This is a genomic window from Acinetobacter sp. YH01019, from assembly GCF_013420285.1.
GTDB classification, from domain to species: domain Bacteria; phylum Pseudomonadota; class Gammaproteobacteria; order Pseudomonadales; family Moraxellaceae; genus Acinetobacter; species Acinetobacter gandensis.
On sequence record NZ_VOYM01000014.1, the window covers coordinates 1 to 57671 of the forward strand.

The 57671-nt window shown below is 39.5% G+C and carries 59 protein-coding genes and 1 pseudogene (1 of these 60 running past the window's edge); 30 read left to right on the forward strand and 30 right to left on the reverse strand.

Translation table 11 applies throughout. The annotated features are described in order from the left end of the window. Positions 1 to 509: 509 nt before the first annotated feature. The 4 genes from FTT84_RS05380 to ftsY all read right to left on the reverse strand — a co-directional run bounded on the left by FTT84_RS05380 (position 510) and on the right by ftsY (position 4107). Positions 510 to 1136, reverse strand: coding sequence for a DUF2057 family protein (locus FTT84_RS05380; protein WP_180080346.1), 627 nt, complete (start codon positions 1134 to 1136; stop codon positions 510 to 512). Positions 1137 to 1328: 192 nt separating this feature from the next. After that, positions 1329 to 1922 carry a nitroreductase family protein gene (locus FTT84_RS05385; RefSeq protein WP_180080341.1) on the reverse strand — a complete coding sequence of 198 codons (594 nt, stop codon included), beginning with the start codon at positions 1920 to 1922 and terminating at the stop codon, positions 1329 to 1331. A 231-nt stretch (positions 1923 to 2153) separates the two neighbouring features. After that, on the reverse strand, positions 2154 to 2840 hold the full coding sequence (locus FTT84_RS05390; protein ID WP_180080338.1) for a nitroreductase family protein: 687 nt from the start codon (positions 2838 to 2840) through the stop codon (positions 2154 to 2156). A gap of 175 nt (positions 2841 to 3015) precedes the next feature. Then, the gene (gene ftsY, locus FTT84_RS05395; RefSeq protein ID WP_180080335.1) at positions 3016 to 4107 is read right to left on the reverse strand and encodes a signal recognition particle-docking protein FtsY; all 1092 of its coding nucleotides are present in this window, start codon (positions 4105 to 4107) and stop codon (positions 3016 to 3018) included. Positions 4108 to 4348: 241 nt separating this feature from the next. On the opposite strand from ftsY, the pseudogene FTT84_RS05400 reads away from it, so the two are divergent. Continuing rightward, positions 4349 to 5683: pseudogene (locus FTT84_RS05400) on the forward strand (M16 family metallopeptidase); the annotation flags it as partial. A 114-nt stretch (positions 5684 to 5797) separates the two neighbouring features. Then, entirely contained in the window at positions 5798 to 7366 is a 1569-nt protein-coding gene (locus FTT84_RS05405) for a pitrilysin family protein (protein WP_067767056.1), read from the forward strand. On the opposite strand, the gene FTT84_RS05410 is transcribed toward FTT84_RS05405, so the two are convergent. Together FTT84_RS05410 and FTT84_RS05415 are read right to left on the reverse strand one after the other, a co-directional pair. Further along, on the reverse strand, positions 7290 to 7613 hold the full coding sequence (locus FTT84_RS05410; protein WP_081410338.1) for a hypothetical protein: 324 nt from the start codon (positions 7611 to 7613) through the stop codon (positions 7290 to 7292). The two genes, FTT84_RS05405 and FTT84_RS05410, sit on opposite strands and share 77 nt — an antisense overlap. A gap of 109 nt (positions 7614 to 7722) precedes the next feature. After that, positions 7723 to 8082 carry a hypothetical protein gene (locus FTT84_RS05415; RefSeq protein ID WP_067767059.1) on the reverse strand — a complete coding sequence of 120 codons (360 nt, stop codon included), beginning with the start codon at positions 8080 to 8082 and terminating at the stop codon, positions 7723 to 7725. 223 nt (positions 8083 to 8305) lie between these two features. On the opposite strand from FTT84_RS05415, the gene FTT84_RS05420 reads away from it, so the two are divergent. From FTT84_RS05420 to FTT84_RS05435, 4 genes are all read left to right on the forward strand, one after another. Further along, a complete protein-coding gene (locus FTT84_RS05420) occupies positions 8306 to 8539 on the forward strand; it encodes a hypothetical protein (RefSeq protein ID WP_067767062.1) in 234 nt (77 codons plus the stop codon). Between the two features lie 152 nt (positions 8540 to 8691). Continuing rightward, positions 8692 to 9069, forward strand: a complete 378-nt coding sequence (locus FTT84_RS05425; protein WP_180080332.1) for a DUF2750 domain-containing protein — start codon at positions 8692 to 8694, stop codon at positions 9067 to 9069. A 108-nt stretch (positions 9070 to 9177) separates the two neighbouring features. Continuing rightward, positions 9178 to 9609, forward strand: a complete 432-nt coding sequence (locus tag FTT84_RS05430; protein ID WP_067767065.1) for a CBS domain-containing protein — start codon at positions 9178 to 9180, stop codon at positions 9607 to 9609. Between the two features lie 186 nt (positions 9610 to 9795). Next, positions 9796 to 10056 carry a hypothetical protein gene (locus FTT84_RS05435; protein WP_180191833.1) on the forward strand — a complete coding sequence of 87 codons (261 nt, stop codon included), beginning with the start codon at positions 9796 to 9798 and terminating at the stop codon, positions 10054 to 10056. Between the two features lie 8 nt (positions 10057 to 10064). On the opposite strand, the gene trpB is transcribed toward FTT84_RS05435, so the two are convergent. The 10 genes from trpB to FTT84_RS05485 all read right to left on the reverse strand — a co-directional run bounded on the left by trpB (position 10065) and on the right by FTT84_RS05485 (position 18524). Next, positions 10065 to 11273, reverse strand: coding sequence for a tryptophan synthase subunit beta (trpB, locus tag FTT84_RS05440; protein WP_180080326.1), 1209 nt, complete (start codon positions 11271 to 11273; stop codon positions 10065 to 10067). A 141-nt stretch (positions 11274 to 11414) separates the two neighbouring features. Further along, positions 11415 to 12602 carry a VWA domain-containing protein gene (locus FTT84_RS05445; RefSeq protein WP_180056812.1) on the reverse strand — a complete coding sequence of 396 codons (1188 nt, stop codon included), beginning with the start codon at positions 12600 to 12602 and terminating at the stop codon, positions 11415 to 11417. Positions 12603 to 12749: 147 nt separating this feature from the next. Further along, positions 12750 to 13304: a hypothetical protein gene (locus FTT84_RS05450; RefSeq protein WP_180080323.1), complete on the reverse strand. Its 555-nt coding sequence runs from the start codon at positions 13302 to 13304 to the stop codon at positions 12750 to 12752. A 9-nt stretch (positions 13305 to 13313) separates the two neighbouring features. Then, complete coding sequence (locus FTT84_RS05455; protein ID WP_180056808.1) at positions 13314 to 14165, reverse strand: MoxR family ATPase; 852 nt, start codon at positions 14163 to 14165, stop codon at positions 13314 to 13316. Between the two features lie 21 nt (positions 14166 to 14186). Continuing rightward, a complete protein-coding gene (locus FTT84_RS05460; protein ID WP_067767080.1) occupies positions 14187 to 14570 on the reverse strand; it encodes a hypothetical protein in 384 nt (127 codons plus the stop codon). A 21-nt stretch (positions 14571 to 14591) separates the two neighbouring features. Beyond that, positions 14592 to 14900 carry a YcgL domain-containing protein gene (locus tag FTT84_RS05465; RefSeq protein ID WP_067767594.1) on the reverse strand — a complete coding sequence of 103 codons (309 nt, stop codon included), beginning with the start codon at positions 14898 to 14900 and terminating at the stop codon, positions 14592 to 14594. A gap of 123 nt (positions 14901 to 15023) precedes the next feature. Further along, positions 15024 to 16166: an HRDC domain-containing protein gene (locus tag FTT84_RS05470; RefSeq protein WP_180056806.1), complete on the reverse strand. Its 1143-nt coding sequence runs from the start codon at positions 16164 to 16166 to the stop codon at positions 15024 to 15026. A 199-nt stretch (positions 16167 to 16365) separates the two neighbouring features. Beyond that, a complete protein-coding gene (gene recR / locus FTT84_RS05475) occupies positions 16366 to 16962 on the reverse strand; it encodes a recombination mediator RecR (protein WP_180080321.1) in 597 nt (198 codons plus the stop codon). Between the two features lie 12 nt (positions 16963 to 16974). Next, positions 16975 to 17304 (reverse strand): YbaB/EbfC family nucleoid-associated protein, encoded by a 330-nt coding sequence (locus FTT84_RS05480; protein ID WP_067767089.1) that lies wholly within the window; start codon positions 17302 to 17304, stop codon positions 16975 to 16977. A 32-nt stretch (positions 17305 to 17336) separates the two neighbouring features. Then, positions 17337 to 18524, reverse strand: coding sequence for an O-succinylhomoserine sulfhydrylase (locus tag FTT84_RS05485; protein ID WP_180056805.1), 1188 nt, complete (start codon positions 18522 to 18524; stop codon positions 17337 to 17339). Between the two features lie 142 nt (positions 18525 to 18666). Here FTT84_RS05485 and FTT84_RS05490 point away from each other — a divergent pair, with 142 nt between their 5' ends. From FTT84_RS05490 to FTT84_RS05535, 10 genes are all read left to right on the forward strand, one after another. Further along, a complete protein-coding gene (locus tag FTT84_RS05490) occupies positions 18667 to 19770 on the forward strand; it encodes an alpha/beta fold hydrolase (RefSeq protein ID WP_067767095.1) in 1104 nt (367 codons plus the stop codon). Positions 19771 to 19779: 9 nt separating this feature from the next. Continuing rightward, positions 19780 to 20652 (forward strand): NAD(P)-dependent oxidoreductase, encoded by an 873-nt coding sequence (locus FTT84_RS05495; RefSeq protein ID WP_180080318.1) that lies wholly within the window; start codon positions 19780 to 19782, stop codon positions 20650 to 20652. Between the two features lie 87 nt (positions 20653 to 20739). After that, complete coding sequence (locus tag FTT84_RS05500) at positions 20740 to 21009, forward strand: YARHG domain-containing protein (RefSeq protein WP_180080315.1); 270 nt, start codon at positions 20740 to 20742, stop codon at positions 21007 to 21009. Positions 21010 to 21041: 32 nt separating this feature from the next. Further along, positions 21042 to 21455, forward strand: coding sequence for an HIT family protein (locus tag FTT84_RS05505; RefSeq protein ID WP_180080312.1), 414 nt, complete (start codon positions 21042 to 21044; stop codon positions 21453 to 21455). A gap of 309 nt (positions 21456 to 21764) precedes the next feature. Further along, entirely contained in the window at positions 21765 to 22871 is a 1107-nt protein-coding gene (locus FTT84_RS05510; RefSeq protein WP_180080309.1) for a porin, read from the forward strand. Positions 22872 to 23373: 502 nt separating this feature from the next. Beyond that, entirely contained in the window at positions 23374 to 23565 is a 192-nt protein-coding gene (gene cydP / locus FTT84_RS05515) for a cytochrome oxidase putative small subunit CydP (protein ID WP_180080307.1), read from the forward strand. Next, positions 23565 to 25151 carry a cytochrome ubiquinol oxidase subunit I gene (locus FTT84_RS05520; RefSeq protein WP_180080304.1) on the forward strand — a complete coding sequence of 529 codons (1587 nt, stop codon included), beginning with the start codon at positions 23565 to 23567 and terminating at the stop codon, positions 25149 to 25151. Before cydP ends, FTT84_RS05520 begins: the two co-directional genes overlap by 1 nt. Further along, complete coding sequence (gene cydB / locus FTT84_RS05525) at positions 25148 to 26293, forward strand: cytochrome d ubiquinol oxidase subunit II (RefSeq protein WP_067767117.1); 1146 nt, start codon at positions 25148 to 25150, stop codon at positions 26291 to 26293. Before FTT84_RS05520 ends, cydB begins: the two co-directional genes overlap by 4 nt. Positions 26294 to 26317: 24 nt before the next feature. Next, a complete protein-coding gene (gene cydX, locus FTT84_RS05530) occupies positions 26318 to 26419 on the forward strand; it encodes a cytochrome bd-I oxidase subunit CydX (protein ID WP_002120988.1) in 102 nt (33 codons plus the stop codon). 3 nt (positions 26420 to 26422) lie between these two features. Continuing rightward, positions 26423 to 26725, forward strand: a complete 303-nt coding sequence (locus tag FTT84_RS05535; RefSeq protein ID WP_067767119.1) for a cyd operon YbgE family protein — start codon at positions 26423 to 26425, stop codon at positions 26723 to 26725. A gap of 54 nt (positions 26726 to 26779) precedes the next feature. On the opposite strand, the gene FTT84_RS05540 is transcribed toward FTT84_RS05535, so the two are convergent. After that, positions 26780 to 27394: a MarC family protein gene (locus FTT84_RS05540; RefSeq protein ID WP_004981851.1), complete on the reverse strand. Its 615-nt coding sequence runs from the start codon at positions 27392 to 27394 to the stop codon at positions 26780 to 26782. A gap of 12 nt (positions 27395 to 27406) precedes the next feature. Then, positions 27407 to 29467 carry a choline transporter gene (locus FTT84_RS05545; RefSeq protein ID WP_067767122.1) on the reverse strand — a complete coding sequence of 687 codons (2061 nt, stop codon included), beginning with the start codon at positions 29465 to 29467 and terminating at the stop codon, positions 27407 to 27409. A gap of 545 nt (positions 29468 to 30012) precedes the next feature. Between FTT84_RS05545 and betI the strand changes: the two genes are divergently transcribed. The 6 genes from betI to FTT84_RS05575 all read left to right on the forward strand — a co-directional run bounded on the left by betI (position 30013) and on the right by FTT84_RS05575 (position 37906). Continuing rightward, entirely contained in the window at positions 30013 to 30639 is a 627-nt protein-coding gene (betI, locus tag FTT84_RS05550) for a transcriptional regulator BetI (protein ID WP_067767126.1), read from the forward strand. Continuing rightward, a complete protein-coding gene (gene betB / locus FTT84_RS05555) occupies positions 30632 to 32104 on the forward strand; it encodes a betaine-aldehyde dehydrogenase (protein ID WP_180080301.1) in 1473 nt (490 codons plus the stop codon). Before betI ends, betB begins: the two co-directional genes overlap by 8 nt. 119 nt (positions 32105 to 32223) lie before the next feature. Then, positions 32224 to 33888, forward strand: coding sequence for a choline dehydrogenase (betA, locus tag FTT84_RS05560; RefSeq protein WP_067767131.1), 1665 nt, complete (start codon positions 32224 to 32226; stop codon positions 33886 to 33888). Between the two features lie 493 nt (positions 33889 to 34381). Next, positions 34382 to 36016, forward strand: a complete 1635-nt coding sequence (gene mqo / locus FTT84_RS05565) for a malate dehydrogenase (quinone) (protein ID WP_180080298.1) — start codon at positions 34382 to 34384, stop codon at positions 36014 to 36016. 73 nt (positions 36017 to 36089) lie between these two features. After that, positions 36090 to 37364: an MFS transporter gene (locus tag FTT84_RS05570; protein ID WP_180080295.1), complete on the forward strand. Its 1275-nt coding sequence runs from the start codon at positions 36090 to 36092 to the stop codon at positions 37362 to 37364. 56 nt (positions 37365 to 37420) lie between these two features. Continuing rightward, positions 37421 to 37906 carry a hypothetical protein gene (locus FTT84_RS05575; RefSeq protein ID WP_180080292.1) on the forward strand — a complete coding sequence of 162 codons (486 nt, stop codon included), beginning with the start codon at positions 37421 to 37423 and terminating at the stop codon, positions 37904 to 37906. Positions 37907 to 37987: 81 nt separating this feature from the next. Here the strand turns inward: FTT84_RS05575 and rodA are convergent, their stop codons facing one another. From rodA to FTT84_RS05605, 6 genes are all read right to left on the reverse strand, one after another. Continuing rightward, complete coding sequence (gene rodA, locus FTT84_RS05580) at positions 37988 to 39124, reverse strand: rod shape-determining protein RodA (protein WP_067767141.1); 1137 nt, start codon at positions 39122 to 39124, stop codon at positions 37988 to 37990. A gap of 96 nt (positions 39125 to 39220) precedes the next feature. Then, entirely contained in the window at positions 39221 to 39943 is a 723-nt protein-coding gene (ispD, locus tag FTT84_RS05585) for a 2-C-methyl-D-erythritol 4-phosphate cytidylyltransferase (RefSeq protein WP_180080289.1), read from the reverse strand. Then, complete coding sequence (locus FTT84_RS05590; protein ID WP_067767145.1) at positions 39906 to 40298, reverse strand: septum formation initiator family protein; 393 nt, start codon at positions 40296 to 40298, stop codon at positions 39906 to 39908. The genes ispD and FTT84_RS05590 overlap by 38 nt, the downstream gene beginning before the upstream one ends. A gap of 16 nt (positions 40299 to 40314) precedes the next feature. Beyond that, the gene (gene eno, locus FTT84_RS05595; protein WP_067767147.1) at positions 40315 to 41604 is read right to left on the reverse strand and encodes a phosphopyruvate hydratase; all 1290 of its coding nucleotides are present in this window, start codon (positions 41602 to 41604) and stop codon (positions 40315 to 40317) included. 62 nt (positions 41605 to 41666) lie between these two features. Continuing rightward, positions 41667 to 42524 (reverse strand): 3-deoxy-8-phosphooctulonate synthase, encoded by an 858-nt coding sequence (kdsA, locus tag FTT84_RS05600; protein ID WP_067767149.1) that lies wholly within the window; start codon positions 42522 to 42524, stop codon positions 41667 to 41669. A 30-nt stretch (positions 42525 to 42554) separates the two neighbouring features. Continuing rightward, positions 42555 to 44195, reverse strand: coding sequence for a CTP synthase (locus FTT84_RS05605; RefSeq protein ID WP_180080286.1), 1641 nt, complete (start codon positions 44193 to 44195; stop codon positions 42555 to 42557). 229 nt (positions 44196 to 44424) lie between these two features. Here FTT84_RS05605 and FTT84_RS05610 point away from each other — a divergent pair, with 229 nt between their 5' ends. Then, the gene (locus tag FTT84_RS05610; RefSeq protein ID WP_067767151.1) at positions 44425 to 44838 is read left to right on the forward strand and encodes an internalin; all 414 of its coding nucleotides are present in this window, start codon (positions 44425 to 44427) and stop codon (positions 44836 to 44838) included. A 111-nt stretch (positions 44839 to 44949) separates the two neighbouring features. Here FTT84_RS05610 and FTT84_RS05615 read toward each other — a convergent pair whose 3' ends face one another. Next, positions 44950 to 45834: a LysR family transcriptional regulator gene (locus FTT84_RS05615; protein WP_067767153.1), complete on the reverse strand. Its 885-nt coding sequence runs from the start codon at positions 45832 to 45834 to the stop codon at positions 44950 to 44952. A gap of 110 nt (positions 45835 to 45944) precedes the next feature. Between FTT84_RS05615 and dkgB the strand changes: the two genes are divergently transcribed. Together dkgB and FTT84_RS05625 are read left to right on the forward strand one after the other, a co-directional pair. Continuing rightward, on the forward strand, positions 45945 to 46751 hold the full coding sequence (dkgB, locus tag FTT84_RS05620; protein WP_180080283.1) for a 2,5-didehydrogluconate reductase DkgB: 807 nt from the start codon (positions 45945 to 45947) through the stop codon (positions 46749 to 46751). A 1-nt stretch (position 46752) separates the two neighbouring features. After that, on the forward strand, positions 46753 to 47925 hold the full coding sequence (locus tag FTT84_RS05625; protein ID WP_180080281.1) for an MFS transporter: 1173 nt from the start codon (positions 46753 to 46755) through the stop codon (positions 47923 to 47925). 56 nt (positions 47926 to 47981) lie between these two features. Here the strand turns inward: FTT84_RS05625 and FTT84_RS05630 are convergent, their stop codons facing one another. The 3 genes from FTT84_RS05630 to FTT84_RS05640 all read right to left on the reverse strand — a co-directional run bounded on the left by FTT84_RS05630 (position 47982) and on the right by FTT84_RS05640 (position 51838). After that, a complete protein-coding gene (locus FTT84_RS05630) occupies positions 47982 to 49076 on the reverse strand; it encodes a YheT family hydrolase (RefSeq protein WP_180056787.1) in 1095 nt (364 codons plus the stop codon). A 157-nt stretch (positions 49077 to 49233) separates the two neighbouring features. Beyond that, positions 49234 to 49641: a nuclear transport factor 2 family protein gene (locus tag FTT84_RS05635; RefSeq protein ID WP_180080278.1), complete on the reverse strand. Its 408-nt coding sequence runs from the start codon at positions 49639 to 49641 to the stop codon at positions 49234 to 49236. Positions 49642 to 49813: 172 nt separating this feature from the next. Then, on the reverse strand, positions 49814 to 51838 hold the full coding sequence (locus FTT84_RS05640; RefSeq protein ID WP_067767162.1) for an NADPH-dependent 2,4-dienoyl-CoA reductase: 2025 nt from the start codon (positions 51836 to 51838) through the stop codon (positions 49814 to 49816). A gap of 182 nt (positions 51839 to 52020) precedes the next feature. Between FTT84_RS05640 and FTT84_RS05645 the strand changes: the two genes are divergently transcribed. Further along, positions 52021 to 52560 (forward strand): PadR family transcriptional regulator, encoded by a 540-nt coding sequence (locus FTT84_RS05645; protein WP_180056785.1) that lies wholly within the window; start codon positions 52021 to 52023, stop codon positions 52558 to 52560. 26 nt (positions 52561 to 52586) lie between these two features. Further along, positions 52587 to 53501, forward strand: a complete 915-nt coding sequence (locus FTT84_RS05650) for an alpha/beta fold hydrolase (protein ID WP_180080275.1) — start codon at positions 52587 to 52589, stop codon at positions 53499 to 53501. A gap of 77 nt (positions 53502 to 53578) precedes the next feature. Here the strand turns inward: FTT84_RS05650 and FTT84_RS05655 are convergent, their stop codons facing one another. Next, a complete protein-coding gene (locus FTT84_RS05655) occupies positions 53579 to 54490 on the reverse strand; it encodes a LysR family transcriptional regulator (protein ID WP_180080272.1) in 912 nt (303 codons plus the stop codon). Between the two features lie 133 nt (positions 54491 to 54623). Between FTT84_RS05655 and FTT84_RS05660 the strand changes: the two genes are divergently transcribed. Together FTT84_RS05660 and FTT84_RS05665 are read left to right on the forward strand one after the other, a co-directional pair. Further along, the gene (locus FTT84_RS05660) at positions 54624 to 54767 is read left to right on the forward strand and encodes a hypothetical protein (protein WP_180191834.1); all 144 of its coding nucleotides are present in this window, start codon (positions 54624 to 54626) and stop codon (positions 54765 to 54767) included. Next, entirely contained in the window at positions 54768 to 55667 is a 900-nt protein-coding gene (locus FTT84_RS05665) for a LysR substrate-binding domain-containing protein (RefSeq protein ID WP_180080269.1), read from the forward strand. It begins immediately after the preceding gene. A gap of 308 nt (positions 55668 to 55975) precedes the next feature. Here the strand turns inward: FTT84_RS05665 and map are convergent, their stop codons facing one another. Then, entirely contained in the window at positions 55976 to 56770 is a 795-nt protein-coding gene (gene map, locus FTT84_RS05670; RefSeq protein WP_180080266.1) for a type I methionyl aminopeptidase, read from the reverse strand. 348 nt (positions 56771 to 57118) lie between these two features. Between map and brnQ the strand changes: the two genes are divergently transcribed. Beyond that, positions 57119 to 57671, forward strand: the 5' portion of a protein-coding gene (gene brnQ / locus FTT84_RS05675; RefSeq protein WP_180080263.1) for a branched-chain amino acid transport system II carrier protein. Its footprint extends 740 nt past the window's final position; 553 of the gene's 1293 nt are visible here — the first part of the coding sequence; it begins with the start codon at positions 57119 to 57121; its stop codon lies beyond the right edge, outside the window.

Here is a 57671-nt window from a genome sequence, read left to right on the forward strand (position 1 = left end):
CACCAAATCTGGCTCATCAATTTTCTGACATTAATTTCTCAAATAAACTTCGAGTAATTTCTACCATCAATCAATGAAAATAATTTCGACTGATCAACTAGTAAAAATCCACACAAGTTGTTCTTCATAATCTCTTAATGATCTTCTTGCTGATTCATCACCAGCAAGTAAAACCAAACATTCAACAACTCAGCACTTCGTGCGTTTGCTTGTCTGCGTTGGTATGCAGCGTATTCTATAGAGAATAAAAACAAACACAAGCCCCAATTGTAGAAATTTCTACAATATTAGGTATAAGTGATCATATTTTAAACTAAAAGCATTTTTCTGCTTAGTATTCATTCAATATAAGCCGTTTTTTAGTTTTATTAAAGTGCTGACTTAAGCAAATTTTGAATTTACTAACATTATATAAAGATAAAGCCCACCCAAAGGTGAGCTTTTAATTTTATAAAGCAATGATATAAAACCTGAGCTTCATTGGATCCTTTTTAAATTAGGCTTTAATCTTAATTGGACTGTTCAGCCAACCAACTCATAAATTCCTGGCGTTCAACTTTGGTCGCCTTTTGCCATAACTGAATTAATTGTTGATCTGAAGCACTCACAACTGCTGATGTATTTTGTGTATATACTGGCGCTGGCTGATTTGCAGGTGCAGCCGTTTTTTTGGTTAGATCAAGATTATTTCCAAAAATCGCATTTGAGAAAATTGCTTTCTGCTCTTGTTTTGCCCCTTGTTGCTGAACCAAAAGTTGATTCGCTTTATTGTACAAACCAAAAATTGGCTGATCTTTATAGTTTTGCGCTTTATCAAAGTCTTTAGGTGCATCTATTAAAGCCAATCGATATTCTTGGCCATCGGCCAGAACCGGTGTACGTATTGAAGCAACTCCAGATTTTAAAATATCGTGTGAATTGTCTGGATGTTGAAAAAACTCGGTATAACGAACACTAATGACATTTTCGCCAGCGTTTAAAGTGTATTTTTCTGCCGAACGAAATAAACCACCACTTAACTCTTGATCATTAACAGCCACAATCTTAATTTCTTCTGGAACTGTTAATGTTACTGCAGCAAAACCTACACTACTCATCAATAATGTCGCAGCAGCAACTGTAAAGCGTAAAGTCATGGTTATCACTCATATTCAAATTTTAAAGTTGATTTGCACTATGCTATGCATATATGACAATGGTATGACATCAATTTATTACTCTACGCTTAGCTTCAATCCATAATTCAGATATCTTTTTTATTTTATACATATAAAAAAAAGGGCGAAATACGCCCTTTTAATATTCTGAATGCCTTTAAGTCACAAAACTTAATTAAATGTTTTAAAGCGCTCAGCATCATCTATGAAAGTTTTCTCACCCGCTGGTGCTTCAATAGAACCAAATACAAGTTGTGCACGTAATTTCCAATTCTCAGGCACTGAAAATGCTGCCGCTACTTCTTCATCTACAATTGGGTTGTAATGCTGCAAAGACGCACCAATATTTTTTTCCGCCAATGCTGTCCATGTCGCAAATTGAGCAATAGCCGTTGAATGTTCTGACCAAACTGGGAAATTGTCGGCATATAACGCAAATTGCTCTTGAAGCGCTTTCACAACTGCTTGATCTTCATAAAACAGAGCTGTACCAAAACCAGCTGCAAAACTCTTGATTTTGCCATTAGTACCTTCAAAAGCATCAGCAGGTACAATTTTTCTCAAGGTTTCGCGGACAATATTCCAAAATTGTTGATGTGAATCACCAAATAAGATAACCACACGAGATGTCTGTGAGTTAAATGATGATGGGCTTAAACGCACAGCATCTTTAATCGTCTGTTCAATTTCAGCTTGTGACAAAGTTACATTATTACCAATCGAATAAATGGTACGACGTTGTTCAATTTGGTTAAGGAATGACATAGAAAGCCTCTTTTTATTTTCAGATCATATAAATGGATTGAAATAATCTTAATTGAAGTTTTTAACAATTACATGACTGTATTTACAACATTGTGTTTTATTTCTAGAACAATGATTTTTAACTTTGTAATATTGCTTTATCTTAAAAAATACAGCGACAGCACAGACACCGCTGTATTTACACTATCTTCACATATTCATCATAGGTTAATTTTAAAAAGTTCAATTCAATTAAGTGTAAATTCGAAAGCGTTCTTGATCTTCAGGCTCTTCTCGCTCAGGTGCATTTCCTTCTACAGAACCGAAAACCAATTGTGCACGGAGCAACCAATGTCCATTAATCCCTAAAAAGTTTGCAATGGCTTGATCAATGTGTGGATTATAGTGTTGTAATGATGCCCCCATTCCTGCATCCGCAATGGACGTCCAAACAGCAAACTGCGCCATCCCTGATGTTTGTTCAGACCATACTGGGAAATCTTCGGCACTAAACGGTACTTTTTTCTGTAATTGCTGAATTACTTGTTGATCCTCATAAAATAATACCGTGCCAAAAGCATCAGCGCATTGATCAACCTTTAAGGCAGCCCCTTCAAAAATATGTGCAGCCACATTTTTACGCTGTACCTCTTTAACAATGTCCCAAAATTGTTGATGTGAATCACCAAACAACACAACGATACGGGTACTTTGCGAGTTATATGCAGACGGACAACAACGAACAGATTCCTGAATTAATTCAGCAATATAAGCTTGGCTAAAATGAACTTTTTTGCCTAAATCATAAATACTGCGTCGTTTCTTTAATTGCTCTACAAAAGAAACTGATGTATCCATTTCGATATTTTTCTTTTTTAATTTAAAGTCTTTCGTGATATCCGCAGTCAATACATGACCAATTTTATCGAGCAACGCCACACCTACACCCCAAATTTAAAATTATTCAAATGAAATAAATCCATGTTTATTTTAAGGGTTTCTATGCCTATATTTTGATTTATAAAATTATTTACTGTTCCTTTTTAAATCAATCAACCACGCAAAAAACAACAAACTCCGCATTTAACGGAGTTTGTGTGAATTGTCACGCATTTCACTTATCGGTTTCAAATAGCGCAGCAACAAAGGATTTGGCAGAGAATGGGCGTAAATCATCAATTTTTTCACCCACACCAATAAAGCGAATTGGCACATGTGTACGGCTGGCAATATTAAATAAAACACCGCCTTTTGCTGTACCGTCCAACTTGGTAATGGTCAAACCTGTTAGTCCAACTGCTTCATCAAACATTTCAACTTGATTAATTGCATTTTGACCTGTACCTGCATCAACCACCAACATCACTTCATGTGGCGCTGTTGCATCAATTTTCTGCATCACACGTTTAACTTTGGTCAATTCTTGCATTAAGTGACCCTTGTTATGCAAACGACCAGCAGTATCTGCAATCAGCACATCAACACCTTTGGCACGTGCACTCTCGAATGCATCGAAAATCACAGATGCTGAATCTGCACCATGACCCTGTGCGACAACGGCGATATTGTTACGTTCACCCCAAATTTGAAGTTGTTCTGTTGCTGCTGCACGGAAGGTATCACCTGCAGCCAACATAACCTTCTTGCCTTCACCTTGTAAGCGTTTAGCCAATTTACCAATGGTGGTTGTTTTTCCAACACCATTCACACCTACAACTAAAATCACATACGGATTTTTGTTTGTATCGATATGCAAAGGTTTTACGCGTGGTGCAAGCAAAGCAACCAATTCTTCTTGTAAAGCTTTATACAATGAGTGCGAGTAAATTAAATCACCACGCTCAGTACGCTCCGTCAAATTTGCAATAATGGTTTTTGTTGCTTCTACACCAATGTCAGCGACCAGAAGTTGTTCTTCCACTTCTTCCAAAAGCTCATCGTCAATTTCCTTACCACCAATCAGGATATTGACCATACCATCGGCTAAGTTTTTACGAGACTTTGATAAGCCTTCTTTCATGCGGCTAAAGAAACCACCTTTAGATGGTGCTTCAGTCTCACTCACTTCAGGTACAATTTGTTCCTGTGCTTTTGCTGTTTCGATAATCGGCACATTTACCGCAGGTAAACTCGGTAACGTGACATCGTCATCACCGATATCAGCATCAATCAAAAATTTATTCTGCCCATTAGATTGCTGTTGCATGCCGAATCCTTGAAAAGCACTGCGTTAAAAAAATGAGATTCTAACATAACTTATCTTAATTTGAGCCTTTCCTGTGCTATGAGCCACACACACACCAAAAAACAACACGTTTCAGTTGCTTTCAAAGCACGCTTAGGCAAAATATCAGTATATAAAATAGATTTTACCGGATAGATTTGTGTCCTCTAAAAAAACGATTTCTCCTCGTCTTTTCAATTATTTAATTCGCTCTCTTCTTCATATTGGCCTAGCTGCAAGCAGCATTTTGGCAAGCAGTTATTTATATGCTGATACACGTAGCCAACTTACGCGAACAACGTTTGAAACCACACTTAAAAATGGTTTAAAAGTCATCATTCGTGAGGATCATCGCGCGCCCATGGTCATGACGCATATTTGGTACAAAGTTGGGAGTAGCGATGAATCCGGCAATCTGCTCGGTATATCTCATGCCTTAGAGCATATGATGTTCAAAGGAACGACCAAGGTTCCGAATGATGAATTCACACGTTTAAGCCGAATTTACGGTGGCAGTATTAATGCTGCAACATTTACCAATTACACCAATTATTATCAACTCTATCCTAAGGCTTATTTTCCAATGGCTTTGGAATTAGAAGCCGATCGTATGAGTAATCTACGCTTACAACAGCAAGACTTTGACCCAGAAATTAAAGTTGTGATGGAGGAACGTCGTCAGCGTACCGATGACAATCCCCGGTCATTAGCATTCGAACGCTTTAAATGGATTTCATACCCCACCAGTCATTATCGCCAACCTGTGATTGGCCATATGAAGAATCTACAAAACATCAAATTAACAGACTTAAAGCAATGGTACAAAGAATGGTATACACCCAATAATGCGATTTTAGTCATTGTTGGTGATGTGGATGCAGAGTCTGCGATTCGACAAGTCCAAAAGTATTTTGGAGACATCCCATCACGTAAAACGCCTGAACGGAATGATGTTTTAGAATTTGAGCGTATTGGTTATCGCCATATGGAACTTAAACTTCCTGTACAAGTACCAAATCTTTACATGTCTTGGAATGTACATTCACTTGCTACAGCAAAAAATCCGCAAGATGCGTATGCGTTAAACATCATTCGAAATGTCTTAGACAGTGGTATTTCATCACGCCTACAAGACAAGTTGGTACGTCAGCGTAAAATATTAACCGCGGTCAGCGCCTCTTATGATCCTTATAATCGTGGCGATAGCCTATTTAGCATCTCTGCACTACCCGCAGATGGCATCAAAATGGAACAGGCGCAAAAAGCCATTCAGGATGAAATTGATTTACTTAAAGCAGAATTAGTCAAAAGCCCTGAAGTAGAACGTATTACAACACGATTTATTTCCAATTTAATCTATAGCCAAGACGATATTAGTGGTCAGGCAAAAATGATCGGTAATTTGGAAGTCAATGGATTAAGTTTTCGCTTGATGGATGAACTTCCAAAATATTATGAAAACGTGAGTGCTCAAGACATTCAACGCGTTGCCAATGCTTATTTTGTACGGGAGAACTTAAGTACCATGTATCTCTTGCCTGAACAAGAAAACAATCAAATAAGCACCATTAACCCAGCCCCTGCTGACAAAAATGAAAAAGTTGAAGCAACGCCAAGTGTGCCACAAAATGCTCAATCTATCGAAACAGATAATGCGATTTAAGGAATAAACATGTCTACATTGAAAATTTTATGCCTGAGCGTGTTATCCATTACGAGCGGTCTGGTTTTTGCGGAAAGTTATACTGAAAATATACCTGATATTAATGACAATCCGAGTCAACTACAGTCCATTCCAATGCTGCAAAGTCTGCGAAACGTGCAGTTAGAGAAAGAATATCGTGCACCTCATGTGCAAGAACTAAAAAACCGAAATGGTGTTCGCACACTTTTTGTAGAATCACAAGATTTACCAATGGTCGATATTCAGCTTACTTTCAATGCTGGTGCCGCACGTGATGAAGAAGTTGGAAAAGGTTTATTTGGTACAGCGAATATGGCCGCTCGCCTGATGGATGAAGGCACGGAAAAGTATAATGCTGCAGAAATAGCATCGGTATTTGATCAATCTGGTGCCCAGATGAGCATACAAGCACACCGAGACATGTTTGTGATGCGACTACGGGTTTTATCCGACCCTAAAAAACTTGAGCCTGCACTCGGCATGATGATGGAGATACTCAAAAATGCAACATTTAAAAATTCCAGTATTAGCTTAGCCTTAAGCAATAACCAAGCAGGTCAAAAGCAACTACAAGAAAGCCCAAGCCGACTCATGGGTATTCGCTTTAATCGTGAACTATATGGCACGCATCCTTATGCAGAGCCAATTACAGGAACAAATGGTAGTATCAAAAAAATCACACCGGAAATTCTAAAAACGTTTCGCGATAAATTTCTCGTTGCACAAAATATGAATATTGCGATTACAGGCAAATTGAGCACTAAAGAAGCCCAAAATCTTGCCGAACGACTTTCAGGTAACTTAAAACAAGGTGAAAAAGCAAAACCGTTAGCAACCCCAGTTGAAAAGAATGGTTTTAACATCGTTTATATGCCATTTAATTCGACACAAGCCAATGTGATGTTTGGGCACTTAGGCACTATTCGTAATAATCCAGATCGTTTAGCCTTAGAAGTTGCCAATCGAATGTTTGGTGGTGGTGGTTTTAACTCCATACTAATGCAAGAACTTCGTATAAAGCGCGGCTATACCTATGGAGCTTATAGCTCTTTTAGCTTTAGCCAATCCCCTGGAACATTTAGTTTTAGTTATGGCACACGTCAGGATCAACTCGTTGATAGCATCAAAGTAGCACACAAAGCCTATGTCGACTTTGTAAAAAAACCGATTGATGCAAAACAGCTTGAAGAAACAAAAGCAGGGATGCTTCGGGCTTTCCCCAACAATTACAGCAGTAACTCAACTATTAACGCTCAACTAGGGCTACTCGGTTTTTATGATCAACCAACGGATTACTTATCCCAATATCCAAAGCTTTTGGAAAAAATAACAGTAAATGATGTACAACAAGCTGTGCAAAAATATATGCATCCAGAAGATATGACAGTAATTGTTGTCAGTCAGCAACTGGACAAAGAACAACTGAAACACATTTTACAAGAGAATTTAGGAACAACACCTGAGCCTAAGCAATTACCCTCTAATGTTGCTCCTCTGCCAATGCCGGCAACTGATGTGCCCGCACAGACTCCATCTGATAAGCGTGCATCAATTTAAGATAAGCAGCCATTCGTATTTTATCTTGCTGTTTTAATAACACAGCCATTTCTTGAGTTTCAGGATAGCTTTGCTGAACAGCAAGACTTGATACGTTTTGATACTGTTGCACGGAAATAGGACGGCATAATGCAATTACAGCGAGAATCAAAATAATCGCAATCATCATTGAAACGAAAATATTATAGACTTGCTCAAGCTGTATTTTAGATTTGAATTGAATAATTTTTTCTAAATCAATAGTCATACACTACCTCAGGTTAAAAGTAGTGTATGGCTGACGTTAAATAAGTTCAAGTAATCCTGCTTAATTCATAAGCAATTCAAAATGGTGCCATGTGACTAAATCGTATCTTTTAATGAATAATGGTACGAATCACAGCAAAATAAAGGATTAATGCAATAATAGCCAACACAATAATGACGGCAAAAATACTCATCCCACCTTCTGCATGTGCAGGATGCAAATCATCATCATCAGCTATTTTTAATAGTTCTCCGTTATAAGCATTGTAAAATTCTAAGCGTTGATTCTTATCTAAATCACGCGTGAAATCATAAACCCGTTTACGCTGTGCTAAACCAAAATCCCCTAAATGTATTTCTTGATGAAAAATTGCATCATCTAAGTTTCGTCGATGTTGATGCGCCAATTCCACAATTTGAGACATTGTAGGAGGATAATCTAAAGTCAAACCGTCTAAAATTCTACTCATGTCCTTCTCCTTATTATCTACAACTTCTTATGTTAGTATTTTAATCAATTAAGCAAATGTTCATTGTTTAATCATGTAAACTATACCAACAAGTAAAATATTTGCAGTAATAGTTGACAATTCAAGCTAATTGTAATATTAGTTTAATAATACTTAGTTATATTAGTTAAAAGGGCTAAAGAATGGGCCCTTGAATGATCATAATTAGAATAAGGAGTTTAATATGATTCAACAATTCTCTCAGCATGAACTTGAACACGTTTATGCAACAGCAGTAAATACAATCCAATCTCAAATGAACTTCAGCGATGCAGTACATGAATTGGAACAAGCAGCTCGCGCTGGCCATGGTAAAGCAGCAATGTTTTTAGCTGAACTTTATTACCAAGGTTTCCGTGTAGAGCGTGACTCACTTAAAGCGCAATATTGGCAAAACATGGCCACATTGCAAGCATAATCAAACGTCACCCAGGTGGCGTTTTTTTCACCCTTTACTTTTTGACTTAGCTATTTATATACATAAATTCTTACAATCAAGTTCAAGACATACACAGTAATTTCATTTGAATTTTCTACAATAGGAGCAACATCAACAACACGCTGCATATGATGTCTAAATTAAAGCAATATAAACCGATTCAAAAAGAGTTATTTTTTAAAATTAGTATTTTAAAAACAATGATGTACTGTGGTGTTTTATGGGGACTTTATCACCAACAAGGCTGGGCGATGACCAGCGATCAAGATGATATTATCTTCCCCTTTTGGTTAAATGGTATTCAGGCACATAAATATGCCAAGAAGAATTGGCCAAACTACACACCACGACGTATTACTCCACGTGATTTTGAAGTAGCGCTATTACCAACACTCACAAGGCTCAAAGTCACACCTGCCTTATATAGTTCAAATAACATCAAATTAAAACTTACGACTATGCAAATGCGCCATTTCTTTTTTTCAACGCCAAATATGCGTACTGTTTAATTCAAATTGACTAACAAAATAACTGATGCAGACACTGAAAAGTGTTTGCATTTTCTAAATTTCACGCTAATTTAAATTAAACAAAAAATACTATAAGGGACAAAATATATGACTACTGTTGCACAAGTTTTGAAAGACAAAGCCTACAAAGAAATTTACACAATTACACCGGATGCAACCGTACTCGAAGCGATCTCACTTATGGCTGAGAAAAGCATTGGTGCGCTTGTCGTTACTCATGAAGGCAATGTGGTTGGAATTCTCTCAGAGCGTGACTACACGCGAAAAATTGCCCTCATGGAAAGAACCTCTTTTGATACCACAGTAAGTGAAATTATGACCGGTAGCGTGATTACCGTGACTACAGCAGCAACGGTTGAAGAGTGCCTTGAATTGATGACAGATCGCCACTTGAGACATTTACCTGTAGTTGAAGATAAACAGCTGAGTGGTCTTATTTCGATTGGTGATTTAGTCAAAGCTGCGATGGATGATCAACGTAAATTGATTGAACAACTTCAACAATACATTTCAGGCTAAATTAATTTCCCCTTTATCAAATAGTTAAAGGGGGAGAATTAATCAATATCATTGCATAATTTTAAGCACCCAATAAACGTAATGACAATAAAATTACAAAGAAATTACTCAATACTAAATTCAGCTTCAGATAACTTAAATCAAATTGATTGCATAATTTCAAAACTTGAATCATTAATGGTATCAATGAAACATGATCCTTTACTCAGTTCACATAGACGTACCATTAACCTTGAGCTTGCGGCAGCAGTCACAGAACTATTAGCTAGCAAAGCTGTTATCTATACCTTACATCCTGAACTTATTCCAATTTCATCAGTCTTTGACCACAGTTTTTATAAAAGCTATGTCAAAAAAAATATCCCAGTTAAAAACTGGGATATTGATGATCAAGTTCAGAAAATTTATACATCTTCAAACAAGGATGCACAACTTAGTCTTTTTTAATTGAGCGATTAGTTAAGACCTAATTTTGCAGCAACATAATCAGCATCTTTATCACCACGACCTGACACATTGACTACGATTTTTATGTCTCTAGTCAGTTTTGGTGCTTCACGTAATGCCCACGCAACTGCATGAGAACTTTCAAGTGCAGGGACAATACCTTCCACACGAGACAAAGTCATAAACGCATCCAAGCATTCTTGGTCAGTCGCTGTAGTATATTCAACACGACCTAAATCTTTAAGCAAACTATGCTGTGGACCAACACCTGGGTAATCTAGACCGGATGCAATTGAATGCACTGGTAACGGTTGACCTTGTTCATCTTCAAGTACATAACACGCCATACCATGAATTTGACTTGGCTTACCTAAAGTTAAGGTTGCAGAATGCATATCTGTATCCAAACCATGACCCGCAGGCTCTACACCTACCAATTTCACATCTGCTTCATTTAAAAATGCGCTGAATGCACCGACTGCATTTGAACCACCACCAACACATGCAACGACATAATCTGGATTTGAGCCAAAGCGGTCATTCGACTGAACTTTAATTTCTTCACCAATAATTGCTTGAAAGTCACGCACCATTTTAGGAAACGGATGTGGGCCAACCACAGAACCAATCGCATAAATGAAATTTTTCGGATCTTTTAAATATTCTTCAAACGCACTATCCACAGCATCTTTTAATGTTGCGGTACCACGTGTAACCGAAATCAGGTTGGCACCTAAAATCTTCATTTTCACCACATTAGGGTGTTCTTTTTCAATATCAATCTGTCCCATGTGAATTTCACATGGAATACCTACAAGTGCACATGCTGTAGCCAATGCAACACCATGCTGCCCTGCACCCGTTTCAGCAATCACTTTGGTTTTCCCCATGTATTTTGCTAAAAGTGCTTCACCTAAACAGTGATTAATTTTATGTGCACCCGTATGATTTAAATCTTCACGTTTAAGATAAATCTGTGCGCCACCTAATTTATCTGATAGACGCTTTGCATAGAATAATGGACTTGGACGGCCAACATAGTGTGCAAATAATTCTTTTAATTCATTTTGGAATTCTTCTGTATGACGGATCTGTTCATAAGCAACATTAATGTCGTCCATTGCCTGCTTTAAATCAGGTGGAATAAATTGACCACCGTATTCACCAAAGAAGCCTTCTTCGTTGGGTAAAGCAATGCCATTAATTTGATGATCCATCGTATTTCCTTCGCTTTAAGAAATTAGGTATAAAAAAGACTGCCCCGATACTAACGAATTTTGACTTTATACAACAAGTCAAAACGCATCTTCTCACTAAAAGCAGTCTATTATTTCCACAGCCTACCGCATTAAAATGATTTAACGTGCTAAATATTTTGTCATATCTTCTACCCCCTTAAGGGTCATCGGATACATATGATCTTCAAATATTTGCTTAATCGCACCAATCGTTTGGGTATAGTGCCAATAGTTATCTTCTTCAGGATTTAACCAAGCTGTTTTATCAAAGTGATTACGTAAACGCTGTAACCAAACTTGTCCTGCTTCGTCATTCATATATTCAACTGAGCCGCCCGCAGAATTTAACTCATACGGTGCCATACTGGCGTCACCTACCACAATCACCCGATAATCCCGTCCATAGGTATTAAACAAATCCCACGTATTCATACGTGAACTTGAACGACGGATATTATCTTTCCATACATAATCATATAGACAGTTATGAAAGTAAAAATATTCTAAAGTTTTAAATTCAGTTTTGGCTGCACTAAATAGCTTCTCACACTGTGCAATATGTGCATCCATAGATCCACCAACATCAAACAACATCAAAACTTTGATGCGGTTACGACGTTCTGGCACCAATTGAACATCCAAAATACCTTGTTTGGCTGTTTCACGAATAGTGCCGTCAATATCCAATTCTTCTGCTGCACCTTGACGCGCAAATTTACGCAATCGACGTAATGCCATTTGCATTTGTCGACTACCCAAAATTTGATCGTCATCCAAATTGCGATATTGGCGTTGTTCCCAAACCTTAACGGCAGAACGCTTACGCCCAGGCCCACCAATGCGCACACCTTCAGGATGATCACCATAAGCACCAAAGGGCGATGTCCCTCCCGTGCCTATCATCTTGTTGCCACCCTGATGTTTTTTATGTTGCTCACGCAAACGTTCTTCAAGCATTTTCATGAGTTCTTCTAACGAACCCGCTTTCTTTAATTCTTCGCGTTGTTCAGGAGTTAAATGCTTTTCAATAAGCTCTAGATCAAACCAGTCTTTTGGCAGCTTATGAACCTGATTCAGCAATTCATCTAAATCAAACGTTGCAATGCCATCAAAATAATCTTTCATCGCTCGGTCAAACTTATCAAAGAAGCGCTCATCTTTTACCATGACGGTTTTTGCAAGTTGATAAAATTCGTCTTGATTCGCAAAAACAAGCCCTGCTGCAACCGCTTCATTAAGGTCAATTAGTTCTCGTGTCGATACTGGCACGCCATATTTTCTGAGGGTATAAAACAGTCGCACAAACATAGGCGAGTAAAATCCAATAAAATTAAGTTTTCGGAAGGCCAAGCCAGTTTAATTGCATGAGATATTTTTATGCGTTATGCAACTGAGCTAACCTCTATACTGCACACATTATGAAAAATTGCACCTAGCAAGTAAAGCGAAAAGCTTTCACTGCCTATTCATATCATTCGAGCTGACATTATTGAGATTTTGAGTTTCTAGAGGTAAATGACAAGGAAAAGCTGTACCGATTAAAGTTTGCTGAAGAGCAACGAATTTATGGTTGATGTCGGCATGCTCCTGTTTCAGCTTTTGCACATCCACTGCCCGCGTAAAACCCATTTCTCGGCGGTATTGCTGATATTCTTTAAAATTCGTTAGTATAAAATCATAAAATTGCAGCTCATAATACTTCGAGATACATTGCTTAGATTGGATCGCCTGTTGAACTATTTCATTCTCAGCTTGCCCCATTAGCTTTTCTTCTAATTGTTTTTCGGCCACTTGTGCCCAATAGCCATCTTTTATCAATTGATCATGTGTTTGTTGAAATGTATCTGCATCCATCGCTGAAATTTGTACAGAAATGCAGCTTAAATTTATTATCAGCGCCATTGTAAACAGCACATGAAATTTCATCTTTGAAAACTTAAACATAAAATACAGACCTGTAGCCTTAATACATACAAAAGAAAAGCCGGACAAACCGGCTTTAAATTTCAAATATGCAACTTAGCGACGTGACATAAATGCTAAACGTTCAAGCAATTGCACATCTTGCTCGTTTTTAATCAACGCACCATACAACGGTGGAATTGATTTTGATTTATCAGTGTTACGTAAAATATCTTCTGGCATATCATCTGCCATCAATAAACTTAACCAATCAATCAACTCAGACGTTGAAGGTGGTTTTTTCAGGCCTGGAATTTGGCGTAACTTAAAGAACACTTGTAATGCTTCAGATACCAATGTGTTTGAAATATTATCAAAATGTACATCGATGATTTCACGCATGGTCGCTTCATCAGGGAATTCAATATAATGAAAGAAACAACGACGTAAAAAAGCATCTGGTAATTCTTTTTCATTATTCGAAGTAATAATCACAATTGGACGCTGTGCCGCTGTGATTGTTTCGCCAGTTTCATAGACATAGAACGACATTTTGTCGAGCTCATGCAATAAGTCGTTAGGAAACTCAATGTCTGCTTTATCAATTTCATCAATCAATAAGACACAGCGTTCTTCGCTAGTAAACGCTTCCCAAAGCTTACCCGGCTTAATATAGTTTTTAATATCATAAACACGGTCGTCACCAAGTTGGCTATCACGTAAACGTGAAACAGCATCATACTCATACAGACCTTGCTGTGCTTTCGTGGTTGATTTGATATGCCATGTAATCAGTTTAAGGCCCAAGCTTTCAGCTACTTGTTCAGCCAACAGGGTCTTACCCGTGCCAGGCTCACCTTTAACAAGGAGCGGCTTTTGAAGTGAACGAGCAGCTTTTACAGCCAGTTTTAAGCTATCTGTAGCGATGTATTGCGCTGTACCAGTAAATTGTTGCGTTTCAACAGACATGACATAACCTTATTTTTTTATTTAAAGCGGTGAAGTTTTCTTTTTTACAACCTGTGTAGGCTTTGTAGCAGCATATCGTGACCAGAAATAACCTATCACCAAGCCAATACCAACCACAAACATAATCAGAGATAAATTTGACCAAACTAATGGCTGATCTTTCGTCAACACACCAAAAATCAAACCAAAAATAGCCGGTGCAATTGAAGCATTGGTTCCAGCAGAAACAGTTGGTGTTAATAAAATAGCAAATACCAATAACCAACCTATTGCACCAAATGGCTTAGGTACGCGCTTCATGAGCCCATACCAACACAACAATGCAATCAACGCTCCCCCAAGGTATACCGTGATTGCAATGCTGCTTTCAGGAATTGAGTCCAATACAGTTACTACACCATTCATTTCACAACTCCTGAATTATTGTTATGCACCACGCAAGCCTTCTGGAGCTACTGCGTTTGGATCGATTAAACCTTCAGGCGGCACTTGAATAAAGAAGCCTTTGGTTTCAATTGAGTCCATAACATGCAACACATTAACACGTGCAAGTTTACGAGACTCAGTCAACTCTAAATCCATAACAAATGTCGCACGGCCAAAAGCCTTACGTAACGCTTCAGACAATACATCTAACGGATCGGCAGCTTCAGCTTCGTTTTCTTTCACTTCAGGGCGAGCAACGTAAAGATACATTTCATCTTTTTTGCTCGATTTGTAGATAGAACAGAACATAATTGAATCAATACTCATAAATCGCAAGGCAAAGGATACATCAAAAAAAAGACTGATACATTAGTGTTTATTAACGCATCAGTCGTGAATTTGTATAAGTGATAGTTCTTTAATCAATCTACCCTATTCCATCACCTTCATTTGACGTGATAGATACGTTTCATCTGCATGTAACACCTCTATTAAAGGCTTAGTTAACAAATCATAACGCCAGCCCAATAAATAGTTTGGCAAATCTTGTTCATCATTGTGAAAGACCACGTGTTGATACAAAGCATTTAGCCATTTTTTACGCATCAGCACTTCTTTCGGAACAGTGGTTTCATGCACAGCCTGCTGAATCACTTCATCTACACGCGCACCAATATCCTGCGAAGAGTGACGAATAGGACGCGCCATACGTAGTGGCCATTCTGCTTGCTCAGGTAAGAACTTCAATAAATCCAAAATAGTCTTGCCATGTTCGCGCACGATATTGGCACGAATGTCTTTAATTGAACTCAACTGAAAATTATTACGTGGATTTTTTTCAACCATATCAATAATAGTTGAATTTTTTAAAATAAAACTACGCGGCTGATTTAACGCCTTCACCATTTGCTCACGCCATACCGCTAAATGCTGAATTTGCATAAGCTGACGACGCGAATGGCGATAATTACCAATATCATGATAAAGCTGATGGATTGGTGTTTCTGTACCAATTTCACGCGTTAAATTTTTACAGTCTTCAAGCACACAAGTTAATAAACTTTTTTCAGCCAAATCTTTTTGGATATTTTGACTCAAATTCATTAAATAATGCACATCATTCGCTGCATACATCATTTGTTCAGGTGTTAGTGGTCGAGCTAACCAATCAGAGCGTGTTTGATCTTTATCAATATCAACATTGAGCATGGTTTTAAGCGCATTTTGATAACTCACTTGCAAACCATGTCCTAGGAATGACATTCCAACTTGAGTATCAAATACATTTTGCAAAGACTTGTTCTGTGCATAATGATAGATCAAATCAATATCTTCACTGCATGCGTGAAAAATATTTTGCTGTGCGTTAAACAATTTGTCCCAAAACTGAGTCAAATCAAGGGTTGTACCATCAAGTAAATACACCTGATTTTGCACATTGATTTGAAAAAGTCCCAGTTTTGGCCACAAGGTATCAACTTTAATAAACTCGGTATCGAGTCCATAAATTGAGTTCTGGTTCATCAGATTTAGAACTGTATCTAAGTCCGTTTGCTTTTGAATAAATTGATACATAAATTGCTGAGTCTAATATTAGATGCTCTTTGAGCTTATCTTAACCGATATATAATATTTTTCTATAAGGGTTGATTAAATTTTGAGTATTTATTTCCGTTATATCGGTTTTTTATAAAATAATTCGTTTTTCTGTTATCGTTATAAACTATAACTAATTTAATAATTTAAGAAAAGCGAAACGAATTTCGCTCTACCTTTATTTCATTCTCATGCGGTTGTGTACAGCCTGACTGAGTGTATGGCTATCAACATATTCTAACTCACCGCCTTGTGGTACACCTTGCGCAATACGTGTCATTTGCACTGGTAAATGCTTGGTTGCTTCAACAAGATAATGTGCTGTTGCCTGACCTTCAACCGTGGCATTTGTCGCCAAAATAACTTCTTGAACCTTTCCATCACTTAAACGATGTACCAAGTGTGGAATACCAATTTCATCTGGCCCAATACCATCGAGTGGTGATAGATGCCCGCCAAGGACATGATATTTCCCTCTAAAGCTTCCACTTTGTTCAATCGCCATGACATCTGCTGGTGACTCAACTACACATAATAATTGCTCATCTCGCTCTGCAGATAAACAAATATTACATACTTCATCTTCAGTCAACGAATGACAGATTGAACACTCATGAATATAGTTAGTAGCTTCAGTCAATGCATGCGCTAGACCAATTGCCCCTTCTCTATTTTTCATGATTAAGTGGAGTGCCATACGCTGAGCCGATTTCGGCCCAACGCTTGGCAAAATCCGCAATGCCTGTACAAGTTGATCAAAACGATCACTAAACATTGGGATATTTCCTTAGAATAGACCAGCTAGACCTGGTGGTAGACCCATACCTGAATTTGCAGATTTCATTTTTTCTTCTGCCACTGCTTCAGCTTGACGAGAAGCATCATTCATTGCTGCTGCAATTAAGTCTTCAATCATATCAGCATCATCTTGAAGTAATTCAGGGTTGATTTCGATACGTTTAACGACATGGCGTGCAGTCATCGTTACTTTCACCAGGCCACCACCTGCTTCAGCATGAACTTCGACTTGTGCAAGCTGTTCCTTGGCTTTTTTAATGTTGCTTTCAGCTTCTTTTTGCATGCGCTGAGCTTGCTGCATGAGCATATTAATGTTCATAAAAATCTCCGAACAAAACTGACTAATTGAGTTTAGATAAGATCTAAACCGCGTGAAATATCGCGAATAATATCATTAATATCTTCTAAACCAACAGATACGCGAATTAAACCTTCGCTAATACCTGCAACTTTCTTCGCTTCTGCTGACATACGACCATGTGATGTCGTTGCTGGGTGTGTAATGGTTGATTTCACATCGCCCAAGTTACTTGTAATTGAAAGGAATTTAGTATTATCAATTACAGTCCAAGCACCTTCACGCTCACCTTTTACAACAAATGATACGACACCGCCGAAACCTTTTTGTTGCTTTTTCGCCAAAGCATGACCTTCATGATTTGGAAGACCTGCATAATAAACTTTTTCAACTTTTGGATGTGCATCCAACCATTCAGCCAAAACTTGTGCACTTTCGCAATGTGCTTTCATACGTAGACTGAGTGTTTCTAAGCCTTTTAAAAAGATCCATGCATTAAATGGACTCATAGAATTACCAAGTGTACGAATTACACCAGTAATTTCTTCCATTAATTTTGCACTACCCACAACCGCGCCACCTAAAGCACGACCTTGACCATCAATATATTTGGTTGATGAGTAAATCACGAGATCTGCACCAAATTTAATTGGCTGTTGTAATACAGGTGTACAGAACGTGTTATCTACTGCAAATAAAGCACCATGTGCATGTGCAATATCAGCAATCGCTTGTAGGTCGCCTACTTGCGCTAATGGATTTGATGGTGTTTCAATAAATAAAAGGCGCGTATTCGGTTTGATTGCTTGTTTCCAAGCATCTAAATCTTCTAAATCTACAAATGTAACGTCTACACCAAATTTGATGACATATTTTTCAAATAGAGAAATGATTGAACCAAAGACTGCACGTGAACAAACAACATGGTCACCAGACTTTAAATAGGCCAAAGTAATCGCATGTACACCTGCCATACCCGAACTTGTGGCAACGGCTGCCTCAGCACCATCTAAAACAGCTAAACGTTTTTCAAACGCTTGAACAGTCGGGTTGGTATAGCGTGAATAAGTATTGCCTTCAATTTGACCTGAAAATTTTGCGGCTGCGTCTGCGGCGCTTTCACAAACAAAAGATGAAGTCAGGAAAATTGGCTCACTATGCTCACCCTCAAAAGTACGAGTATGACCTGTACGAATCGCAAGCGTTTCTAATTGATATTCGATGTCGTCTTGTTGGCTCATCTGCATTACTCAGTCTCTGGGACTGCCTTTTGTGAAGAATTGCCAATATTTTGAGCGTCTAAGCTATTTAAGGTCAAGGAATAATACGCAAATATCGCTTAGACTTCGATCAATCCTACAAGGACTCAGGCAATTGACAGTTATGCACCCATTCAAACAAAAATTTATGACGCAGCAGAAAAAATTTAAGCACCTGTCTACTCGGGTATTTAATGCTAAATCGCTCATACTTTCACAATCCACGCCTTTTGAAGTCATTACCGAATATAAACATGCCAAAGTTCGATATTACGCCTCACCAGAACGTAAGTTTAAAGAACCTTTGGTTTTTGTCGCACCACTTGCCATAAATATGTCAATTTATGACCTGTATCCTTATCGTTCACTTGTTAAACATTTTCAGCATAGTGGATTTGATGTCTACCTTTTGGAATGGGGCAAACTCAGCTATCAGGATCGATTCTTAAACTTTATGTCTTTTATTGACGATGTCATACCCTATTGTATTGATCAAATCTGTGAACATTCCAATAGCCGTTATATTTCTTTACATGGTTGGAGCATGGCAGGCGTTTTTGTCACACTTTATACTGCACTTCACCAACCTGAACATGTCAAAAACCTGATGGTGATGGGTGCACCAATAGACAGTTATGCTTCGGGTAAAATTGGTACTTTATTTAAAAAGACCAATCAAATCATTTCGCGTAATAAACGACTTCAAGACACCTTTTATACAGGTAAAATTCCGAAGCATTTTCTGCATACACCAGGCCTAGTCAATGCGCTCGGCTTTAAAATTGTGGACCCTGTCGGATGGTTTAAGAGCCAAAAGCAATTTTTATCTAATTTAGACAATGTGCATGATTTATATGAACACGCAACCATGGGCAACTTTCTCAACCACATGATCGACTATCCTGGCGGTATTAATCAGGACATGGTGTTTAATGTCTGGCTGCAAAATCCACTAAAGACTGGAGTAATTCAGTTAAAAGAACAAAAAATTGAACTTAAAAATATCAATTGCTCTTTACTTATTGGTGCCGGTAAAACCGATCAGATTGTGACTGCAGATGCAGCAAAGCCTTTAAGCGAATTGACAAATAGTCATGATGTCACGTTTACTCTGATTCCCGGTGGTCATCTTGGTTTAATGTCGAGTTCTAAAAGCGCGAATATTTTTTGGCCTGAAATGACTACATGGTTAGAACAACGATCAAGTTTAGTGAAAGACAATATTTAGAGGGTAATTATGATTCAGTCAGTAGCATTTATCGGCTTAGGTGCAATGGGTTATCGAATGGCAGCACACTTACCAAAACAGTTTGATACTGTCTACGTATGGAATCGTAATTTTACTAAAGCAGAACAACATGCATCTGAGTTTGGCACACAAGCGGTCTCACTAGAGCAAGCCGTTCAAGCCGACGTTATTTTTTCATGTTTACCGACCAGCCAAGATGTCGAAAATCTACTTGCAGGTGTTCAACTTAAAGCTGGCTCTATTTGGGTGGATTGTACCAGTGGTGTGCCTGAATCAGCACAAAAGCTTGTTCAAATTGTTAAATCACAAGGAGTAGATTTCTTAGATGCGCCTGTCAGCGGTCAAACTATTGGTGCAGAAAATGGCACACTTACTGTAATGGTCGGTGGTGATATAAAAGCTTTTGAACGTGCACTTCCAGCAATGCAGTGCTTTGGGAAATTGATAAAACATGTGGGGGCATCTGGTGCAGGATTCGCTGTAAAAGCTGTAAACAACATGTTAATGGCTGTAAATCTTTGTGCTGTTGCAGAAGGCTTTACTACACTCAAAGCACATGGTGTTAATCTTAATGAAGCCTTAGACTGTATTAATGCATCAAGTGGCAAAAGCATGGTCACGGAAACCGTTTTACCGCAACGTATATTAAATCGTCAATTTCCATTAACCTTTGCACTTCCGTTACTTGCAAAAGATACTGGCATTGCAGTTGATCTTGTTCGCCAAGCAAAACTGTCCGCACCCGTGTTATCATTAACACAGAATCTAATACAGGCAGCCAGTGATTTATCTGAAGAAAATAGTGACTTTTCCACTGCCGTAACTATGTATGAAAAATGGAGTAAAATTACAATTGAGTAATATCTCGCCATTGAATAAAGATAAATAACCATAATATTTTACTCTAGTGTCAAACACACATTGTTACAAATGACTGAGGAAACTCTCATGAACAAATTTACCCTCGCAACTTTGCTAGGTGCTGTAACTTTAATCGGGGCTTCTACTACTGTTTTAGCATCTGAGCAAGAATGCCAAAAGTTGAAAAATGACCATGATGTGATTTATGCATCAAAAGGTTTCTGCTTTAAAGATCCTGAAGCGAAAGCGAAGTTTGGCAATGACAATTGCTACACAACTAAGCCTAAATTTTCAGAAAAAGAGCAACAACGACTTGACGCCATCAAAGAACGTCAGAAAGAATTGAACTGTAAATAATTACGATTCAGTTTAGCTCAAGGAATTTAGCAATGACTTATGATGATCAAAATATTTTTGCACGTATTTTACGTGGCGAACTTCCAGCATTTAAAGTTTATGAAGACGAGCAAGTTCTCGCATTTATGGATGTAATGCCTCAGGCTGAAGGTCATACCCTAGTCATTCCAAAAACTCCTGCTTTAACCCTGCTTGATTTAGATCCTGAAGCTGCTGCCTATACCATTCAAGTTGTGCAAAAAGTTGCGAAAGCAATGGAAAAAGCTTTGGATGTGAAAGGTATTGTCTTAATGCAGCTTTCTGGCGCAGCTGCGGGCCAAACCGTTCCGCATGTTCATTTCCATCTTATCCCAACATCAGTACATGAGTTAGGTAAGCATGCCGCTCAACTGGGTGATATGGAAAAAATCAAAGCAATTGGTGAAAAAATTAAAGCTGCACTTTAAAATTCACACGAATTTTAATTTGTTATAAATGGAGCTTCGGCTCCATTTTTTGTGTCTCAGCCAAATAATTTCTTTATTAAAATTTTAATTTCCCAAGAAAAACTATAATTTATATTATTGTAATTTATTATCTTTTTAAAAATAATTTTTCAATTTTCTCCTAGCACATTTCATGGATTTGAAATATTTCCTTAATAGAACTGTCTTATTTGTAATGAATACTTAGCGCCATTAGATAGCGAAATTATTTCTAGCCAAGCTACTGATAAAACGTATTGATATGACTGGAAAAGTCTTTTGGAGCTTCAAATGAAAAAAACTCTATGTGCATTAGCAATCGGGGCAACAATTCTTACACCTATGATGGCATCTGCTGCAGATGTAAAAATTTATGGCCGTGCACATGTCTCTCTTGACTATCTTGATGATGGTAAAGATTACAACGAAGTTGGGCTTTCTTCTAACTCTTCACGCTTAGGCTTCAAAGTAGACCAAAAAATCAATGATGACTTAAACGTATTTGCGCAAATAGAACAAGAAGTAAACTTTGCCAGCGGTAGCCAAGACAGCAAAGGTGTAGATTTTTCAACACGTGATACATTTGTTGGCTTAAAAAGCGGTACTTATGGTCAAGCACGTGTAGGTCGCTTCGATAGCCCATTCAAAGTTGCACGTGGTCCAGTTAACTTCTTCGGTGATATGGTCGGTGACGTACGTAACGTAACTCGCGTAGGCAACTTAAAATTTGATGAACGTAACGAAAACACCATCGAATATAAATCACCAAAATTTGGTGGCGGCTTTAACGTCCTCGCTGCAATATCTATGCACTCAGGCACCAATATCGGACGTGTTGATGCTACCACCACTCCTCCTGCAGAAGGTGTAAAAGAGGGCAAAGACGACAACAAAGCTTATGACTTAGCTTTAACCTACAAAGAAGGTCCGATCGACTTTGCTGCGGCATATGAAAAATATGACGAAAATGCTGCAAATGCTGCTGGCAGTGCAGGCCGCGATGCCTTCCGTATTGCAGGTGCATACAAACTCACCGAAGCATTTAACTTAGGTGCGTTATATCAAATTGCAAAACACGATAATGATACGGCAAACCCAGATGCTCAAGTCTTTGGTGTAGCTGGCGAATACAAAGTAACACCTAAAACTTCTGTACGCGGTGAATATTTCTACCGTGATGTAGATGCAGATGACGCAAATGCAAGCTTAGTTGGTGTAGGTGTCGAACACAAATTGGACAGCACCCTACGGGTATACGGCAACTTAGCAACTGTAATTAACGACAAAAATTCAAAACTTAATCCTTGGAAAGAAGGTCGCAGCTTTGGCAATGGTATCAGTGGCGTTGCCGACGAAAATGCGACTGCATTATCACTCGGTCTGCGTTACGACTTCTAAGCTAATCCAAAATAAAAGACAAAAGACATACCTTGGTATGTCTTTTTTATTGAGAAAATTTATTAAATGCAAAATATTTCAAATTTAGCCAAAAAAGTGTGATGTATATTACCTTATATTTTTCAGCAACTTAGAATAATTTTTATTCAAGTTCTAGCTGTAAAAAATTAAGACATATTAATCATGACTAAATTAGTTGGTATTAATACCATTGTATCTTTATATTAATTAGATGTTCATTTTAAGTAAATATAAGTAATTTAGTCGGGATTAATTTTCCAATAAAATATGACTAAATCAGTCAGAATATATCATTTATATACAAGTATTTTACTCGGATATTTTTCACGTAAAATTAGTTTATTTTTTAACTATTTAAATTCATAAGATATTGTTTTAACTTAAGTTAATAATATATTTTTATTTTAACTGTTATAGCTATTTCCTTTTTGTGTAGTTTTGTTAATAATATAAATCAACTTCAAGAAATAGGCTTGTCTCAATGAGCTTAACCTTCAAAGATTTAAATCGTCGTGTGGTCAAAGAAATAACTGCAATTCTAATAATTAAAGTCATTCTTTTAATGATCATTAAAAACATTTGGTTCGACGCCCCTACTATCCCTCAAAATTTTGACAATCAAGTTGCTGAGCATATTGCCGGCAGTCCTTCCCAAACCAAGGAGACACGTTGATGATTTCTGAAAGCGTGGTCGATCTTTCGCGGTTCCAATTTGCAATGACCGCGATGTATCACTTTATTTTTGTTCCACTAACTTTAGGTCTGGCTTTTATTCTTGCCATTATGGAAACCACGTATGTGATTTCGGGTAAAGAAATTTATAAAGACATGACGAAGTTCTGGGGAAAACTTTTCGGTATTAACTTCGCTTTAGGTGTTACTACCGGTTTGACCATGGAATTTCAGTTCGGTACTAACTGGGCATATTACTCACACTATGTAGGTGATATTTTCGGTGCTCCACTGGCTATTGAAGGCTTAATGGCTTTCTTCCTTGAATCTACATTTATTGGTCTATTTTTCTTCGGCTGGGATCGTCTATCCAAAGTCCAGCATTTAGCTGTGACTTGGCTAGTTGCACTCGGTTCGAATATGTCGGCTTTGTGGATTTTGGTTGCCAACGGCTGGATGCAAAACCCAGTTGGTTCTGCCTTTAACTACGAAACAATGCGTATGGAAATGATGGACTTCGGTGCATTGATTTTCAACCCAGTCGCTCAGGTGAAATTCGTACATACTGTTTCAGCAGGTTATGTCACTGGCGCAATTTTTGTACTGGCAATTTCAAGTTACTACTTACTCAAAAAACGTGACTTACCTTTTGCGCGTCGTTCATTCGCCATCGCTGCAATTTTTGGTTTAGCGTCTACGCTTTCAGTAATTTTACTGGGTGACGAATCTGGTTACGAAATTGGCGACGTTCAAAAAACAAAACTCGCTGCAATTGAAGCAGAATGGGATACTCACCCTGCACCAGCACCGTTTACTTTATTTGGTATTCCAAACAAAGAAACCATGTCTACCGACTATGCCATCAAAATTCCTTATGTGATGGGTATCATTGCGACACGTTCAACAACCAAAGAAGTGACAGGTATTAAAGACCTGATCGTTCAACATGAAGAACGTATTCGTAACGGTATGGTTGCATACTCTCAGTTAGAAAAACTCCGTGCAGGCGATACTTCTCCTGAATTAAAAGCCGCATTTGCTGAATCACAAAAAGATTTGGGCTACGGCTTATTGCTTAAGAAATACACTGACAACGTAGTTGATGCATCTGATGAGCAAATTAAAGCCGCTGCGAAAGACACTATTCCGCACGTTCCAAGTTTGTTCTGGGCATTCCGTGCAATGGTCGCTTCTGGTTTCTTAATGCTACTGTTATTCGTACTTGCAACATTTGCTGTAGGTAAACGCAATGCTGAAAACAAACCATGGTTATTGAAATTTGCCTTGTTTGCACTTCCACTCCCTTGGATTGCTGCTCAAACAGGTTGGTATGTTGCTGAAGTTGGCCGTCAACCATGGACTATTGGTGAAGTCCTACCAACTCACCTTTCAGCTTCTAGCTTAAGCACTGGTGATGTATGGGGTTCAATCCTTGCATTGGCCGCGTTCTATACTGTACTTCTTATCATTGAAATGTATTTAATGATCAAATTCTCACGTCTTGGCCCAAGCTCACTTCACACTGGTAAATACCATTTTGAAAAACTTGAAGCTGCGAAAAAGGCAACTGAGGAGTCACAAGCATGATCGAATATGAATTACTCAAAATAATCTGGTGGGTGCTTGTGGGTGTACTACTCATTGGCTTTGCCCTTACAGATGGCTTCGATATGGGTTCAATGGCAATCATGCCATTCGTAGGTAAAAAAGACGAAGAACGTCGTGCGGCAATCAATACGATTGCCCCACATTGGGACGGTAACCAAGTTTGGTTCATTACTGCAGGTGGTGCGTTATTTGCTGCATGGCCTATGGTTTATGCAACAGCATTCTCAGGCATGTATTGGGCACTATTACTGGTTTTATTTGCCCTGTTCTTACGCCCAGTTGGCTTCGACTACCGTTCTAAACTTGAGAACACCAAATGGCGTAACTCTTGGGACTGGGGCCTAGCTGTAGGTGGCGCTGTTCCTGCATTAGTATTCGGTGTAGCTTTTGGTAATATGTTCCTCGGTGTTCCTTTTACACTAGATGAAACTGTACGCTCAACTTATACAGGTAGCTTTTTCGCGCTACTTAATCCATTTGCCTTGGTATGCGGTATTGTAAGTTTATCTATGCTTTGCGCGCACGGTGGTGCATGGCTCATGCTACGTACAGATGGCGACTTACGTGCACGTTCTGCTAAAGCGACTCAAATTATGGGTATCGTTTTCTTGGTTTGCTTCTTGTTAGCAGGGGCTTGGTTATACTTCGGCAACATTCAAGGTTACACTTTGGTTCAACCTTTTGATACCAATGGCGTTGCTAACCCATTAGCCAAAGAAGTCATTACTAATGCTAATCCGGGTTGGATGAACAACTACAGCACATATCCAATTACTATGATTGCTCCAATCATGGCAATTTTGGGCGCTTTAATAGTCATCCTTGCCGCTGGTAAAGGCAAAGCTGGTTTTAGTTTCCTTGGTTCAAGCCTAGCAGTAACAGGTGCGATTCTAACTGCTGGTTTTGCACTATTCCCTTTCCTAATGCCTTCAAGCCTTAATCCAACTGTAAGTTTGACTATGTGGGATGCGGTATCAAGTAAAAATACGCTGACTGTAATGACAGTTGCTGCATGTATTTTCGTACCACTTATTTTGTGTTACACCACTTGGTGTTATTACAAAATGTGGGGCGTGGTCACTAACAAACATATTGAAGAGAATTCACACAGCCTCTACTAAGGCTGTGTCTAAGGAGATAAAACAATGTGGTATTTTGCTTGGATTCTCGGTATTTTGATGGCCTGCTTTGCTGGCGTACTCAGTGCCTTGTATATTGAACATCATCAAGATCTAGATGAGGAATAACAAATGACTGAAGCTGCAATCGAAAAACCTCGTGTAGAAAAAAAACCAAATAAGTTTGCAATGGTCATTTCCTGCCTATTGGCTTTTCCTTTGGCAGCCGTGTTACTTGTACATCCAGCTGCAATGCTGGACGATCAAGGTGGATATAGTCATCGTGCACTAATGTTCATCATGATTGGTATTTCTGGTGGTTTTGTCCATGGTGTTGGCTTTACACCACACCATTGGTTTTGGAAATGGCTGTTTAGCCCGTTTCTATCGTGGCCACTGATGATCTGGGGTTATTACACTTGGTTCTTCAGTTAAATAAAAAAGCCCTCATTGACTGAGGGCTTTTTTATGGTTCGTTTTTCTTGGATTCTACATTTCAGCCATGACACCAATAATCCCATTAATAATCATATCTACCGCAATAGTCCCAATCAGTAAGGCCGACAGTCGCCCCACAATATCAACATAACGGTCAATATATTTGGCATGCTTGTAACGCAAATGGTCATGCGCAAATTTCATTAAAATCATCAAGCCACAGGTCAACGCCAAAGTCAGGAAAATAATCATGGCCGCGCCGCTGATTGGCAGTGCCATACCGGTCACCACAGCAGCACTGATGGTTCCTGGACCAATCATAAAAGGCATGGCAATAGTTCCTGCCAAATGCTCAGGCGCACCACGCATTTCACCAATGGTATCTGCTCCCTGAAACACGTAGCGATAACCAATCACCAAGAAGATCAGACCACCAAATATTTGAAAGGCTTCAAAGCGTACATTTAAATATTTACTAAAAATCGCTTCCCCACCCCATGCGAACAGCATAAATACTATAAAAGCAATGAGACAGCCCTGAATCAAGGCCTTATTAAACACTTTAGCTTCGGAGTTCCGAATCATGCCAATCATGTAAATACTCATTAAAAACGGATTCAGCAATGAGAAAAACAAAGCAAAAGCATGTAAATATGAGGTCAACATGGTTCCTCCTAATTATCCTTGAGGGTCTGGAAATAAGGGACGATTCCCCGGACTGATTCGATTGATGTGTAAGAAGGTCATGTGACGTTCATAACGATCCAGCACATCATTAATCACTTGCTCTTTGGTGTACCCGACTAAGTCGTTGCCTTGAGAACCTTCATACAAATAAGTTTCAAGACGGTAATAGAAGCGTTTACCCAGTTTGCCACGCTCACTAAAGGTCGGCGCGATATAACGCACTGGCCAAATTTGATAGACAAAGTTTTGCTCTTCTTCCAAATGAATCATCAAATCTAAATGATACAGATTTGGGTCTTCTTCTAGCGCACTTTCTTGAACACTGATGTCGATACCTCGTTTTTGCATTTCTTCTGCAACGGCCATTACCGCAGGTCGGCAGATGTCATCGAGCATACGCCGAGTATCAGTTGTTCCTGGATGGTGCATGACTCGGGACAAACGCTTTTTCCAGTTGAGGATGTCGACATTGCCCACCACGGGTGCGGCATTTAAGCTGCTACTGGCTTGTCGATAGTCTTCTAACCGCAGTGATTTATACAAACCTGCCATCACCAAGAACATCACAAAACTAAACGGCAACCCCATAATAATCGTGGCATTTTGTAGTGCCGTAATCCCGTTAGCCATCAACATTGCAAGGGTCAATAAACCAATCGCTATTGCCCAGAACACGCTCAACCATCGCGGTGCATCATGATCGACATTGGTAAATTGAGTGGTGAAATTACCCAATACCAGTGCACCAGAGTCCGCTGAGGTCACATAAAATAGTAAACCAGTAATTGTGGCTACACCTGCAATAAACGGAAACCATGGATACTGTGCTAGCAAGTCATAAAAACCATGTGCTGGGTTGGCAATGACACTTTGTGCAAGGGCTAAATTACCATCAAAAATCACACTATGTAGTGCACTATTTCCAAAAATTGATAACCACGTAAGTGTGAAAAACAGAGGAATAATGAGAGTTCCACTAACAAACTCACGAATGGTTCGACCACGTGAAATACGTGCTAAAAACAAACCTACAAATGGTGACCAAGCCACCCACCATGCCCAAAAGAATAATGTCCAACTGTTCATCCATTCTTTCGGTTGTTGAAAGGCAAAACTCTCCAAAGTCATACTTGGAAAACGGTTAATGTAATCCCCAATATTTTGCACAAAAGCATTCAGTAAAAACTCGGTATTGCCTAAAAACAAAATAAATAGCATCAACCCGACAGAAACATAAATATTGATCTCAGAGAGAACTCGCAGTCCCTTATTCACCCCTGAAGTCACTGAAATAATCGTCATTGCCACCGCAACCACAATTAATGCGGTTTGCATCCAGAGGTTTTCAGGTAAATCGAACAACACATGTAAGCCATAGTTCAGCTGTACTACCCCAATCCCGCAGGTTGTCGCAATACCAAAAATAGTCCCAATGACCGCAGCGGTATCAACACTATGACCGATCGGCCCATGAATCTTATTGCCAAAGATTGGATATAAAGCAGAGCGAATGGTCAGTGGTAAGTTATAGCGATAACTAAAATACCCTAATGCCATGCCAATCAAGGCATACATACACCATCCCGTTAGACCATAGTGAAACAGGGTCCACACCATGCCTTGACGTGCAGCTTCTAGGGTCTGCCCCTCACCCACAGGTGGATGCATATAGTGGGATAAAGGCTCCGCTACCGAGAAAAACATCAAATCGATGCCTATCCCAGCTGAGAACAACATTGCAGACCAGCTTAAAAGGCTAAATTCTGGCTTGGAATGTTTGGGGCCTAATTTAATGTTGCCGTAGCGAGAACAGGCAATAAAAATGACAAAGACCATATACAAGGTCGCTGCGAGTAAGTAATACCAACTAAAAGTTGAACTTACCCACGCCAAAACCGTATTCAAGGTTCGGTTAGCAAAGTCATTAAACAAAATGGTGGTAATAGAAAAAATTAAAATAATGAGAGCTGAAATATAAAAGACCACACCATTTAAACGGTCTTTAGGCGCTAATGTTTGATCATCAACTGCTCTTGGATTATCTGTCGCCATACAATCCTCAAGAAAGTAAATAAAAAAAGACAAAAGCCAATTTTTAAACTTCTCGTGGTCGAGAGCTTAAAAATCGACTAACGAAAACGACAGTATTTTTATCAGGAATAAAAACGCTATCTTCTTTAAACCTGAAGGTCTAAATCATTTATGCGGTACATTTGCTACACAGTTTTAAAATGTGAGCCACCCTTGTTCATCGATATTTTGATAGGAATCTTACACATGTCTCCCTTCAACATGACTATAAGAGCTTTCTCAACTCGAGAAAAGTATAAAACCGTAAGCCTATAGCTCATCAGCTCACTTTTCTGAAAGATGTCCTGAGATTAAACCTTATGACACATCCTTTTGATAAATAAACAGTTATGTGGAATATCCAAAGCAATTTAGCAGTATTTTGCTTTGAATGTAACCATAAGTGTACTTTTTATTGATTGAACGTTCAATCAATAAAAAGTATCATAAAAAAATGCTATGATGCTTTCCATGTAAGTTATTGAATCTAACGCCTTTAAATTTAAGGCAAATTGTTCTGGATTGTCATGAATAAACGTAGAGTAAAACCTGAGCATGAGCGCCGTGAAGAAATCATTAATGCTGCCTATGCAGTCATTTATGAAGTGGGCTTATCCAACACCACTATTGCTCAAATTGCGAAAAAAGCACAGCTTTCTACGGGCATTGTGAGTCATTATTTTGGCGATAAACAAGGCCTCATTCACAGTTGCATGCGCCAAATGCTGAATGTCTTAGCCAAGACTACGGCGAGCTATAAGGCAAATGTGGCACAGCCCAGTCCAGAACATTCGCTCAAAGCCATTATTGATGCCAACTTTGACATCAGCCAGGTCAACAACACTGCTATGCGGGTTTGGCTGGATTTTTGGTCTGCCAGTATGCACCTACCCGACTTAGGTCGACTGCAACGAATTAATGACCAACGTCTGTATTCAAATTTGAAGTTTCATTTCTTGCAGCTCATGCCAAAGGCCCAAGCAAGCCAAGCCGCTAAAGGGCTAGCAGCACTGATTGATGGCTTATGGTTACGTGGAAGTTTAAGTGGTCATCAAGCATTTGATCGTGATTTGGCACGTTCTATTGCATACGACTATGTCGATATGCAACTTCGCTTAATTCAACAGATACGGCAGGAACAACAAAATGAATAATGTACAGCTTCACTCGCTTTATATTCACGGACAATATTTCAGTGCTACCAGTGGTCAAACCTTTGACAGTATCAATCCTGCTACAGGTCAGGTCATTGCCACTATTCAGCAAGCCTCTAAAGCTGATGTCGATTCAGCCGTACAAAGTGCTGTACAAGGACAGCGTGAATGGGCTGCCAAAACAGCGGTCGAACGTGCCCGTATTTTACGTCGTGCAGTCGATATTTTACGCGCTCGTAATGACGAATTAGCACGCCTAGAAACACTGGATACAGGGAAAGCGTTCAGTGAAACCTCTACCGTCGATATTGTCACTGGTGCAGACGTTTTAGAGTACTACGCAGGACTTGCAACGGCCATTCAAGGTGAACAAGTGCCGCTACGTGAAAGTAGTTTTTTCTACACGCGCCGTGAACCTTTAGGTGTGGTGGCAGGGATTGGCGCTTGGAATTATCCCATCCAAATTGCACTTTGGAAATCAGCTCCTGCCCTCGCTGCGGGGAATGCCATGATTTTTAAACCCAGCGAAGTGACCCCTCTTACCGCCTTAAAGTTGGCAGAGATCTACACTGAAGCAGGCGTACCTGCTGGTGTTTTCAACGTGGTACAAGGTTTTGGTGCTGAAGTGGGTCAATGGTTGACTAAACACCCCGACATTCAAAAAATTTCGTTCACAGGTGGTGTGGCAACGGGTAAAAAGGTCATGGCCAGTGCTGCGGCTTCTAGTCTCAAAGAAGTCACCATGGAGCTCGGTGGCAAATCACCTCTCATTATTTGTGCCGATGCCGACCTTGAACGCGCAGCCGACATTGCAGTGATGGCGAACTTCTTTAGTTCAGGCCAAGTGTGTACTAATGGCACCCGTGTATTTGTACCACAAACCCTCAAGGCAGCATTTGAACAGGCAGTAATTGAGCGTGTCAAACGTATCCGCATAGGTGACCCGATGCAGGCTGAAACCAACTTTGGACCTTTAGTCAGCTTTCCGCACATGGAAAAAGTCTTGTCTTATATTGAGTCGGGCAAACAACAAGGTGCGACTTTATTGATTGGTGGACAACGTGGCACTGAAGCAGCACTTGCTCAGGGCGCATATGTTTTACCGACCGTGTTCACCGACTGTCATGACGACATGCACATTGTGCAAGATGAAATCTTTGGTCCAGTCATGAGCATTTTAAGCTATGACAGTATTGAAGAAGCTATTCAACGTGCCAACAACACCAGTTATGGTTTAGCCGCAGGTGTGGTCACACAAGATATTTCCCAAGCACATCGCATTATTCATCAGCTTGAGGCAGGTATTTGTTGGATCAATACATGGGGCGAATCCCCTGCTGAAATGCCTGTAGGTGGTTATAAACAGTCAGGCGTTGGACGTGAAAATGGTATCACCACACTTGAACACTATACCCGCATCAAATCAGTTCAAGTTGAACTGGGCGCATACCAAAGTATTTTTTAAAGTCTGAATTTTAGCCATCTAAATCCTTACTTCCTTTTATTTATTATTTTTTTCATCCTCAACTCAACATGTGGCCACGTTCTCATGCAACGTGGTCCTGCCATAGAAAAAGGATCATTATGCATTCTCAACACTACGATTATATTATTATTGGCGCAGGTTCAGCAGGTAATGTACTGGCTGCTCGCTTAACTGAAGACCCCGATGTTTCCGTGCTCTTACTCGAAGCAGGCGGACCTGATTATCGTCTCGACTTCCGTACTCAGATGCCTGCTGCCTTAGCCTATCCCTTGCAAGGTCGTCGTTATAATTGGGCATATTTAACCGACCCAGAACCCCATATGAATAACCGCCGCATGGAATGTGGTCGCGGCAAAGGCTTAGGCGGTTCGTCCCTCATTAATGGCATGTGCTATATCCGTGGTAATGCCATGGACTTAGAACAATGGGCTAGCTTGAAAGGCCTTGAAAATTGGAGCTATGCCGACTGTCTGCCTTACTACAAAAAAGCAGAAACCCGTGATATCGGTGGCAATGACTATCATGGCGATGCTGGCCCTGTTTCTGTCGCCACGCCTAAAGCAGACAACAATGTTTTATTCCACGCCATGGTCGAAGCGGGTGTGCAAGCAGGCTATCCACGCACTGATGACTTAAATGGTTATCAACAAGAAGGTTTCGGCCCAATGGATCGAACCGTAACCCCCAAAGGCCGACGCTCAAGCACTGCACGTGGCTATTTAGATATGGCCAAAGGTCGAACGAATCTAACCATTATTACCCACGCCATGACCAATCAAATTTTGTTCAATGGCAAACAAGCGATTGGAGTTGAATATATTCAAGGTGCTAATCAAAACAACTTGCTTCAGGTCTATGCCGATAAGGAAGTTCTACTCTGTGCTGGAGCGATTGCATCACCGCAAATTTTGCAACGCTCGGGTGTGGGTTCAAGTACTTTACTTCAGTCTCTCGACATTCCAGTGGTGCATGACTTACCGGGTGTCGGTGAAAACCTGCAAGACCATTTAGAAATGTACTTACAATATAAGTGTAAGCAACCTGTTTCTCTCTACCCTGCTTTAAAATGGCAAAATCAACCTGCGATTGGTGCAGAGTGGCTATTTAACGGTACTGGGATTGGAGCAAGCAACCAGTTTGAAGCAGGCGGCTTTATTAGATCCTCCAAAGAGTTTGCTTGGCCAAATATTCAATATCACTTTTTGCCTGTTGCAATTAACTATAATGGTAGCAATGCTGTCAAAGAGCATGGCTTCCAAGCCCATGTCGGTTCGATGCGTTCACCTTCACGCGGTCGAGTACATGTGACATCTAAAAACCCTTTCGACCATCCAAGTATTTTATTTAACTACATGTCGACCGAACAAGACTGGCAGGAATTTCGTGACGCGATTCGAATCACCCGCGAAATCATGCAGCAACCTGCGCTTGATCCTTACCGTGGCGAAGAAATTAGCCCTGGAAAAGATGTGAGTAGCGATGCTGAATTAGACGAATTTGTGCGTAATCATGCTGAAACGGCTTATCATCCATCCTGTAGTTGTAAAATGGGTGAAGATGATATGGCGGTAGTTGATGGACAAGGTCGCGTGCATGGCCTGCAAAGTTTACGTGTGGTGGATGCATCGATTATGCCGCTGATTATCACAGGTAACTTAAATGCTACCACCATTATGATGGCTGAGAAAATCGCGGATCAAATACGTGGTCATCAAGCTTTACCACGTTCAACTGCTCCATTTTACCGCACCGAAATCGCATAACTCTTAATGGTGTAAAACCTGACCTTTTATTCAACTTTAGAATAATTAGGTCAGGCAATTATTCATATTTTCTAAAACACCATAATCACAACTTGCTTTATCTTTAGGACTTACTTTCCATCTCAACTTACTACATTTAAACGTTAAAAAGATTATGCTCTTGTATAGATATTCAACGTCTGTATTTTAAATACAGAAATTACACCTAAATAAAACCCAATAAAAACAAGAGCTAAAAACAAACATCACTGATATTTATAATTCAACCCAAACCATTTACAATAAAAATTACTAAGTCAATACATATTTAGTCTAAAATACCCATAAGTCAAGATGCGTGATAGCTTAAAAAGTTAAGCTTTGGCTACTTGAGATTTTAAGTATTACTTCAATTCTGCCAAGCTAATTTTTTACAAGCACCTCTATCACCATAATTGTTATTTTCTCTTCGCTATAAAGCGATCCAAAACCTGCTCCCCAAGGTCATAATCGCATGAACAAATTTTTAAAATACCTTTTGGTATTAATCGTACTGCTTATGATTGCAGTCGTAATTTTCTTATTTAGACCTATCACGTCTAAAAAAATTCAAACCACCAGCAATGAGCCTGTTGTTGACGCAGTCTTAGTGGGCGGTGGGATCATGAGTGCAACTTTAGGCACATATCTAAGCGAGCTTGAGCCAAACTGGCAAATTCGCATGTATGAACGCCTAGACAATGTTGCCCAAGAAAGCTCAAACGGCTTCAACAATGCTGGTACAGGCCACTCTGGCTTTATGGAAATGAACTATACCTCTGAAAAAGATGGAAAAATGGACATTTCTAAAGCTGTGAACGTTGCGGAACAATTTGAAGTTGCAAAACAGTTCTGGTCTTATCAGGTGAAAGAAGGTGTTTTGGGTCAACCAAATAGCTTTATCAACCCTGTACCGCACATTGCCTTCGTTTGGGGCGATAACGTGAATTTCCTCGAAAAACGTTATGCTGCAATGGTTAAAAACCCAATGTTCTATGGCATGAAATTCTCTGAGAATCCTGCTGAAATTAAACAATGGGCGCCTTTAGTGATGAATGGCCGTGATGCTGCACAGAAAGTAGCTGCAACACGTATGGATGTAGGTTCGGATGTGAACTATGGTTCGATCACCACTCAATTGGTCGATCACCTTAAAAAACAATCTAACTTCAAACTACAAACATCAACTGAAGTGACTGGCATTAGCCAAAACGATGATAAAACTTGGACTGTTGCGTTTAAAAACCTCACTACAGGTAAAACAGATCACGTGAAAACGCGCTTTGTCTTTATTGGTGCAGGCGGTGCAGCGGTTAAACTTTTACAAATGACAGGTTTACCAGAAGCGAAGCAATATGCTGGCTTCCCTGTAGGTGGCGTGTTCTTAATGACCGACAACCCGAAAGTCACTGAAGGTCATACTGCAAAAGTTTATGGTCGTGCTGAATTAGGCGCACCTCCAATGTCTGTTCCACATATTGATACGCGTTATATCGACGGTAAAAAATATGTGTTGTTTGGTCCATTTGCGACTTATTCAAACAAATTCTTAAAACAAGGTTCTCAGCTTGATTTATTGAAATCAACCACGAAGAATAACGTTTTACCAATGACTGCTGTGGGTATGGAAAATCTTGATTTGGTCAAATACTTGGTGAGCCAAGTCATGATGACCGATGAAGACCGTTTTAATGAATTGAAAAAATACTACCCTGATGCAAAACCAGAAGACTGGCGCATGAATCAAGGTGGTCAACGTGTTCAAATCATTAAGAAAGAACCAGGCAAACCTGCAAGCTTACAATTTGGTACCGAGATTTTTGCATCACAAGACGGTGCTGTGACTGCCCTATTAGGTGCTTCACCAGGTGCTTCGACCTCTCCTTACATTATGTTGAGCTTGCTTGAGAAAGCATTCCCACAACAAGTAGAAGGTAAATGGAATCCGAAATTACATGAAATTGTAAAATCGTACCAACAAGAACTCAGCACCAATCCTGTTCTTCTTGACCAAGTTCGCCAATACACCAGCACAACTTTGGGTTTGAAATATACACCTATGGCTAAGGCTGCAAATGACGAAACTGTTGCGGTAGCAAAAGCACAGTAATCTGCTTTAAACCCTAAAAAGGATGGACTTTGCGCCATCCTTTTTTTAATTCATATTTGAAACTATTCTGTTTATGTCGCTTTTCCATTCCGACGCATTTTTGGCTTTTCGTTCACGTGATTTTTCACTTCTGAGTGTCAATCAGTTGTGCTTAATTCTAGCCATCATGATTCAAGAAGTCGTCATTGCCTATAGCGTCTACCAACTTACTCAGAATCCACTCAGCCTTGGCATGATTGCCTTAATTGAGTTGCTCCCCTTTATTTGCCTCTCCCTGATTAGTGGCGACTGGGCTGACCGCTATAACCGACAAAAAATTGTGCAGTGGAGTTTTAGCTGTAGCACACTAATTCCCTTATTGTTTATTGTTCTTTTTTCTCAGTACCAACAACAGCACATTCAACAATATACACTTTTATGCGGCATTTATAGCCTCATCTTTTGCTTAGGCATACTTAGAGGTATTTACAGCCCATCTTTTAATTCATTACGCCCTTTTCTAACCCCAGAGTCAGCCTATAGCAATGCAGCCACATGGACTGCCCTCATTTGGCAAATAGGCGGCATTTTAGCGCCCTTATGCGCAGGACTTTTACTCGGCCAACTTGGGCTTGAAAAAACCCTCTTGATTGTTTTTTTCTTGTGTTGCGTGGGTAGCATCTGCTTGTTCGGATTAAGTGCTCGTGACTTCCCTAGCACGCATAAACAGCATTTAAGCAAAAGCTTAAAAGAGGCCTATTTATTTATCTTTAAACATCCACTGATGTTTTGGAGTATGTTGCTGGATCTCAGCGCTATGCTTTTTTGTAGTGTCATTATCTTACTGCCTATTTTTGCACACGATATCCTTCATCTAGGCGTTGAAGGCTTAGGTATACTCAGAGCAGCCCCAGCCATTGGCGCCTGTATCATGATGTTGATGTTGACCTGTTATTCTCCGATGAAAAATGCATGGAGAAACATGCTCTATAGTAGTTTTGCAATTGCTTTGTGCACTTTGGCCTTTGCACTATCCCCCCATGTTTGGCTCTCAGTCTTCTTCCTTGTTTTGATTGGCGCCTTTGATAGCATCAGCATGGTCATTCGACAAACTTTATTACAGCAACTCCCCCCAAAAGCACTATTAGGGCGTGTAGCAGCTTTAAATGGCATCTTAGTGACTTCAGGCAATCAACTCGGTGCCCTACACACAAGCCTAATGACGCGCTATTTTTCGGTAGTGCCAGCAGTACTTATTGGCGGGACGCTGTGTTTAATGATCTGTGGTCTAAGTTCTACTCGTACGCGACATTTATTCAAGCCATCTCCAACACGGAAAAAACATGCTACCGTCACAAGAATCGAATAGCATGTTAAGCTTCATATCTTCTTTAAATATGATGTGAGTTTTCAATAGAGCAAATTATGAAACAGATTCTCCCCTTTTCACACACACTCTATGCCAAACTCTATTCTTTCGTACTATCCGTATTGTTGGCTTATTGCCTATTCAGTGCAATCTATAGTGTGATTATTGGTGGAAAAAGTGCATACCTTTTCAGTAGTCTGATTTTAATATTTCAAACAATTACTGTTTTTAAAGCATCTGTAAATAAAAAGATCTATAACTCCATGGGATTGATTGGACTCATTCTAATTCTGATTTATCTCAATCATTGGATGTTTCTTTCTCAGTATGAAAGTATTGCCATTCTTCCCTCAGTCATACTCACCGCACTTAGCTTAGGCTATTTTTCACAGCAGCACTTGCATTTAAATCTATTGAAGGCGGCTTTAATTTTTGGGCTTTTAGTATTAGCCTATACGCAATACCATGACTTAAACACTCTGCAAAACTATTATGACAGCCTGCATACAGGCGAAACATGGCAACAATATGGTGCTTTATAAAGATCAAAAAAACGTTAGAGTTTTCTTGTTATTTTAAGCACAAAAAAGCCAGCAATATCGCTGGCTTGATTCTTCTAGACTTTAGCGATGCGTATGTATCGACATCACAATACCCATACCAGCCAGCATTGCTATCACAGCTGTGCCACCATAACTCATCAACGGTAGTGGATCACCTGTGACCGGTAAAATACCACTCACCATGCCCGAGTTTAAGAATACAAAGAAGAAGAAAGTGAGTCCTGTTGCACCTGCATATAAACGACCAAAGTTGTGGAAGCTATTCAATCCAATCATCAAACAACGAACAATAATTGCAGTAAACAAGCTGAATAAAAGAAAGACTCCAATAAAGCCAAATTCTTCTGCATAGGTAGACATAATGAAGTCAGTATGATGCTCTGGTAAATAGCCCAAATGAGACTGCGTTCCTTCGGTGTATCCTTTACCTGTCAGCCCCCCCGACCCAATCGCAATTTTTGATTGAATGATATTCCAGCCCGCGCCAAGCGCGTCAGACTCAGGATCAAACAAGGTCAATACACGTTTTTTCTGATACTCCTGCAAAAAGAACATCCAGAGTACAGGTGCCGCAATCGCAAATGCAGTTAAAGCACCTGCAATCAAACGCCATGACATGCCACTCAGAAACAATACAAAAATGCCCGGAATAATTAAACCAATGTTTAAATCGGGCTGCAAAGCCACCAAAACAAATGGAATCATTAGCAGGATGAGCGCACCAACAATTTGTAAAAACTTAGGAGGAAAGGGTTTACGAGCAAAATACCATGCCATCATCAAAGGCATCGCAAATTTCATAAACTCACTGGGCTGCATACTCCCAATACCCGGCAAACTAATCCAACGCTTTGCCCCCATGCGCTTTTCACCAATCACCAATACCAGCATTAATAACAATAACCCCAACCCGTAAAGGTAAGGACTCATGGACTGGTAAACTTTTGGCGGAATTTGTGCACAAATCAGCATCACAATAAAACCAACACCAAAACTCGTTGCTTGGCGCAGCACCATTCCCGAATCCTCTGCTGTTGCACTGTAGACAACCATTAGCCCCAATACAGCATTGAGAACTAGAAAGCAAAGTAACCATGGGTCTAAATGAAGTTTAGCCCATCGGGAAGAATCGTGTTTTATACTTCTGCCGTCACGTAATGACTGACGTAAAAAACGATACTGCTGAGAAGGGATCATTGCGAAACAGATCTAAAAAATAATTTAGGAATTATAGATTAAAGCGACATCGAATGAATCAGTGTCTCCAAAATATTCCATTAAATAATTAAAAATTTAAGCTGACTGAGAAGACAATATTAATCGCGCTAACTCTAAATCATCAGGATAGGTAATTTTAATATTGTCAGAGCGACTTTGCACCACTTGCACAGGTTCCCCCATATACTCTAAAGCACTCGCTTCATCGGTAATATTCACACCTGCAGCAAGTGCCTGCTCAATGGCTTTCTTCAGCACACCTAATTTAGCAATTTGAGGGGTTTGCGCTTGCCACAATGTTGAACGATCTACCGTTGTTAATATTTGTGGCGCCGTCTCAACTCGCTTTAAGGTATCTCGGACTGGTATAGCTAAAATTGCACTTTGAGATGTCGTAACAGCTGTTTGCACCAACGTTTCAAGATTTAGCTGCGCAACACAAGGACGTGCCGCATCATGCACAAAAACCCAATCATCTTCACTGGCAATGGTAGATAAATAATTTAAAGCGTTTAAAACTGAATTCACACGCTCGGCCCCACCATTACAAAAGTGAGCTTTCTCTAGCTGCGCTAAAGGTAAGGTTTTGGCCACATGGTCTTCTGCGCCAATAGCCAATACATAACCTGTTAATTTAAGTTGGTTTAAACGAGCAACAGTATGCTCAAGCACTGTTTGACCATCAATGCTTTGATATTGTTTAAGTTCTGTTTTGGAAAAACGACTTCCAGACCCAGCAGCTGGAATAATTGCCCACAAATTAAGGCTCTGGTGGTAACTCTGCTGGTTCTGATTCATTAGTACGTAAATCTACTTGTGCGTTTGGATCGATATAAATGGGTTTATACTGGGTACTAATTGTACTCATCTGTACAAATGTTTCGTGAGGTTTAATTAAACCCAAATCAAGTCGTGCGTGTTCTTCAATAGCTTCCACACCATTTTTTAAGTCGTATACTTCTGCTGCGAGTACGCGATTCCGTTCTTTTAATTCATCATTAAGTTCAACTTGTTGCTGAACTTTTTGGCTGAGTTGCTGGTGCTCATGATAGCCACCTTCACCAAACCAATATAAATATTGAAAGCCTGCGATCAAAAAGATCGCAAGGCCCAACAATGCTTTACTCGCTTTGGAGTCAAATACATTTAACATAGATAGCATGATCTGCTTAGTTCAAACCTTTGAACTCAGCTTTACCGCGATATGCAGCATTAGTCAATTCTTCAATACGAAGTAATTGGTTATATTTCGCTACACGGTCAGAACGGCAAAGTGAACCAGTTTTGATTTGACCAGCGCCAGTACCCACTGCAAGATCCGCAATTGTAGAATCTTCAGTTTCACCAGAACGGTGTGAAATTACTGTAGAGTAACCATTTGCTTTAGCAAGATAGATTGCATCAAGTGTTTCAGTCAAAGTACCGATTTGGTTGTATTTGATCAGAATCGAGTTAGCAACTTTTTCGTTGATACCACGTTGAAGAATCTTCGGATTCGTAACAAATAGGTCATCACCAACCAATTGGATCTTGTCGCCAAGAATAGAAGTCAGGTAAGACCAACCTTCCCAATCTGACTCATCCAAACCATCTTCAATTGAGATAATTGGGTATTGGTTTACAAAACCTGCAAGATAGTCAGAGAATTGGTTGCTTGTGAACGCTTTGTTACCTTCACCTGCAAGAATGTATTGACCATCTTTGTAGAATTCAGAAGATGCACAGTCAAGCGCAAGCATAATGTCAGAACCAGCTTTGTAGCCAGTTTTTTCAATCGCTTCTAGAATAACTGTAATTGCTTCTTCGTTAGAACGAAGGTTAGGTGCAAAACCACCTTCATCACCAACTGCAGTATTTAAACCTTGTTTCTTTAAAACTGATTTTAAAGAATGGAAAATTTCAGCACCAGCACGTAAAGCTTCAGAGAATGAAGTGAAGCCAACTGGCTCAATCATAAATTCTTGAATATCTACATTGTTGTCTGCATGTGAACCACCGTTAAGGATGTTCATCATTGGAACAGGCATAGTTAAAATGCTGTTGTTACGAAGATCTGCGATGTATTGGAAAAGAGGAATTTTCTTTTCATCAGCAGCAGCACGCGCAGCAGCAAGAGAAACTGCCAAAGTTGCATTCGCACCTAATTTTTCTTTGTTTTCAGTACCGTCAAGCGCGATCATTGTGTTATCAATGTCTTTTTGTTCGAATACTGATTTACCCAACAATGCATCACGAATTACTGTGTTAACGTTGTTAACAGCAGTTTTAACGCCTTTACCTAAGTAACGTGCTTTGTCGCCGTCACGAAGTTCTAAAGCTTCACGAGAACCAGTTGAAGCACCAGATGGTGCACATGCACGGCCTACTACGCCAGAGGCTAAGATTACGTCTGCTTCGATGGTAGGGTTACCACGAGAGTCCAAAATTTCACGTGCACGAATGTCAACGATTTGGCTCATGAACAATTCCTCAGTTGATTAATAATAAGATAGGCCAAAAATGACCTATCAAGTGTTTCAAATTAATGTGTATCTAACTTGCTGAAACCTTTCACTAAGGTATCCAGTTCTTTTAGCTGTGCCAAGAATGGTTCAAGCTGTGACATACGAAGTGCGCATGGGCCATCGCATTTGGCTTTTTCTGGGTCAGGATGAGCTTCTAAGAACAAACCAGCTAAACCAGTTGCCATACCCGCACGTGCAAGCGTGGTGATTTGCGCACGACGTCCGCCAGCAGAATCTGCACGACCACCTGGTGTTTGAAGCGCATGAGTCACATCAAAAAACACAGGAACATTCATTTCCTTCATGATGTCAAAGCCCAACATGTCTACAACTAAGTTGTTGTAGCCAAATGCCGAACCACGTTCACAAAGAATCAGTTTGTCATTTCCCGCTTCTAAACACTTATGCAAAATATGACGCATTTCGTGTGGCGCTAGGAACTGTGCTTTTTTGATATTGATAATGGCATCAGTTTTCGCCATTGCTTCAACGAGGTCAGTCTGACGACTTAAGAATGCTGGAAGTTGGATAATATCCGCCACTTCTGCCACAGGTGCCGCTTGGTATGGCTCATGCACATCAGTAATAATCGGCACATTAAAGTGTTTTTTAATGTCAGCTAACCACTCAATCCCTTTTTCTAGGCCTGGGCCGCGAAAAGAGTTCAAGCTTGAACGATTGGCTTTATCAAAACTAGCTTTAAATACATAGGGAATATCAAGGCGTTTGCAGATATCTACGTATGTTTCAGCAATCTCAAAAGCAAGATCTTTAGATTCAAGTACATTCATTCCGCCGAATAGTACAAATGGCAAATGATTTGCCATTTGTATATCGCCTAAACGTACAATTTCCTGTGGTTTTAATTGCGACATTTAAACTCTTCCTGGTTTAGTCAAAACGCATTATTTTGCTTTTTTGTACTGCTTTTTAGCAGCATCAATGAAGCCAGCAAATAATGGGTGTCCATCACGCGGTGAACTTGTAAATTCTGGGTGGAATTGTACAGCAATAAACCAAGGATGTTCAGGAATTTCAACAGTTTCAACAAGACGTTGTACTGGAGAATAACCCGAAATCTTCATGCCTTTTTCTTCAAGCACTGGAATATAGCGATTGTTCATTTCGTAACGGTGACGATGACGTTCAATGATCTCTTCAGAACCATAAACTTCAGCAGTTTTTGTACCTGCAACCAATTCAGATTTTTGAGCACCTAAACGCATTGTACCGCCAAGGTCAGAATCTGCATTACGTTGCTGAACCTCACCACGCTCATCTAACCATTCAGTAATCAAACCAATCAATGGTGATTTTGTAGAACGGTTAAATTCAGTTGAAGTCGCGTCGCTAATACCCGCAACATTACGTGCATATTCGATCACAGCCAACTGCATACCCAAGCAAATACCGAGGAACGGCACACCGTTCTCACGTGCGAATTGAATCGCCTTCATTTTACCTTCAGTACCGCGCTCACCGAAACCACCTGGAACCAGAATCGCATCAGCATCTTTCAATACCTCTGCTACTTCTTGGCTTTCAAGCTCTTCAGCATTTACGTAGTCAATCTGAACTTTCACACGGTTTTGAATGCCGGCATGTAAAAGTGCTTCGTTTACAGATTTGTAAGCATCTGGAAGTTCAACGTATTTACCAACCATTGCGACACGTACTGTGTATTCAGGGTTAAGTAATGCTTCTACAACATTATCCCAATCTGTTAAATCAGCTTCCGGAAGATCGTTATAGCCAAAACGTTCACAAATTAAATCATCAACGTTTTGTTCGTAGAATGTACGTGGAATTTGATAAATCGAGCGTGCATCTTTACAAACCACAACTGCACGTGCTTCAACGTTAGTGAACAGTGCAATTTTGCGTGTTGTATCTGCATCAACATCATGCTCAGTACGGCAGATCAAAATGTCTGGTTGAATACCGATAGACAGAAGTTCTTTTACTGAGTGCTGAGTTGGTTTAGTTTTTAATTCAGCTGCAGACTTAATGTATGGGAGTAACGTTAAGTGCATAAGCATCGTACGCTTGTGACCAAGTTCAACCATTAACTGACGTACAGATTCCATGAATGGGAGAGATTCAATGTCACCTACTGTACCGCCGATCTCAACGATCGCAACGTCATAACCTTCACCTGCGCGAAGTACACGTTCTTTAATGTTGTCAGTAATGTGTGGAATAACTTGCACAGTACCACCAAGGTAATCACCACGACGTTCTTTATTTAGAACATCTTGGTAAACACGACCTGATGTGAAGTTATTCAATTTGGTCATTTTCGCACGACGTAAGAAACGTTCGTAGTAACCCAAGTCTAAGTCTGTTTCAGCGCCGTCTTCTGTAACAAAAACTTCACCATGTTGGAATGGGCTCATTGTCCCTGGATCGACATTAATGTATGGATCCATTTTTACCATGGTCACTTTTAAACCACGAGCTTCTAAAAGTGCAGCAACAGAAGCAGCTGAAATACCTTTACCTAGTGATGAAACTACACCACCAGTCACGAAAATAAAATGGGTCATTGGGTTTCTCGTACAATCGAGCCTAAATCGGCCTGCAATGTTGCGCAATTTTACTTTACCTTGTACCAATAAAGCAAAGTCAATCGGCATCAATTCATAGAACAATAAACAATTGGTTATTGTAACAGCAATTATGATAAAAATTTAGAGTAAGTTCTTATCATTTCTATATTCTTATTTACTGTTATAATGTCGCCATCCAATCCACACTTTTTTGTTTTGTGTAACTATGAATAAGAAACTTTTAATCTGCGGTGCAATCGCAACAGGTCTACTTCTTACAGCATGTGTAAAAAAAGAAGCACCAAAAGAAGAAGAACAGGAACAGGTTGAAGTTGCAGCATCTGAACCAACAGCATCTGTACCTACACAACTAGAACCAGTTGAAGAACAACCAGTTGTTGAAGAGCCGACTCAACAGCAAGTTGAAGTGATTCGTGAAGAAACACCGAATACAACAACTGAAATTCGTCGTGAACCTACAACACCTGCAGAAACTCCTGCTCCAAAAGCAGAAGCGCCTAAAGCGGCAGAAAAACCTGCACAAGCTGCTCAACCTAAACAAAACTCAGGTTCTGCACAGTCTGAAGATGACGCCGTTGCTGCTGCCATTGCTGCTGCAACACCAGCTTTAGAGAACTAAGATCGAAGTTTTATCAAACAAATGATCAAAAAAACCCGGCAATTGTCGGGTTTTTTATTGTTTCTATGTAAAGAAAAATCTGTACTCAACAATGCACTGTTTTTCTCATAACTATTCTTGTAATTTTTCAGCTATATATTCAATAAATAAACGAACACGTTTCGGTAAATGCTCTTGTTGATAATAGACAGCATGAATAAGCTGTTCATGTGGCTCAATTTGATCGTCTAAAAGTTGTACCAATCGCCCTTCTGCAATATCTTTATCTACCATAAAAATTGATAGACAAGCGATACCCATCCCATGAATTGCAAGCTCGCGGATGGTTTCACCATTTGATGCCTTAATATTTGGTCGGATCGTCAAAGGTTTCCCTGCGACTTGGATTGGCCAAGTATTCATATGGGTAATTTGACTAAATCCAAGTAAAGTATGTGCGGTTAGCTCATCAACATTGTGCGGACGTCCATGCTGATGAAGATATTCAGGACTCGCCACCAAACACAGTCGACTCTTGTAGATAAGTTTTGCATGTAAACTGGAGTCGTTTAATTTTCCAAAGCGAATTGCGACATCTGCTTTATGCTCCAATAAATCAATCACTTGATCATGATTTACCAATTCAATCTGTATATGCGGATAACGTGCATTAAATTCTGGAATCAAGGGAACGATCATATGCAGAATAAACGAAATCGCAGAATCGACCCGCACTAACCCCGAAGTATCTGCATCTAATTTCAGCAGGGAATCTTCCGCTTCGCTCAAATCATTCAATATCCGCCGTGTTTTTGCTAAAAACAATTGCCCCTCTTGCGTCAGCTTAATTTTGCGGGTAGTTCGTTCCAACAAGGTTACATTTAATTTAGATTCCAGACGCTGTAATGCGCGGCTTACACCAGATGCTGTTTGATCCAGTCTTTCTGCTGCTTTGATAATAGAGCCGCTATCTACAATGACAGTAAAAGCCTGCAGTTCCTCAATTGTCGATTTCATTGCTTATTCGAATTCGTGATTTTTAATCAATAATATATTCCAAATTCATGCATTTTTCTTCATTAAAATTAGCAGCACAATAGCATCAATTCAAAAAAAGAGAATTCCAGATGATTGTTCCCCAATTTGGTGTCGGCACCTTCCGCTTAACAGGTGACACTGTCATTCATTCAGTTAAAACTGCCTTAGAAGTTGGATATCGTGCTGTAGACACCGCACAAATATACGCTAATGAAGCAGAAGTAGGCCAAGCAATCCATGAAAGTCAGGTCAATAGAGCTGATATTTTCTTAACCACGAAAATTTGGACTGAAAATTATGCTGCCGACAAACTGATACCCAGTCTAAAAGACAGCTTAATTAAATTAAGAACGGATGCAGTTAACCTCTCACTTATTCATTGGCCTGCACCTGCACTTGGAGTCAATATTCCAGAATTAATGGGACATTTACTTGAGGCAAAAAAACAAGGTTTGACTGAATATATTGGTGTATCTAATTTTAATATTGAGCTTACTCAGCAAGCTATTAACAGTATTGGTGCTGAGCAGATTGCAACCAATCAAATTGAACTGAGTCCTTATCTTCAAAATGAACGACTTGCGACTTACTTAAAACAGCAAAATATTGATGTCACCTCTTATATGACCTTGGCTTATGGCAAAGTGCTAAATGACCCAATACTTTCTGATATTGCAGCACAACACCAAGTCACTTCGGCCCAAATTGCACTCGCATGGGCACTGCAAAAAGGTTATGCCGTGATTCCATCATCAACCAAACGTGAACATTTAATCAGTAATTTAAAAGCTCAAGAGATTCATTTAACACCAGAACAGATGCAGGCCATTGCCACGCTTGATCGCAATGGACGTGAAGTCAATCCACCTGAATTAGCCCCAGCATGGGATCTATAACATGAAAATTAATTTTACCTTGCTCGCTCTCGCAATTGGTGCATTTGCTATTGGTACCACTGAATTTTCACCCATGGGCTTCTTACCTGAAATTGCAGAGGATCTATCGGTATCAATACCGCAAGCCGGTTTGTTGATTAGTGCCTATGCTATCGGTGTCATGATTGGCGCACCCGCTATGACTTTATGGCTTGCACGTTTTTCAAAACGTACAGCACTCATGTTATTAATGACAATTTTCACCCTTGGCAATCTGCTTGCCACAGTTGCGCCAGATTATTTAGGTTTAATGGCTGCGCGTTTAGTGACTAGTTTAAACCACGGCGCCTTTTTTGGCTTAGGCTCTGTCGTCGCGGCAAGTGTTGTTCCAAAAGATAAACAAGCCGGTGCCGTTGCGATGATGTTTATGGGGTTAACCATTGCGAATATTGGAGGTGTTCCGCTCGCAACTTGGGTTGGTCAAAATATTGGGTGGCGTATGTCTTTTGCAGCAATTAGCATCCTTGGACTAATGACTATTTTCGCACTATTTAAAGCACTTCCTAAAGACAAACAACGCGTTAAGCCTAATGTAAAGCAAGAATTAAAAGTGCTCACACGCCTTCCAGTTATCCTGGCCTTACTCACTACAGTCATGAGTTCAGGTGCGATGTTTGCACTGTATACCTATATCGCACCAAGTCTAAAAATATTTACCCACGCGACTCCAGAACTTATCACTTTGATGTTGGTTTTAATTGGCATAGGATTTTCTATTGGTAACCATTTGGGTGGAAAATTTGCAGATATTTCACTCGACAAAACCCTGATTGGCTTTTTAGTGTTGCTCATGCTAATGATGTTTTTGTTCCCACTTCTGGCAACGACAACCATTGGCGCTGCAATCACTTTAGTAATTTGGGGTATCGCAGCCTTTGCAGTCGTACCACCTTTACAAATGCGAGTCATGTCTGTCGCACATGATGCACCAGGCCTAGCATCCTCTGTGAATATTGGTGCTTTTAATTTAGGTAATGCCTTAGGTGCTGTCGCAGGCGCAGCTGTTCTCAATATGCATTTTAGTTATGCAGCTATTTTCTACACAGGTGCTGGACTGAGTCTTGCTGCTTTAGGATTGGTTCTACTTCAAATAAAATTAAACAGCAAGACTATACCTTGTAGTGCCGTTCATTAACGCCTAATGAGAAAGCCCACAATTGTGGGCTTTTGATATAAGGATAAATATTAAAATTACGTTTTGACATAAAGTTTTAAAAAGTCTGCCATTAATTTTGATGCCCATGAGTGCGTATCCACAGCGCCTTCATAATAACCACAATGACTGCCTTTTTTTGTTGTAACCACTACGACATTTGGCATTTCAGCAATCACCTGTTTATAGGGTTCAAAATTTTTAATATGGCAAACTGGATCATCTTCAGCATTTAGTATCATCAACGGAATTTTGACTTGATGAAAAACGTATATTGGATTTGTCGCCTTGGCATAACTTTCATAATCACTAAAACCCGCCATTTGGAAATACCTTCGCTCAAACTGTTCCAATGACTGACTTTTTAAAACATCCATTAATGAAGCTGTATTTTCCCACGTCGCTGCATAAGGTTCGACAAACTTTTGAAAGAGCTTTTTGGTCATCATTTTGCTATAAAAAGGATGCACATTTTTAAAGCCTAACTCTGTGTCATAGCCGGGACATAAGGCAAAAGCTGCCTTTAATGGTGTTGCCTCACCTTCCTCCCCCAAATACCGCACAAGCAAGCCCGTACCAGCAGAGGAGCCAACACCATATAGCGTTGACTTTGGAAATTTCTGCTGTATAGATTTGATTTGCTCACGTAAATCCCGAGTTGAACCAAAAAGGTTGATTTGTGGAACAGGCATTGGAAGATTCGCATGACCTCGACGTAAACACAGCGCAATACGCCATCCTGTATATTGATGCAGATCACGCACCAATTCACGCATACTTTCAGGTGTGCCTGTAATGGTATGCATCAACACAATAGTTGGTGTATCTGGTGGCAAATCTAAACCTAGCCATGCAATTGCAGTTACACCGCCATCTGGCATGTTTAGTTGTTCAATTTGATCATACTGAAGTTTAATGGTGCGTTTTTTAATGACATCAAAATACAATAAATGCACATGGGCATTCGACAACCAAGGTGTTGGCCGATATTTTTCATGTAATTGTTTTAGTTTTGGTAAGACTTGAGCCATTGAGCCTGTCGGGCTGTAATACAACTGAGGGCATTCAGCACCCGTCACTTGATCTACAAGATTTAATACAGCTTTACGACCGAAATGAACAATATTTTTCATCGTCTTACCTTGTTTTGCTAGCGCCATGGTTATAGTGATTTAACTTTATAATTCCCCATAACGAACACCTTAGATTATCAATGTAAAAAGCATGACAACACATATCATGCTTTTCACATATTGAATAAGAATGCGTCATTAATAATAAACGCATGGTTTACTGTGGCTGGTATTTTGCGAAACGCTCACCCATTTTTGCAGCTAATGCTTCTAAGCCACTTTTTGGACGTAACATTACTTCAAAATCTACAATCTGACCGTGTTGGTTAAATTGAATCATATCTATGCCTTTCAGTCTCTTTTCGCCAACATTCGCAGAAAACTCAAGTACAACATTGAGGCCATCTTCACTATAAAACTCACGGTGGTAAGTAAAGTTTTCAAAAATTTGAATGACATTGGTCAAAATAAAAGTGACCACTTGCTTCCCCGGATAAGGATTAAAAGCAACAGGTGAACGAAACACCACATCCTCTGCTAATAATTCATCCAAAATAGCCATATCTCGGTTATTTAACATTTCATGCCAACGTGCAAGAGATTTTTTTGTTGTTTCAATGCTCATGTATTTTTCCTTATCATTGCTCATGCACAGCACATTCAAAACAAATGTACTGTGCAAAAGTTCCTATTTTTAATTAAATATCTAAATTATTGAAATCAATACAGTTGTTAAATCCTCCGCCAACAAGCAGAGGATTTAGCAGAATTTAAACGATTGTTTATGCCAAACCAGCTTAGATAATCGCGGCCAATTCAGCACCTTGACGAATTGCGCGTTTAGCATCTAGCTCACCTGCCTCTTTCGCACCGCCAATTAAATGCACATTTTTACCTTCAGCTTGTAATTGCTCGTACATCGCCGTGTAAGATTCCTGACCCGCACAAATCACGACGTTATCGACTTCCAGCACACGCGGCTGACCATCTACCGTGATATGTAAACCTTGATCATCAATTTTGTCGTAACTTGCACCAGCAATCATTTTTACATCACGATGTTTTAATCCAGTACGATGAATCCAACCTGTGGTTTTACCCAAGCCTGCACCTACAGACTTAGCCTTACGTTGTAATAAATACACTTCACGTGGTGAGGTTTCTACATCTGGGTGTTTTAAACCACCAACTTGTGCATAGGTCGTATCAATACCCCATTCATTATAGAATTTTTGTGGGTTCAAACTACCACTTTCACCTTCATGGGTTAAGTATTCTGCGGTATCAAAACCAATACCCCCTGCACCAATAATGGCAACACGTTTTCCAACTGGCTGACGCTCTTTTAACACTTGTAAATAGCTCAACACTTTTGGATGATCAATCCCCTCAATTTGCAGATGACGCGGTGTTACACCTGTTGCGACCACAATGTCATCAAACTCAGATTTCACTAATTCATCAAAAGTTGCAGTATGGTTCAACACCAATTTAATTTGTGGTAAGAGTTCAATTTTACGTTTGAAATAACGTAAGGTTTCATAAAACTCTTCTTTTCCAGGAATGGTTTTTGCAATATTAAACTGACCACCAATTTGATTGGATGCTTCAAAAATAGTGACATTATGTCCACGTTCGGCAGCATAAGTTGCAAAGCTTAAACCTGCTGGGCCAGCACCAATGACTGCAATATTTTTAGTTGTCGATGTTTCTTTAAAAATCAGTTCTGTTTCATAACATGCTTGTGGATTCACTAAACAAGTTGCAATTTTCATTGAGAAAATATGATCTAAGCATGCTTGGTTACAACCAATACAAGTATTGATTTCATCACTGCGACCCTGTTCAGCTTTTTCAACAAAGAATGGATCTGCTAACATTGGACGTGCCATAGACACCATATCAGCATGGCCTGATGCCAATACATGCTCTGCCATTTCAGGCGTATTAATACGATTTGATGTAATTAAAGGTACTTTTACTTCGCCTTTTAATTTTTCTGTCACCCAAGTAAATGCCGCTCGTGGTACTTTGGTCGCAATGGTTGGAATACGTGCTTCATGCCAACCAATGCCAGTATTAATAATCGTTGCCCCGGCTTTTTCAATTTCTTTCGCCAGTTGTACAACTTCTTCAAATGTTGAACCACCATCAACCAAGTCCAACATAGACAAACGGTAAATAATAATAAAATTTTCGCCGACCAATTCACGGGTACGACGGACGATCTCAATTGGAAAACGAATACGTTGTTCGTAACTGCCCCCCCATTCATCATCACGATGGTTGGTACGTGCAGCAATAAATTCATTAATGAGATAACCTTCCGATCCCATAATTTCAACACCGTCATAACCCGCTTTTTGTGCATAGCCTGCGCAAGTTGCAAAGTCATTAATAGTACGTACAACTTCTGCTGTTGTAAGTGCATGCGGCTTCACTGGATTAATCGGTGCTTGAATCGCAGATGGTGCTACATTATCTGCTTGATATGAATATCGCCCTGTATGCAAAATTTGCATGGCAATTTTACCGCCAGCCTCATGCACCGCTTGGGTAATCACTTTATGCTTTTCAGCTTCAGCCAAAGAATCTAATTTTGAGCCACCAGCAAAGGTCACACCATCATCATTGGGAGAAATACCACCAGTCACAATTAGCCCAACACCGCCTTTAGCTCGTTCCGCATAAAAAGCAGCCATACGTTCATAACCACCTGGTGCTTCTTCAAGTCCAATATGCATTGAACCCATTAATACGCGGTTTTTTAGGGTGGTAAAACCCAAGTCTAGTGGTGCCAATAAATTTGGATAATTTGACATTTTTACTCCTTAGCGTGCTGGAAAGCTGGCTATTTTTATGATGCTTTGCTGTTGATTTTGTCCATTATTTAAATCTAACACAAAACATTATGCAACTTGTTGCACTAATTTATATGCGAGATTTGATTTTTATGCAACATGTTGCATAATAAATCTCACAAAACTTTTTGACTGAGCTGTATATGTCTTTGGCCCATGTTTTACTCACGAGCTTGATGGAAAAACCGAGTACAGGTATTGACCTCGCCCGCCGTTTCGATCGCTCTATGGGCTTTTTTTGGAATGCAACACATCAACAAATCTATCGTGAACTCAGTGGCATGATGCAAAAAGGTTGGATTAGCACCATTGAAGATGACTTAAGCCATACCCGTAAAAAAACCTATCAGGTTGAACTTTTAGGGCGAACAGAATTGGCCAATTGGATGGTTGAACAAAGCCCACCTGCACAATTACGTGAAGAACTCATGGTGCGTTTACGTGCAGAAGCACAACTGGAAAGTAATGCAGTTCTACCTGAATTAGAGCGTCATCTTGAAATTCACAAAGAAAAACTAAAAACCTACCAGTCTATTTTTGCAAAAGACTTTGCTAATGCGCATGATGATGACCGTACCCTGTATATTCATAAAATGATTTTACAATTGGGTATCGACTTAGAAATGGGATGGATAAAATGGTTAGAAACCATCATTCCACAACTACACAAATTTAATCGTTAAAACAAAAAGATAAAAAGGACAATCACATGCCGCACTATACAATGCCTGATGGCGAACAGCTATTTGTACGAGAATACGGCCAAGGTGAACCAATATTGGTGTTATCTGGTTTAGGCATGCAAAGCTGGCAATGGCATCCTTTTCTATTTGCTCAACGTAAAAACTTTAAATTCATCATTCCAGACTGGCGGGGTTTTGGTGGTTCAAAAAACTGTAAAATTCCTGAGCTAGATACGATCTCTAGCCATTGGCGCGATATTGAGTGCTTAGTCAATCAACTTCCTGTCGAAAGAATTACTGTTATTGCTTATTCGATGGGGGCAACCACCACCATGCATGGTCTGAAATACGGCAATTTTGCATCCAAAATTAAGCATTACTTGCATATCGATCAAACGCCTAAAATTAGTGTAGATGATGATTGGCAGTATGGTTTATACGGTAAACGACATGCTGAATTTTTAGCTATATTAGAAGACATATCAAAAGTCCTCGCACCAAATTTATCAACGCCTTTTGCGCAGCATCTAAACCGACAAGACCGACAACAATTGATCAATGCTTGGCTGCGTTTTATTGACCTACAAAATAGTAATCCTTATGCACTGAGTGCTTTTCGCTTTGCCTATAATCAACCATTGCTTCAAAAATTAATGTTACCTTCTCAAAGTGTGGCGTATTTATATTGGTACATTCAAAATTATTTAAATCATAAAGAAGATTATCGGGATGCTCTTGCCGATTTAGTCGCACCCACGACTTTTTTCACAGGCAAGCAATCTATCCTTTATTCTGCACAGGGGCAAAATCTAATTGCGAATCGACTAGCCAATGCAGAACAAGTTATTTTTCAAAAATCAGGACACACCCCTTTACTGACTGAGCCGCTAAAGTTTAATCGAGAGATTGCCAAATTCCTCAGAAAAAGTAGTGCTGCATAAAGTGACAATCAAAAAAGGCTCATCAATAATGATTGAGCCTTTTATTTATGTATTGAGATAAGTTTTTACTTTATTTATTAAAATACCCGACGATCATATTCAATCGCTTCAAGGTCATACACCTGATAAACACAATCAAATAATGGGCGTGCCAACTCACCTTCATCATCATTACGCACAATCAAGTAAATTGGACTCATCGCAGCGCTATCAGAGAGCTTTACGTAATTAACATGTCTAAATTGCATGATTCTTACTGACTCAGGCACGATACAAATACCTTCACCTGCCGCAACCATACCCAAAGATTGTTGTAAATCTGCTTGAGTACTGAAGCGCTTAGGTTCCATTCCATATTCTAAAAATAAAGATTTAATCTGTGTCGCATAACTTTGGCCCTCACTCGGTGGGTACACAAAAATTTGCTCATCCTTTAAGTTATTCAAAGAAATGCTTTTTTGAGTAGAAAGCGGATGACTCGAATGTACTGCCGCAATCAATGGTTCTTCTCGTAGCAAAACCCGTTTAATAGCTAGATCAGAAACACGGACTCGACTAAAGCATGCATCCACACGACCTTCTTTTAAAGCCTGAATTTGATCAATGGCGTTCAGTTCAATTAAATTAATATTTGAATGTGGGTATTGCTGACGATAGAGATACACAATCCGTGGCAATAGCCCACACAACAACGAACCACCATAACCAATATTGATTGTGCGCTCTGTTGCACTGGCACGTTGAGTAATTAATTTAATTTCTTCCGCATTTGACAACAACTTGACCGCTTGCTGATAAAAGAAACGACCGATCGTTGTGGTTCTTAAAGGGCGGCTACCTCGTTCAAACAGTTGTGCACCTAGTTCTTCTTCCAAATTTTGGATTTGGCGACTTAAAGGCGGTTGAGCAATAAATAGTTTTTCAGCAGCCTTTGTGAAACTCTGCTCTTCTACAACTGCGACAAAGTAACGTAAATGTCTTAATTCCATGACATTGTCCTTTAATGTCGGTTTAAATCTTTTCGTAAATGCTGAGTTTTCTCTCTATACATTTCACTGAAGTTGATGTGAATGTTTAGAATTATGAATACGTTGGCAACAAATTTATTTTAAAGTCATGCTAATGCGAAAGTGCGAAGACGTTAACCCGACTTTAGTCTTGCAAAATCTTGCTTTGAAATACAGTGAAATTAACAATTTGAAAATTGACTTAATGCAACAATTCCAGTTAATTAACAACATTGTTGCAAATATGGAATACAAATAAGTGCTCAGCGATCTGGATGATTTTTATTGTTTTGCTCAAGTGGTTGAACATGGTGGATTTAGTGCTGCCGAACGTGCAACGGATATTCCAAAATCCAAGTTGAGTAGACGGGTCTATAATCTAGAAGAACGTTTAGGTGTTCGACTAATTCAACGTAGTTCGCGCCATTTTGCAGTGACTGACATTGGCATGAATATTTACCGCCATGCCCAAGTTATGATGAATGCTGCTCAAGCAGCACATGATTTAGTCGATCATTTGAGCACTCAACCCCGCGGTTTGATCAAAGTTAGTATTCCAGTGTCAATTGCACAAAATGAAATGACCAAGTATTTGCCTGAGTTTTTAAAGCGTTATCCTGAAATTAAAGTTCAAATGATGGTGACTAACCGTCGAGTTGACATTATTAACGAAGGTTTTGACTTAGCACTTCGTGTGCGTTCAAACCTAGACGACGATCCAAACCTAGTTATCCGTAAATTTGAAAATATCGAGCAACACCTTTTTGCTAGCCAAGCCTATCTCAACCAATTTGGCGACTTAAAACAACCTGAAGATTTATCCCAACACCAAATTTTGAGCATGGCAGATGAACATCTCGACCAACACATTGTGGTCAGTGATGCAAATCATCATCAGAAAAAAATTAAAGTAAACCCAACCGTTATGGGCTCTGATCTTTCAATGCTCGCCTCTTTAGCCTGCCAAGACTGTGGCGTGGTGTTATTGCCCGACAGCATAGTCGCAGATCATGTCAAATCAGGTGCTTTAGTGCGAGTTCTACCCGAATGGCGTTCTGCACACGGAATTTTCCATGCCGTTTATCCTTCACGTCGAGGCTTACTCCCTGCCGTACGTGTATTTATTGATTATTTAGTTGAAAAACTCAGTAAACATTAAAATTGCCAAATTTGAGACAAAAAAAAGCTTACCCACGTGGTGGGTAAGCGAAACTTTTAAAAGTTCAGAAACTACAGCAGAATCTGTATATCGCATTGTATAGATACAATGATGTTCAGCTAAATCGTTAAAAACTCTTAATTAAAATTGATCAAACTTTCAACACCAGATAATTCAACCGTCTAAGCGTTTGATTTAGCGTTTTTGTCTATTTATGTGAATTAGACACACAAACTTTAGACTAAAGTCTAAAACTCAATCAAATCAATACCTTTTGGGTCAAATTATAGAATTTCGAGATCGTATAATTAAATTGCAGGATAGCTACCTGTACCTTCTGGCCAAGGTGATAACAATTCAAAGCCTGTATCAGTTACAACAACCATGTGTTCCCATTGTGCTGATAACGAACGGTCAGCAGTAACCACTGTCCAACCATCTTTCAACTCTTTAGTACGCGCTTTACCCAAATTGATCATTGGTTCGATTGTAAACACCATACCTTTTTTCAAAATAACACCCTGGCCTGGTTGACCATAATGTAAAACGCTTGGTTGCTCATGGTAAACCTTACCAATACCGTGACCACAATATTCACGCACAACACTATAACCTTCACGGTGCGCAACAGTTTGAATAGCAAAACCTACATCACCTAATGTTGCACCTGGTTTTACCGCATGAATACCTGCAACCATCGCTTCATAAGTGGTTTCTACTAACTTTTTCGCAGCGGGAGTAACTGTTCCAACATAGTACATACGACTAGTATCGCCATAGTAGCCATCTTTAATGATCGCAACGTCGATATTAATAATATCGCCATCTTGCAAGACCGTATCTTTCGACGGGATACCATGACAAATCACTTCATTCGGTGAAATACAGGTGGTTTTGGTATAACCGTAATAGCCCACATTGGCTGGAATTACTTTCAAAGTATTTACAATATAGTCATTACAGATGTCATCTAGATATTCTGTCGTCACACCAGGCTTGACATACTCCCCGATCATTTCTAAAACCTGTGCGGCAAGTCGTCCTGAAATACGTAATTTTTCAATGTCTTGCTCGGTTTTAATCGTGATTTTGGAAGCTTTCATCTGGACATCCTCTAATTTTGATAAGCTGAATTATAGACCTTTTAGATATTTTTTGTTTTATTCATCAATGCTTTTACCTTTCAAAGCGATCTATTTAAGCGATACATTGATGATTTTTAAAGCAACCAATTAATCGAAAAAACATATAACAATATTGATAATTTCATCCAAAGATTAATATTTCAAATATTTTCCATTAGTTTTCAAATGTATAAATAGAACTATATTTTAACTTTTAATATATTCATGAAAAATATTATAAATTTTTAGCATAGCACTTATAAATTAAGCTCCAAAAAAGCACACAATTGCACTAAAATTGCCTTTTTTCTAAGTTCATCTCCCTTTATGACAAGTCTCCGTACTCGGGATATTGTTGCCTTAGGTTTTATGACCTTCGCACTGTTTATTGGTGCGGGCAATATTATTTTCCCACCGATTGTCGCTCAGCAAGCGGGTGAACATGTTTGGTTAGCTGCATTTGGTTTCCTAATTACTGCAGTTGGTCTACCTGTGATCACGATTATTGCTTTGTCGCGTGTAGAAGGTTCGATTCAGATTTTAAGTTCGCCGCTTGGTAAAGCTGCCAGTATTTTACTGACTGTTGCGTGCTACTTAGCTGTAGGTCCTTTATTTGCTACACCTCGTACTGCAACCGTTTCTTATGAAATTGGTTTTTCTTCATACTTTGGCAACTCATCAAGTAGCCTATTAATTTATAGTGTTATTTATTTTGCTTTAGTGACCATTGTTTCACTTTATCCAAATAAAATTTTGGATACAGTAGGTTACTTCCTTTCACCATTGAAAATCCTAGGTTTAATTATCTTAGGTATTTCAGCGTTCTTTATCCCTGCTGGTATCATCCCGCCTGCAATTGGTAACTATGTTGCATCACCTG

What these genes read in the sequence shown, in the direction of transcription:
- FTT84_RS05380 (WP_180080346.1), bottom strand. Translation starts at nt 1,136, where the DNA reads ATGACTTTACGCTTTACAGTTGCTGCTGCGACATTATTGATGAGTAGT.
- FTT84_RS05385 (WP_180080341.1), bottom strand. Translation starts at nt 1,922, where the DNA reads ATGTCATTCCTTAACCAAATTGAACAACGTCGTACCATTTATTCGATT.
- ftsY (WP_180080335.1), bottom strand. Translation starts at nt 4,107, where the DNA reads ATGCAACAGCAATCTAATGGGCAGAATAAATTTTTGATTGATGCTGAT.
- FTT84_RS05405 (WP_067767056.1), top strand. Translation starts at nt 5,798, where the DNA reads ATGTCTACATTGAAAATTTTATGCCTGAGCGTGTTATCCATTACGAGC.
- FTT84_RS05410 (WP_081410338.1), bottom strand. Translation starts at nt 7,613, where the DNA reads ATGACTATTGATTTAGAAAAAATTATTCAATTCAAATCTAAAATACAG.
- FTT84_RS05415 (WP_067767059.1), bottom strand. Translation starts at nt 8,082, where the DNA reads ATGAGTAGAATTTTAGACGGTTTGACTTTAGATTATCCTCCTACAATG.
- FTT84_RS05420 (WP_067767062.1), top strand. Translation starts at nt 8,306, where the DNA reads ATGATTCAACAATTCTCTCAGCATGAACTTGAACACGTTTATGCAACA.
- FTT84_RS05425 (WP_180080332.1), top strand. Translation starts at nt 8,692, where the DNA reads ATGTCTAAATTAAAGCAATATAAACCGATTCAAAAAGAGTTATTTTTT.
- FTT84_RS05430 (WP_067767065.1), top strand. Translation starts at nt 9,178, where the DNA reads ATGACTACTGTTGCACAAGTTTTGAAAGACAAAGCCTACAAAGAAATT.
- FTT84_RS05435 (WP_180191833.1), top strand. Translation starts at nt 9,796, where the DNA reads ATGAAACATGATCCTTTACTCAGTTCACATAGACGTACCATTAACCTT.
- trpB (WP_180080326.1), bottom strand. Translation starts at nt 11,273, where the DNA reads ATGGATCATCAAATTAATGGCATTGCTTTACCCAACGAAGAAGGCTTC.
- FTT84_RS05445 (WP_180056812.1), bottom strand. Translation starts at nt 12,602, where the DNA reads ATGTTTGTGCGACTGTTTTATACCCTCAGAAAATATGGCGTGCCAGTA.
- FTT84_RS05455 (WP_180056808.1), bottom strand. Translation starts at nt 14,165, where the DNA reads ATGTCTGTTGAAACGCAACAATTTACTGGTACAGCGCAATACATCGCT.
- FTT84_RS05460 (WP_067767080.1), bottom strand. Translation starts at nt 14,570, where the DNA reads ATGAATGGTGTAGTAACTGTATTGGACTCAATTCCTGAAAGCAGCATT.
- FTT84_RS05465 (WP_067767594.1), bottom strand. Translation starts at nt 14,900, where the DNA reads ATGTTCTGTTCTATCTACAAATCGAGCAAAAAAGATGAAATGTATCTT.
- FTT84_RS05470 (WP_180056806.1), bottom strand. Translation starts at nt 16,166, where the DNA reads ATGTATCAATTTATTCAAAAGCAAACGGACTTAGATACAGTTCTAAAT.
- recR (WP_180080321.1), bottom strand. Translation starts at nt 16,962, where the DNA reads ATGTTTAGTGATCGTTTTGATCAACTTGTACAGGCATTGCGGATTTTG.
- FTT84_RS05480 (WP_067767089.1), bottom strand. Translation starts at nt 17,304, where the DNA reads ATGAACATTAATATGCTCATGCAGCAAGCTCAGCGCATGCAAAAAGAA.
- FTT84_RS05485 (WP_180056805.1), bottom strand. Translation starts at nt 18,524, where the DNA reads ATGAGCCAACAAGACGACATCGAATATCAATTAGAAACGCTTGCGATT.
- FTT84_RS05490 (WP_067767095.1), top strand. Translation starts at nt 18,667, where the DNA reads ATGCACCCATTCAAACAAAAATTTATGACGCAGCAGAAAAAATTTAAG.
- FTT84_RS05495 (WP_180080318.1), top strand. Translation starts at nt 19,780, where the DNA reads ATGATTCAGTCAGTAGCATTTATCGGCTTAGGTGCAATGGGTTATCGA.
- FTT84_RS05500 (WP_180080315.1), top strand. Translation starts at nt 20,740, where the DNA reads ATGAACAAATTTACCCTCGCAACTTTGCTAGGTGCTGTAACTTTAATC.
- FTT84_RS05505 (WP_180080312.1), top strand. Translation starts at nt 21,042, where the DNA reads ATGACTTATGATGATCAAAATATTTTTGCACGTATTTTACGTGGCGAA.
- FTT84_RS05510 (WP_180080309.1), top strand. Translation starts at nt 21,765, where the DNA reads ATGAAAAAAACTCTATGTGCATTAGCAATCGGGGCAACAATTCTTACA.
- cydP (WP_180080307.1), top strand. Translation starts at nt 23,374, where the DNA reads ATGAGCTTAACCTTCAAAGATTTAAATCGTCGTGTGGTCAAAGAAATA.
- FTT84_RS05520 (WP_180080304.1), top strand. Translation starts at nt 23,565, where the DNA reads ATGATTTCTGAAAGCGTGGTCGATCTTTCGCGGTTCCAATTTGCAATG.
- cydB (WP_067767117.1), top strand. Translation starts at nt 25,148, where the DNA reads ATGATCGAATATGAATTACTCAAAATAATCTGGTGGGTGCTTGTGGGT.
- cydX (WP_002120988.1), top strand. Translation starts at nt 26,318, where the DNA reads ATGTGGTATTTTGCTTGGATTCTCGGTATTTTGATGGCCTGCTTTGCT.
- FTT84_RS05535 (WP_067767119.1), top strand. Translation starts at nt 26,423, where the DNA reads ATGACTGAAGCTGCAATCGAAAAACCTCGTGTAGAAAAAAAACCAAAT.
- FTT84_RS05540 (WP_004981851.1), bottom strand. Translation starts at nt 27,394, where the DNA reads ATGTTGACCTCATATTTACATGCTTTTGCTTTGTTTTTCTCATTGCTG.
- FTT84_RS05545 (WP_067767122.1), bottom strand. Translation starts at nt 29,467, where the DNA reads ATGGCGACAGATAATCCAAGAGCAGTTGATGATCAAACATTAGCGCCT.
- betI (WP_067767126.1), top strand. Translation starts at nt 30,013, where the DNA reads ATGAATAAACGTAGAGTAAAACCTGAGCATGAGCGCCGTGAAGAAATC.
- betB (WP_180080301.1), top strand. Translation starts at nt 30,632, where the DNA reads ATGAATAATGTACAGCTTCACTCGCTTTATATTCACGGACAATATTTC.
- betA (WP_067767131.1), top strand. Translation starts at nt 32,224, where the DNA reads ATGCATTCTCAACACTACGATTATATTATTATTGGCGCAGGTTCAGCA.
- mqo (WP_180080298.1), top strand. Translation starts at nt 34,382, where the DNA reads ATGAACAAATTTTTAAAATACCTTTTGGTATTAATCGTACTGCTTATG.
- FTT84_RS05570 (WP_180080295.1), top strand. Translation starts at nt 36,090, where the DNA reads ATGTCGCTTTTCCATTCCGACGCATTTTTGGCTTTTCGTTCACGTGAT.
- FTT84_RS05575 (WP_180080292.1), top strand. Translation starts at nt 37,421, where the DNA reads ATGAAACAGATTCTCCCCTTTTCACACACACTCTATGCCAAACTCTAT.
- rodA (WP_067767141.1), bottom strand. Translation starts at nt 39,124, where the DNA reads ATGATCCCTTCTCAGCAGTATCGTTTTTTACGTCAGTCATTACGTGAC.
- ispD (WP_180080289.1), bottom strand. Translation starts at nt 39,943, where the DNA reads ATGAATCAGAACCAGCAGAGTTACCACCAGAGCCTTAATTTGTGGGCA.
- FTT84_RS05590 (WP_067767145.1), bottom strand. Translation starts at nt 40,298, where the DNA reads ATGTTAAATGTATTTGACTCCAAAGCGAGTAAAGCATTGTTGGGCCTT.
- eno (WP_067767147.1), bottom strand. Translation starts at nt 41,604, where the DNA reads ATGAGCCAAATCGTTGACATTCGTGCACGTGAAATTTTGGACTCTCGT.
- kdsA (WP_067767149.1), bottom strand. Translation starts at nt 42,524, where the DNA reads ATGTCGCAATTAAAACCACAGGAAATTGTACGTTTAGGCGATATACAA.
- FTT84_RS05605 (WP_180080286.1), bottom strand. Translation starts at nt 44,195, where the DNA reads ATGACCCATTTTATTTTCGTGACTGGTGGTGTAGTTTCATCACTAGGT.
- FTT84_RS05610 (WP_067767151.1), top strand. Translation starts at nt 44,425, where the DNA reads ATGAATAAGAAACTTTTAATCTGCGGTGCAATCGCAACAGGTCTACTT.
- FTT84_RS05615 (WP_067767153.1), bottom strand. Translation starts at nt 45,834, where the DNA reads ATGAAATCGACAATTGAGGAACTGCAGGCTTTTACTGTCATTGTAGAT.
- dkgB (WP_180080283.1), top strand. Translation starts at nt 45,945, where the DNA reads ATGATTGTTCCCCAATTTGGTGTCGGCACCTTCCGCTTAACAGGTGAC.
- FTT84_RS05625 (WP_180080281.1), top strand. Translation starts at nt 46,753, where the DNA reads ATGAAAATTAATTTTACCTTGCTCGCTCTCGCAATTGGTGCATTTGCT.
- FTT84_RS05630 (WP_180056787.1), bottom strand. Translation starts at nt 49,076, where the DNA reads ATGAAAAATATTGTTCATTTCGGTCGTAAAGCTGTATTAAATCTTGTA.
- FTT84_RS05635 (WP_180080278.1), bottom strand. Translation starts at nt 49,641, where the DNA reads ATGAGCATTGAAACAACAAAAAAATCTCTTGCACGTTGGCATGAAATG.
- FTT84_RS05640 (WP_067767162.1), bottom strand. Translation starts at nt 51,838, where the DNA reads ATGTCAAATTATCCAAATTTATTGGCACCACTAGACTTGGGTTTTACC.
- FTT84_RS05645 (WP_180056785.1), top strand. Translation starts at nt 52,021, where the DNA reads ATGTCTTTGGCCCATGTTTTACTCACGAGCTTGATGGAAAAACCGAGT.
- FTT84_RS05650 (WP_180080275.1), top strand. Translation starts at nt 52,587, where the DNA reads ATGCCGCACTATACAATGCCTGATGGCGAACAGCTATTTGTACGAGAA.
- FTT84_RS05655 (WP_180080272.1), bottom strand. Translation starts at nt 54,490, where the DNA reads ATGGAATTAAGACATTTACGTTACTTTGTCGCAGTTGTAGAAGAGCAG.
- FTT84_RS05660 (WP_180191834.1), top strand. Translation starts at nt 54,624, where the DNA reads ATGCGAAAGTGCGAAGACGTTAACCCGACTTTAGTCTTGCAAAATCTT.
- map (WP_180080266.1), bottom strand. Translation starts at nt 56,770, where the DNA reads ATGAAAGCTTCCAAAATCACGATTAAAACCGAGCAAGACATTGAAAAA.